This window comes from Brevibacterium sp. FAM 24630 (assembly GCF_049804075.1).
GTDB lineage: Bacteria > Actinomycetota > Actinomycetes > Actinomycetales > Brevibacteriaceae > Brevibacterium.
In genome coordinates, this window is record NZ_JBNBZD010000012.1 from 1 (window position 1) to 57671 (window position 57671).

Consider the following 57671-nt stretch of genomic DNA (forward strand, 5'->3'; position numbering starts at 1 on the left):
ACCTGAGAGGTGCCCCTTTCTTGGCCGGGAATGTTGACTTAGAACATCACCATTTTCCCAGCTCAGGAGGGGCATTTCCATTCCACGAACGGCTTGATCCGGCTACTTACATCGGTGGATCAAGGCTTAACTCCGTCCTCCCCTCTGGGGGAGTGACGCCTCTAACACGTCTGGACAACCAGTGCCGTACTAGGTCGTTCAACGATATGGACAGTCTCGCGACGGTGATCAGTGGTGCCCGCAGTGGGATGCTCTATATCGCGGCGAACCCCCGTGACCCCGCTGCTGATCTCGGGGCCGCCCAGGGCGGTGCATCTACGGTGATCGACCCGCGTCTCGTCCTCGCCGACATTGACATCGGAAAGGACGGGCAAGGCGATTTGCGTTACGCCGGGGACGAAGACGAGGCGTTCCATATCGTCGACATTGTCGCGGACACCCTCGGGACTGCCCCAGTCACAATTGTACGCACGCGTGGTGGGCTCGCTGCCTTGTATTGCATTACCGACCTGACCCGCGACCTGGCACACGCCGCCGATCGTGCGGTGGCCGCAGCGCTGGCTGACGAGGGGCTGTGCATCGACCGTGGTGTCCTAGCGAACATCGCGACGTTGACCCGCCCTGCTGGCTCCTTGCATCAAAAGGAAGGCGACGATAGGCCGATCGTCAACGAACTGCGTCGCGCAAACCCGGGCGCGCAGACCACGGCAGCGGCCCTGACTTCACGTATCGACGAGTTCATTACCCCGTCACGACCTCGCCGCTACCACGCGCACACCAGCGTCGACGATATCCCGATGGCGGATCTCCTCGACGCGCTCGGGTTCACGGAAACTTGTGGCGGTTGGACACACCCAGACGGCTCCAGTGACACGCGTGATGCGGCGATCTTCACCGGTGACGACGGGCTGGAGCGGGTCCACATCTTTTCCGGCTCCGTGGCCGGCACACTCCTCGATGACGGGCCGGGGTCATATACCGCACGATGGCTCCTGCAGTGCCTCCTAGATCTCGATACCAAATCACTCGACGCACTGAGCGAACGACTCAATGCGGAGGGCGTTGAGCCATTCCTCGACGCCCTCTACGAGAGCGCCGAAACCGCATACGCGTGGGTTGTTGCGGGGGGCTGGCCTGAGGACCTCAGCGACGACCACATCACCCATCTGGCGGCACGCTGTGTCACCGCAGCACAGGCTCGGGCTCTTACGCTCCGAACGGAGGAGCGCCCACACCCACGCGACGATTCGGATGACCCCACCCCGCTGCCGGTAATAGTAGGGTATGCCCCTACCACAACCAGCGAAGGTGGCACGGTTGTCACGTTCCCCGGAACCGTCGATGACACGTACACGGTTCCGGCACCGGTGGTCGTTGGCAGCGGCGACACGCTGACTATCGCAACATCCCTGGTTGACGCGCTCCGCCTCCAGGACGCAAGCGAAGTCGTGCTCGGCCGTTTGACGGCGCTTGTCCGACAGCCCGGCGCGGCTGGGAATCGGACTGCTGAACCCCAGCTGTCTACCCTCACCCTTGACCCGTGCGATCGGGATGTGCGACTCGCTCTGGGCCCCGAGTGGCGGCGATACGCCCCACGTGTGCGCGACACCGTGCTCGCACTGCGGGCTGCTGGTGCTAGGGCGGTCACACTCCACGACGCCCCGCGTGACCCCGAGACCCGCGTCCGTTGTGCAGACCAGATGGCGTTCTCTGTCGCAGCTGCGGAGGAAGCGATCTCCCTAGGTAGGTTCGACTCCTCGACGGACCCTGGGCTCCGCGCATTGCTCGGGCAGCGTCTCCGTGATCGCGGGCACCGCTATGCCACGGACCGCCGGATCTGGCTTCGCGACGATGGCACTCGCCTCTATCCGGTTGACGGGGCCCCCGTCGACGAAGCGATGGAGATCATCGATGACGTCTTCTCACCCGATGACCGACGGGCCCCTTCCCTCAATGCGCTGCGGTCCTCGTGGCTGCCTTCTTTGAAATCGGACCTCGACGCAGGGTCGCTTGATGAGCCGACCAGTGCCCGTCTGGCTCGCGACGAGGACCACCCGTACCAGGCATGCAGTCCCGATGGAGTCCTGGACCTCCGCACCCGTGAGACTCAGCCTCGGCCGATCGGTGCGCCGAACCTCCGGCGTCTGGGCGTACATCCTCGCGCCTTCGACCCGGGTGAGGATCTTTTGACATCGACCATTGCCGGGAGGCTCATGCTCGACATGTGTGGCGGAGCCCGCGACACGGCCAGTGTGCTCCAAGAAGCTTTGTCGCAACCTCTAGTGGGGCTGCCGAGCGAGCGGATCTATTTCATCGTCGACGCAGAGGGCAACGCAGGCAAATCGACGCTTCTGCGAGGTGTCGGCGACGTCTACGCAGATTATGGTGTCCAGCTCTCGGCGTCGGCATTCGCAGGTCAGGATGGCCGATTCGCGACGGCCAAGCTCGCGGGAGCGCGATTCGTCGGAGTCTCCGAGCTGGACGCATACACGCGGATGTCAGGGCAGGACATCAAGCGCTTGGCCACCAGAGACTCGATCGCGGCCGAGCACAAAGGCGGTAAGCATTTCGACTTCACCCCGCAGCACACCCTGATCGTAACGACCAATCACCTCCCGCAGCTGAAGAACTTCGACGATGCGACCGCTGACCGCATCGTCGTCATCGAAGTGCACCCCATCCCGGTCGAGCAACGTGACTCCCAGCTGGGAACGCGCCTGGCGCAAGACGCCGCAGGAACAGCGGCCCTGCTAGTGGCCGGAGCACAGCGCATCATCGCGCGTCTCGACCAGGGTGTCCCTGACCAAGGGATCGTGCCACTGACCGCTACGGTGGCCGCAGCGACAGCCCGCTATCGTCGGCAGGAGGACCATCTCTCTCGGTGGCTTGCCGAGCACACTACCCGCGAGGTGTCCGGCGAAGCCACGGCCGTCGCGGATGTGCGAGACGCCTTCACCGAGTATATGCGGGACGATGAGGGGCTGGAGGATTACTCAGCGCCGTCGAAGTCGCGGTTCATCCAAAACCTGGGTCGCTGCGGTATCACCGTCGGAGAGGTCAAACCGGACAACACCACATGGCGGGTCTCAAAGAGGGGTGTATACGCCAAGGGGCTCGTTCTCCAGCCTCCGGACGCGCCGCAAGACCTCCCCGGGGTGATTCCCCTCGACGACTACCGCAAGGCCCGGAGGGCCACGCCTCCTCCGATGACTGCCACAGGGGAGACCACCGAGGAGGAGTTCGATGTCTGACCCGCTCTATGCCGCGGATGCCGCGACTATCCGCGGCTGGCTCGACGACCATTCGCAGGGGTGCCTGGCGCTCGACACAGAGACCACCGGAATCGATCACCATGCCCCGGACTTCGCGGTCGGGGTGATCTGCCTGGCCCTCGCCGACGGGTCCGCCATCGTCTGGTCGGGGCGGGACCGCGATCTGACACGACAAGCCTGTCGCGTCATCGCGGACGATGGGCGGACACTTTACGCCCACAATGCCGATTTCGACTATCGCGCCATCCGAGCCAGTGCCGGAGTCCGTCTGGTCTCGATGGTGTGCACACTGACGATGGCCCGGACACTGCGCTGGGGCGTCGACCGCTGGACGGGTCTCGACGAAGGCTTCTCTCTCAAACGGCTTCGCCCGACCACCGCCGCGGCCCAGGACGCTCTTCGCGCCCATTACCGCGATTGCGCCGCCGCATGGGCACGAGCTGCTGCGTCAACGCCACGCGAGGAACGCCGCATCCTCCGCGATCGGTATCTGGGTACTGGTCGGTCCGATTGGCTACCCCGCGCCGTACAGTATCTGGCACCCGATGATGTCTTGCTACATCGTTACGTGGCCGAGGACACAATTGAGTGCGCCGCACTCGCCGAGGAGATGGAAGACCATCTCGAGGCACGCCCCGAGCTCGCCCCGGCGGTCGACTTGGACATCGACATCGATTCCGCATTTCGTGCCACCGGCTATGATGGGCTGGCAGTCGATCAGAAAGCGTTGCGTGCTGCGATCAATAACCTCGAAGCCTTCCTCGCTTCCGAGCGGCAGCATTTCGGCTTCGACCCGACCACCACGAACAAGGCCCGGCAGAAATGGGTCGAAGAGGTGATCTGCCCGCGCGGACTCGATACCACGGACAGCGGCGAACTGTCTCTGAGCCGGGCCTCTCGGAACCGTGCATACGTCGATGACGACGTGCGCGGCGAGTGGGATCGGATGTGTGCCGCTGCCGATCGTGCGAGCCAGTTGTCGAAACTGCGCGAGTTCGCGCGCACGTCGGAAACGACCGGTCGTGTCCATCCATGCTTCAGCGCGAATGCTGCGCGCACTGGGCGCATGTCCGCGAGCAAACCCGCCGTGCAGAACATCGCTCGGCCGCGGGACGGGGAAGTCGACCTCCGAGGGCTGCTACACGTCCCCAACGGGCGAACACTCGTTGCCGCCGATCTCACGCACGTCGAGCCATCGGTAATGGCTGCTCTCAGCCAGTGCCCGCGTATGGCTGAGACGTGCACGCGCGGGACAGACCCGTACGTCGAAATCGGCCGAATGGTTCTCGGCCCTGCGGCCACCGAGACGGACGCCGCGGGGCGCTTGACCGCGAAGGCCGTAAAGAGCCGTTCACGGATGAAAGTCGTGCTGCTTGCCCTTATGTACGGGATGGGGGCCGAATCCCTCGCTGCAGATCTCGGTGTATCGGCTAGCGAGGCCGCACGTGTGAAAAAGCGGGTGCTCCGCCGATTTCCACGGCTGGAGCGCTGGCTGGATCGCACCCAACGCCAGGCGACACGGATGCGCCCAGGGTACACCCCGTGGGGCCGGGAATTGCCTGCAATCGAGAACCGCAGTTACACGGCGCAGAATCACATCATCCAGGCAACGGCAGGCGACGTGTTCAAGACGATGACACGGCGCGTAGCCGCACGGCTCCGTATGGAGGCCCCGACAGCTCGCCTTTGGCTGGTCGTCCATGACGAACTCGAGATCGAGTGTGACGAGGAAGACGCCGAGCGGGTAGCAGCAGTGCTTCGTGATGAGATGCACGGCTGGCTCGATGACAGCGGACTCCACGAGGAGAGCGGCCCCGGCCGAATCGAAATCTGGGGGGACCCGGTGGTCTTGGGTCGCAAGTGGACAAAATTCTAAGGAGAGATATGACCGCCACGATTGAAATCCCATGCGTCAGCGCACTCCCGGCACCCCGGACGCAACGGCTGGTCACGGCGATGATGACCCAGTCGTTGCGTCGCCGGTGGGCTATCCAAACCGAGCAGCTGATGCTGGAGAGCCGGGAGGTGGCGGTCCTGGCGCGGCACCGGGCGCGGAGAGCCCTCGCCCGCCTCGAGCGAGCCACGGACACGCGGCCGACCCCACCGACCACCAGCGGGGCAGCAGCGGTGGTCGTCGGTCACCTCGAAGTTTTTACATGTGATGCACAAATGCCAACCGTGGGAGGAGGACCCGTGAAGCACAACGAGGCCATCTAGATCTAGGCCCAGTGCCGCAGCCGGTTCGGCTGCGCCGTCGCTCTCTGTGAGCGAGACACTGGAGGAAATAATATGGAACTGATCAAACCGCAGCTGGTCGCTGATCAGCTCGGAGTCACCACTGATCAGCTCGCGAAGCTGCGTTACGAGGGCACCGGCCCCGCGTTCGTCCGCGTGGGCCCCCGGAGCCCGCGCTATCGGCAGGAGGACATCGACGACTGGGTGGAGAGCCGCCTTGCCCGCCGTACCGATGAAATGCCGTGGGCGGCATGACGGGGTCGATCGAGCGCTATGAAACGAAATCCGGACCTCGTTACGCGGCGCGGTGGCGAGGACCGGATCGGCGGCAGAAAAAGAGGAAGGGGTTCGTGCGCAAGCGCGAGGCGCAGGCATTCCTGGCGCGCGTACAGACGGAGATGCGTGACGGCCGTTACATCGACCCACAGGCTGGTCGCGCGAGCGTTGGGGAACTCGGACCCGCGTGGCTGAAGCGTCGCCGAGCGGGCGTCAACTTCTCGACATGGCGGACCTACGAATCCGCCTGGCGGCTCCACGTCGAACCCCGGTGGGGGCGCGTCCCCGTGGGGGTGGTCCGCAAGGACGATGTCGAGGACTGGATCGCGGAGTTTGTCGAGCTTGACGCTTCCCACACCCAGATCGACCGCAATCGATCGGTGCTCAGCGGAATCCTGCGCGAAGCCGTCGCGGCCCGGAGGAACGCGGATAACCCCGCGGAGAATCTGTCGAACATGCCGCGCAAGACGAGTCGCGACATGCGGATCCTCACGGCTGCGCAGCTGCGCGCATTGGCAGACGGGGCGGGCCCCCACCGGGATCTCGTGCTCACGCTCGGTCTCACAGGCATCCGCTGGGGCGAGGCCGTGGCGCTCCAGACAGCCCACGTCGACCTGGTGCGTCGTCGCATCCGTATCGTGGAGAACGCGGTCGAGGCCGGAGGGCAGATCCTGCTCGGGCTGCCGAAATCGCACGAGCGGCGAGAAGTCAGCGCACCACTGCCACTGCTAGAGCGCTTGGCTGAGCAGCCAAGCGGGCTGCTCTTCCCCGGATCGCGCGGCGATTTCCTCCGGCGACCGAAGAACGAGCGCAGCTGGTGGGCGAAGGCGTTGCGGGCCGCCCAGCTGCCGAGCGACCTGCGGCGGCACGAGCTGCGGCACACCGCGGCGAGTCTCGCGATTCATGCGGGGGCGAACGTCAAGGTACTCCAGCGTATGCTCGGGCACGCCTCGGCGGCGATGACTCTCGATCGCTACGGGCACCTCATGGACACCGCACTCGACGAGGTCGCCGACCGAATGGCGGTGCAGATGGGGTCTGAGGCCATCTGAGGTGGCGTGAGATGTGCCCGATTTGTGCCCTCCCCAGGAGAAGCCCGCTGAGTCTGGTACTCAGCGGGCTTCTCACCAGGGGGTACATCCTAAAATCAACGGTGGGCCCCGTGGGGATCGAACCCACGACCCACGGATTAAAAGTCCGTTGCTCTACCAACTGAGCTAGAGGCCCCGTCCCAACTCGACTGATCGGCAGAGCCGGAACACGACAGTTGGAGACTCAATAATATTAGAGGTACGTGACCCCATTACTCAAACCAGAGGACGCGGTCGAACACCGCTTCCCTCATTTCTCCAGCTCGGGTCGATCCGGGCCGGTGTAGGTCTGAGGCAATGAGTCCGGAGAGGACAGATCCTCGTCCGCAGCCTCGTCGATGACCGAGCTCTCAATGGCCTTGTTCTTCTTGAGCTTCCCGAGCAGCGCGGAGACGTTCTTGAGGCTAGCGAGCAGCCTGCGGTCCTTCTTCGGGGCGACGTATTCGGGGTCGGTTTCGATGGGGAAGATCGTCGGAGCTGCACCGAAGGCTTCCTTCGACTCCGCGGCCACCTTCCGTGCCATCTGCGCATTCACGACGGCTCCGATGACGGCACCGATTCCGAACGGCAGCAGCCGGCCGACGAAGGAGCCGCCTGCGCGGGCGGCGAATTTGCGGATGAAGGTCTTCCGCAGCTTGCGCACGAGCAGGTCGACCAGCGGACCGGGCAGCTGCTTGGTCACGGTGGCGCCCCAGCTGCCGAACATGGATTCGACTCCGCCGTTCTGCTTGCTGAACCGCTGCACGAGGTTCTTCCCGTCCTTGCCCAGCATGAGGCCGAGCACGAGAGCGTTCGCCCGCTTGGCATCGGCCACGGGCAGTCCGTGGATCTCCGAGATCGCTTGGGCGAACAGCGCCGTGCCTTCGAGGAATCCGGCGGTCTCCGCACTGGCCACGCCGAGGGCGGCCGTGGTTCCCAGGCCCGGCACGGCGGCGGTCGCGCCCACCGCTGCGCCGCCCGAAGTCGTCAGAGTCAGGTAGTGCCTGCGAATGATCGCGATGAGTTCCTCGGGCGTCGCTTCCGGATGCTTCCGGCGCAGACTGCGCACATAAGCCAGGGCGACGGGCCGTTGCACGGACAGCAGACGCGACAACATCGACTGGGCGCGAGGATTGAGGGTGCCGTCCTCATTGACTGCGAGCTTCGCCGCCTTGTCGAGGCCCTTCTTCGCCACGGATGATTTTGCCACGAGAGTTCCTCCTCGTATCGGTCACTCGCGACTGCGGGTCGCAGACACGAATCACCAGCAAGTTTAATAGCCGCCACTGTGAGCTCGGGGAGCGAACCCTGACCGTCGGACAAAAGCCCGGCTGTGATCTGGGTCCTGGTCACCGCGCACGCCGGCGGACTAGACTGCCTTGACGATGACACAGCGACCCTTCCACCGCCCCGTTCCCCTCGCCGACCTCGACTCCGTCGGTGCCTCCGACGATCCTGTAGCCCGGTCCGAAACCTCGCACGCGACCGCCGCGCTGCTGCTCGGCGACGCCGACGGCAACCGCGACGAGGCAGCCACCCGACGGTTCATCGAACTCGCCGACGACATCGGTTTCGAAATCATCGCCGAGATGTGGTCGGCTGCCCCAGCCGTCTCAGCGCCCGGCGCCCTGTGGCGTCTCTACGCATTGCGCGAATGGATCACGTCTGCACCCCGCGACCTGTCCGAGATGTTCGCCGACGGACAGCGCAGAGTCACTGACGGCATCGGATACGACGAGATCCTCGCCGGCGTCGAACTGCCCGCCGGCCCTGATGAGGTGGCGCGGGCGATCGACGAGATCCTCGCCGGAGCTTTCCGCGGCGACGTCGTCATCGCCTTGCTGCGCGCCGCCGCGTTCGTCGCCATCTGTGCCGCCGGCACGGACGACAACGACGTCAGCGCTCGACTGAGCCGACTCTCCCAGGATCTCTCCGACGCGGCCGTCGCTCACCGCCGAGGCGGCCTCGACTGACCGTGTGAACACGAACCCAGCCCCGCCGAGGCTACCCAGTCCGGCCGCGCCGACGCGCCCCCGGTCCGGCCGGCGCCCGGCCCCGGCCCTGCCGATATTCCCACGTGCCCCCGAAGTCAACTGTGAGATTCTCAACGAACCAACAGCCGCCTCGGCGGTGGACTCATGCGTGTGAACGAGTATCGTAGGGGGTGGCCTTCGGGCCACCGGACGCTGGATCGCTGAAGCCCCGGGCTCCAAATTCAGCCGCTTCGAGCGGCCTTCCGCCGAGAGGCGCTCTCGGTTCAGCGTCCGGCACATATCATTGAGGCATCATGCATATTCGTCCGGCTCGTCCGGGCCCCGGGCAGGAGGAGCGCATGCGGCTCAAGCGAGTACCGCAGGACACTGTCTTCTATGAGCGGCTGTCCGCTCTCGTCTCACAGATGCGGCAATGCAACTTGGTGCTCGCCGAACTCTCCGGCATCGAAATCAGCGAACGTCGCGACGTCGCCGATCGTCTCCGCGAGATCGGGGACAGAGCCGATGAGGACATGGGCGCGATGCTGCGGGCGCTGCGCGAGAACTACATCACTCCATTCGACCGCAATGACCTCTACCTGCTCAGCCACCACATGCGCGACATCTGCCACCGTCTGCACGGGGTCGGATTCGTCCTCGCTTCGGAAGCCTTCGACCCGTTGCCGTCCGGCGTGCCCGAGACCTTGGCGGTGCTGTCGAACCAGACCGACCACACCTCGCGGATGATCACCCGCATGCCGGGCAAACTCGACCAGTGGGACTACGTCGACGCGATCAACCGGCTGACCTACCAAGTCGAGACCCTGCAGTGGCGGATGTCGGATGCGGTGCCGAACTCCAAACGCGGACTCACGTACATGGCGGCCGTGTCCCAGCTCGGGCAGGCATTCGTCCGGGCCGCTCACGGGTTCACGGAGCTCGGCAAGGTCGTCGCGGCCATCGCGATCAAGGAGTCGTAGTCCGTGGAGCTGCTTTTGGTGGCCGTCATCGTCGCCGGGGTGATCTTCGCCGGCTCGAACGGCTTCCATGACGCTGCGCTGACGATCGGCAATGCCGTCGTCGGTCGGGCCCTCAACCCGAAGTGGGCACTGGGCCTGGCCGTGGTCTTCAACTTCATCGGGGCGCTGCTCGGCGAGGGCATCGCCATCGTCGTGGCGAACCAGATCGTGCTCTTCTCCGGTTCCGCCGACCTCATTCTCACCTGTCTGCTCGTCGCGTTCGTGGCCGCGACGATCTGGAGTCTCTTCACCTACTTCCTGGCGCTGCCGGTGTCCTCGACGCACTGTCTCATCGGCGGACTGCTCGGTGCCGGAATCGTGTTCGGGTTCTCCGTCAACACCGGTGAGGCGATGGACTCCGTCGTGTGGCCGCTGCTGCTCTCACCCGTTCTCGGGTTCATCCTCGCGTGGGCGTTGACCCTCGTGCTGTCGAAGTTCCTCGCCTCCGTTCCGCCGAAACCGCTGTTTCGCGGCGCGCGCATGGTCGACTCAGTGCTCACGGCATCCCTGTCGCTCGTCCACGGAGTCCAGGATGCGCAGAAGGTCGCGGCCCTGGTCATGGTCGGCATCCTCGCGGTCGAGGCCACCCCGCACGACGGTCTGTCCATCGTCGAGATCTCTTGGCCCGTGCGTCTCCTCATTGCCGCGGCCCTGGCACTGGGCACCGGGCTGAGCGGGTGGCGGGTGGTCCAGACCCTGTCAGTGCGGATGGTCCGGCTCGACCCGCTCAAATCCGCCATCGCCGATGGTGCCGCCTCGATCCTCATGTACACCGCGGCTCTGGTCATGCGCGTGCCCGTGTCGCTGACCTTCGTCCTGGGCTCGTCGATCCTCGGCACCCAATATGCCGGACGCAAGGGCCACGCCCGAGCCCGCTACTTCCTGCCGATGTTCGGCGTGTGGCTGCTGACGATCCCGGCCGCAGCGCTGTTGGCGCTGGGCCTGGGAGGGATCGTCAAAGCGGCTGCAGGAATCTGAAGGATCAGACTCGAGGCTTGCGACCGAAGACGATCCCGGTCGTGATCATGGCCGCCGCGAGGACGAAGTGCAGCCAGTTGTCGGCGGTGTTGAGCCCGACGAAGTTGCCCATCGACTCCATCGGAATCACCATTCCGTAGATCCACAGCACCGCATAGATGATGCCGCCGATGATGAGGTAGTTCTTCGCCAGTGCACGCGAGCGGAGCCCGAGCATTCCGACGAATCCGAACAGCAGATGGACGATGTTGTGGAGCACCGTGACCTGGAAGAGACCGAGCAGCGCCGCATCCGTATGATGTCCGGCGAAGCTGATCGAACCGAGGTTCGCGGTGATGCCCGGGACGAATCCGAGGATGCCCACGAGCAGGAACACGGCGCCGAAGAGCCCCGAGACCATCTGCACCTGCGAACGCGTGCTGTGTGAGGCTGCGGGCGACTGTGATGACATCGAGATATTCATGACGATCCTTTCTCAAAGGTGACTGGTATCGATGATTCGGAGCCGATGCCGATTCGGATGGCTGCTGTGCGCAGAATCGTCGTGTCAGTCCGCCGCTGTAGTCTGGTGGCGATGGGAGCTTGGGCGGTGAAGCTGTGGCGCAGACTGCTGGTCCTTCTGATCGGCGGGGTCGTCGCCGTGCCCTATATCGCGGTGATCATCTGGGTCGTCACCGCGTGGAACGAGGCCAGCGACCGGTCCCTGGCCCTGGGCATCTTCGTCTTCGGCATCATCGTCTTCATCCTGTTGTGCATTCCCGCGTTCCTGGCAGTGATCCGCGCGCTCGAGCGGACCCTGGCCGAGCAGCTCCTCGAACTGTCCATCCCCACCCCGCCGAGGCGGCCGACCGCCTCCGACCGTGTCCGCGGTGCCCTGTTCTACTTCGGGCACGCTTTTGCCGGCGCACTGCTCCTCCTCACCGTGGTTGTTGTCATCCCCTCCGCTTCGCTGATGATCGCCGATCCGCAGCAGGCCTCGGAACTGTCGAACGGGCTCCTCGGCATTGCGGGTTCCACCGGCGGGCCAACGGGCGGAGGCGGGGATTCGTCGGCCGGCCCGTGGACCGAGCCCGCCGTCGTCCTGCCCGCCGGACTCATCCAGATCCTGGCGCCCTTGGTTCTTCTCCTCCTCGCTGCCTTCATCATCGCCGAGGGCTATTTCCTGCCGCACTATGCACAGATCCTGCTCGGCCCCTCGGCAGCTGACCGGGCTGCGCTAGCCGGGGCCGATCGCGTCCGTCGTTTCCGCCGCACCGTCCTCGCCCGTGAGGTCCACGATTCGATCGGCCACGCCCTGACCGTCATGACGATGCAGGCAGCGGTGGCCAAGCGTGCCCTGCACCACGATGAGAAACTCGCCGAGGCGGCCGTCGACGAGATCGCTCGCACCGGCCGTGACGCTGTGGCTGAGTTGGATCATGTGCTCGCGCTGCTGCGCGCGGAGGCAGATGCCGAAGGCACTGTGAGCGAGATCGAAGACTTGGTGGGCGGCGCCGGCGGCATCGCCGGCACCGACGCTGATGTCGGAGGGATCGCGGACGACGGTGACAGCGGAAGTGCGCGGCCGCCTCGGCCAACGATGCTCGACATCACCCGCTTGGCCGAAGAAGCCCGCTCCATCGGGCACCCCACCCGGCTGACCATCAGCGGGGACGCCGCCGGACTGCCCACGGCGGTGGTCCGCGAACTCCACCGGATCGTGCGTGAAGCGGTGACGAATTCGCTGCGGCATGCGACGACGCCGGGCCTCGACGTGACCATCGACTTCGGCGCGGACTGCGTGCAGGTGGTTGCGCGCAATGCCGGCGGGGCCACCGGCCCCGTGTTCGGCACGGTCAGCGAGGGCAGGTCCGATCTGAAGGGGGCGGCCGCCTCGGCGAGGGAATCACGGGGACTCGTGGGCATCGGCGAAAGAGCTGCGCTGTTCGGTGGGAACGCGGCCTGGGGAGTCGATGGCGGACAATGGGTTCTGCAGGTGAGGCTGCCGTATTCGGAGGGACAGGTGCCATGGCCATCAGAGTGATCCTCATCGACGATGAGCCGCTCGTGCGCGCGGGACTGGCCGCGATCATCGACTCCGATCCGGGGCTCGAAGTGGTCGGGGAAGGCGGCGATGGGGCGGAGGCGGTGGATCTCGTGACTCGGCTGCGTCCCGACGTCGTCGTCATGGATGTGCACATGCCCCGCCTCGACGGGTTGGAGGCCACGCGGCTGCTCGTGGACCGGCAGGAGTCGCCCCGGGTGCTCATCCTCACGACCTTCAACAGCGATGATTACGTCTTCGAGGCCTTGCGTGTGGGAGCCGACGGCTTCGTCCTCAAACGCGCTCAGCCGGACGAGCTGATCAGAGCGGTGCACACCGTGGCAGGGGGAGAGGCGCTGCTCTATCCGCAGAGGATCCGGGACATGGCGGCACGGTCGGTCCGACACGTCGACCTGGTGAGTTCGGCTCAGCTGAGCAACCGGGAACAGGAGGTTCTCACCCTGATGGCGCGGGGGATGAGCAACGCCGAGATCGCCGTTGAGATGTTCCTCGGGGCGGAGACGGTCAAGACCTACGTCAGTTCGCTGCTGTCGAAGCTCGGCGCGAGAGATCGGACGCAGGCGGTGATCCTGGCCTTCGAATCGGGGTTCATCACGCACTGAGCCCGAATCGGACTTCACCCGCTCGGGGACGGGGTTCACCCTTGTGGGGGAGACCGTGGCAGGTCTGCGGGGGCGAATGTGGAGGCATGACACAGAAACGGCTCCACCACACAGTCCATCATCCATCACAACCCGCACTCGTCGCTGTTCGGGCGGGACTTGCGGCCACCTCGGCGTGGTCGCTCTTCCTCTTCGTCATGTCGGTCCTCTGGGGACTGGGAATCGTCGGCGCACCGCTGGCCGGATCCGAAGACGGGGCGTTCACCTCGGCAATCGCCTCGCTCCCGACATCGGTCATGGCCGGCGTCGTCGGCTTCGTCGCTCTGCTGAGCTTCGTCCTCTCTGCGGTTCCGCTCACCGTGGCCCGTGTGCGGGAACGATTGAGTGAACCTTCCGCGGTCCGGGCCCTCGGGATCGTCGCACTCGCGATCACCGCAGTCATCACCGTCTTCTTCACCGATACCCTGCTGCTGGCCTACCTCGGCTATACGCTCAGCCTGCAGTTCCCGCCGATCCCGGCTCCAGTGATCTGGCAGGCGATCATGCTCATCGGTCCGGTGCTGTGGCTCGTCGTCTGGGCCGTCGCCGAACGGTCGCGTCGGGTAGGGCTGAGCAGGGACAGTGACCGGCATCCGGCAGGAGATGCCGGTTCGGTCGACGGGCCTGCGGCTGCCGTAGGAAGCGGTTCGACCGCGGTCTCGACCAGTGCGAAGGTCGCAGTTGGTGTGGCCGTCGTCGTTCCGGGTTTCTACGCACTGACTCGGATTCTCTGGGCGCTCGGAATTCCGGTCGGTCTGAGCCAAGGCCTCTTCGACGAAGGGCAGCGCGTGGGGCTCTGGCATTCGGGTCTGGCGCTCGCCCTCGCCGCGGTGGCAGGCATCCTGCTCACACTCGGGCTCGTGCAGAAGTGGGGAGAACGGCTGCCTGCGTGGCTCGGTCCTTTGGGCGGGAGGCGAGTGCCGATCACTCTTGCGACGATTCCTGCGACGGTCGTGTCGTTGGCGATCTTCACCGGCGGAGTCGGCCTGGTGCGCACAGCCTTCTCAGGCATGCCCGAAGTCTTCGCCGACAGTTGGTGGGCGACGATCGGGCCGACGCTGCTCTTCCCGGTCTGGGCCGTGGCCCTCGGCTGGGCGACCTTTGCCTATCGGGAACGCCGACTGACCGCCGAAGCTCGGAACTGACAGCCGAAGTACAGACGTGACAGCCGAACAGCGAGTGCTCACCACGGCCGATGAGGCGGACGGGAATCGTCCGCCTCATCGGCCGTCGGGCTGCGCCCAAGAGATGTCGGTTCACTTGACCCAGCCCGTCTGTCGAGGCTGCCTCGTCGGACTGCGCCCGTCTAGGTGCCGTTCAGCCGGACTGCCCGCCCGTAGGACCGGCGGTCAGTCCGGCGAATGGTCCGTATGTGACCAGCAGATTGCCTTTGCTGGTGCGCTGCACGTCTTTGAATGCCAATCGAGTTGTCGTGCCTCCCTCGAAGAGCGAGCGTCCGCTGCCGGCGACAACCGGATGGACGGCCAGCGTCAGTTCGTCGATGAGCTCGGCTTCGACGAGTTGACGGACCACTGACATCGACCCTTCGACGGCGATCTTGCCGCCGTCGGTGCCTTTGAGTTCACGGACGAAGTCGACGAGGTCTCCTTGGATGAGCGTGGAGTTCTCCCATCGGAGGTCCGCCTGCGACAGAGTCCTCGAGGCGACGTGCTTGGGCGTCGCGTTGATGAAGTCGGCGAACGGTGCGTCTTCGCCTTCGGTGTGGTTCGGCCAGTAGTTCTCCCACTCCGAATAGGTGACACGGCCGAGGATGCAGTCGTCGACTCCACCGATGGCCGTGTTCATCCACTGTCCCACCTCCTCGTCGAAGGAGTCGAACTGGAATTTGAACGGGTCCGATGCGATGCCGTCGAGCGATTGGAACAGTGCGGCGATGACAGTGCGGCTCATGATGATCTCCTCATCGAGTGTCGTGTGGGCCGAGCATGATGCATTAAATGTCAGTTCAAAAAGTAAACTGCAGTTTCAATAGTGAACTATGTTGGCTAGACTGTCAATCATGAAGTCGTATGGGCAGTTCTGCGGTTTGGCCAGGGCGGCAGAGGTTCTGGGCGAGAGGTGGTCGCTGATCATTCTGCGCGATCTTCTCGTGGGCGCGAAGCGCTTCAATGAATTGCGGCAGGGCATTCCCGGCATCCCATCGAACCTGCTGACCACACGACTGCGTGAACTCGAAGCTGCCGAGATCGTCGAGCGCAGCATTGATGGGCGCAACGTCGTCTATCGTCTCAGCGAGTACGGTTCGGACCTCGGGCCGGTGCTGATCGAACTCGGCCGCTGGGGCGCTCGACGTCTGACCGCTCCGCGCGAGGACGAAGTTCCCACCGACAGCTCGCTGGCTGCGGCTCTGCTGTCATCTCGCACCGAGGTGGCAGTGCGGCCATTCACCGTCGAAGTCACTGCGGGGCCGGCAGAGGCCCACGCGGTCGTGCATGAGTCCGGGGTCGATGTCGCCGAAGGTGCTGATCCGCACGCGCAGCTCTTCATCGGTGGGCCGGGGTTGCGGGGTGTGCTTGCCGATGGTGAAGCGGAGGCAGCCGTGGCGGCTGGAGCAGTGACAGCAGACGGCGACGCATCCCTGCTGTCCGAGTTCGCCCGTGCCTTCCGAGCACCACTCGACGAGGGCGTCAGCAGCCCACCGGCCGCAGAGTGAGCTCGTTCAAGGGATTCTCTGGTCGATCCGCGGTGTTTCAGAGCGGCTGAACGCCGTGGAACGACCAGACAATGACGTGCGTCGGCGGACCCGACCGGAAAACTCAGGTCCCCGAAGCGACCGGCACGGCTCAGATCATCCGAAGCGGCCGGAGATGTAGTTCTCGGTCTCTTCCTTGTCCGGGTTGGAGAAGATCGTCGAGGTCTCATTGAACTCGATGAGCTTGCCGGGCTTGCCGGTGCCGGCGATGTTGAAGAACGCAGTCTTGTCGGACACTCGCGCGGCCTGCTGCATGTTGTGGGTGACGATGACGACCGTGTACTTGTCCTTGAGGTCGTTGATGAGGTCCTCGATCGCCAGCGTCGAGATCGGGTCGAGGGCCGAACACGGTTCGTCCATGAGCAGAACCTCGGGCTCGACGGCGATCGCGCGAGCGATGCACAGGCGCTGCTGCTGACCGCCGGAGAGGCCGGAACCGGGCAGGTTGAGACGGTCCTTGACCTCGTTCCACAGGTTCGCGCCGCGCAGGGCACGTTCCGTGAGTTCGTCGGCCGCGGACTTCGACAGGCGCTTGTTGTTCAGCCGCACTCCCGCGAGCACGTTCTCCTTGATGCTCATCGTGGGGAAGGGGTTCGCACGCTGGAACACCATGCCGACCTCACGCCGGACGTTGACCGGATCGACGCCCGCTCCGTAGATGTCGTTGCCGTCCATGAGGACCTCACCGGAGACGCTGGCGCCGGGGATGACTTCGAGCATGCGGTTGAGGGTGCGCAGCACGGTGGACTTGCCGCATCCCGAGGGGCCGATGAAAGCGGTCACGGAGCGCGGCTTGATCTGCATCTGCACACCGTCGACGGCGCGGAAGTCTCCGTAGAAGATGTCGAGATCCCTGATGTCGATCTGCTTGGACATTGTGTTTCCTATCCGTGGATTGTGATGAGTCTAGAGAATCGTGACCGGCATGCGCCGCTGTGATGATCGCCGAGGCGGCCGCACCGTGACCAGATCACGTCGCGCGTCCGCGCCGCACATCAGCGGCCGGCCTTCGGCGCCAGCACCTTCGCGATGATGCGGGCGAGCAGGTTGAGGACCATGACGAGGAGGACGAGGACGAGGGCGGCGGCCCAGGCCCGTTCGGAGCTGGCCAGCGCGGCCGCACCGGGGGAGACGGGGCGCAGCTGCGAGTCGTAGATGAACGTCGGCAGCGTCGACATCCAGCCGGAGAAGAGGTTCCAGTTGAGGGTCTTCGCGAATCCGGCGGTGACCATGATGGGTGCGGTCTCGCCGATGACGCGGGCGATGGCGATCGTGACACCGGAGAGGATTCCCGACACCGAGGTGGGCAGGACGATCTTCATGATCGTCTTCCACTTCGGCACGCCAAGAGCGTACGAGGCTTCACGCAGGTCCATCGGCACCAGACGCAGGATCTCCTCGGTGTTGCGCACGACGATGGGGATCATGAGCACCGACAGGGCCACAGCCGCGGTGAAGCCGGTCTTCGCGATTCCCGCCGAGGCCGGCATGAGCACATTCGCGATCGTGGAGAACAGCGCGAAGGCGAAGAGACCGGCGACGATCGAGGGAATGCCGGTCATCACATCGACGAGGAAGGTGATCGCCTTGCCCAGGCGGTTCTTGTTCGAGTACTCGACGAGGTAGATGGCGGTGAGGACACCGATCGGGATCGAAATGATGCAGGCGGCGAGTGTGATGAGCACGGTGCCGACGATGGCGTGGTAGAAACCGCCGGCGAGGGTGGCTTCACCGGCGACGTACTGCTGGTCGAGCACACCCTTCATCCCGAGCATCGTGCGAGTGAGCAGGTCGCCGCTGATGGCGGCCCCGCCCTTGGATACGGTCAGCCACAGCAGCGAGATGAGGGGAACGCAGGCGAGGACGAAGGTCGAGGTGACGACGGTGGTCGCCACGCGGTCGACGGCCTTGCGGCGTCCTTCGTAGGCGGCGGAGGCCGCGAACACGGCGACCATGTTGATGAGGCCCGCGAGCACGGCGACGACGGGGATGTTGAAGCCGCCGAAGGAAATGAGGCTGATGAGGGTCGCTACGACGATCGAGGCGGCGGCGACGACCCAAGGGGTGGCGTTGGGCAGCTGCTTCGAGGTCAGCTTCTTCGGCTTTGCGATGGCGGTATCTGCGGTGGTCAACGTTCTCAGCTTCCCTTCACCGAGGTACGGGCGACGATGGCACGGGCTCCCATGTTCACCAGCAGAGTGATGACGAAGAGGACGAGGCCGACCGTGATGAGTTCGGACAGACGCAGACCCGCGGCTTCGGGGAAGTTCTGCGCGATCTCCGAGGCGATGGTCTGGTTGCCGCTGACGACGAGCGAGGCGGTGAGGACGCCGGGGGAGAGGATCATGGCCACGGCCATGGTTTCACCGAGCGCGCGTCCGAGGCCGAGCATCGTCGCCGAGACGATGCCGGACTTGCCGAACGGGAGCACGGCCATGCGGATCATCTCCCAGCGGGTGGCGCCGAGGGCCAGTGCCGCCTCTTCCTGCAGACGCGGGGTCTGGAGGAAGATCTCCCGGGTCAGCGAGGTGATGATCGGCAGAATCATGATCGAGAGCACGAGGGAGGCGGTCAGCAGCGTGCGTCCCGTCTGCGAGACGGACCCGTCCTCGGCCGGAGCGAAGATCGGGATCCACCCGAACCACTTCGACAGCCACAGGTAGAAGCCCGTGAGGTTCCCGGCCAGGGCGATGCCCCATAGGCCGTAGACGACCGAGGGGATCGCGGCGAGCAGGTCGATGACGTAGCCGAGCGTCGGGGCGAGCCTGCGCGGAGCCATATGCGTGGTGAACAGTGCGATGCCCAAGGCGAAGGGAGTCGCCACGATCAGCGCGATCGCCGCGGAGATGAGGGTGCCGATGACCAGCGGCCACACATAGGAGAGGAACCCCTTGCCGCCGGTGATCTGCGCCGGATCGCTGATCTGCGCGGCGATGGTGTCCTTCGACTGTGCGAGCAGGAACAGCGCCACCCCTGCGAGGATGAGCAGGATCAGGATGCCGGCGATGAGTGTGGCGGCGGAGAAGATGCGGTCGCCGGGTCGGACGACGGCCTTCTGCTGCCGAGGAGCAGGACTCGAGCTCTGCGGCTGCGGCCCGGCCTCGGGAGCGGAGCCCGGACCTGTGGGGCCGGACTCGGTGATCGGTGTGCTGGTCGGCACAAGTACTCCTCACGTGACTTGTGGTGGAACCCTGGTCGGTTCACAGGCGCCGAAGAGCGGCGCAGGGACTCTGCGCCGCTCCGGCTGGTTATTTCTCGAGGTCAGAGACCAAATGTCAGCTCGCGACCTTGATCGAGTCGATGACTTTCTCGATCTCCGCACGCAGGTCGTCGGAGATCGGGGCGGACCCGGCCGAATCGGCGGCCGATTTCTGTCCCTCTTCCGAGACGACGAACTTCTCCCAGGCCTTGACCATGTCCACGGTCTCCTGGTCCTCGTAGGAAGAGCAGACGAGGTGGTAGGAGACGAGGACGATCGGGTAGGCACCGGACTCGGTGGTGTCGCGGGCGAGGTCGAAGGCGAGATCGCCTTCGTCGCGTCCTTCGACCTTCTCCGAAGCGTCGACGACCTTGGTCGCGGCTTCGGGGGAGAGCTCGACGAACTCGTCGCCGACCTTGACCTTGGCGGTGTTGAGCTCACCGACGGCGGAGGCATCCGCGTAGCCGATGGCACCGTCGGTGTCCGAAACCGTCTGGATGACTCCGTCGGTGCCCTGAGCGGCCTCGCCGCCGTACTCCTTCGGGAAGTTTCCGTCGACCTCGGCGTCCCACGTCTTATCGGCGGTGGCCTTGAGGTACTCGGCGAAGTTCTCGGTGGTGCCCGAGTCGTCGGCACGGTGGACTGCGGTGATCTTGAGATCAGGCAGCTCCGCGTCCGGATTGTCGGCCTTGATGGCCTTGTCGTTCCAGTTCGTGATGTCACCCTTGAAGATCTTCGCAATCGTGTCGGGCGAGAGGTTGAGCTCATCGACGCCCTCGACGTTGAAGGTCACGGCGATCGGGGAGATGTAGACGGGGAACTCGAAGGCTCCGTCGGCGCCGCAGGCCTCCTGACCGGCCTTGACCTCGTCATCGTCGAGGTGGGCGTCGGAACCGGCGAACTGTGCGTTGCCGGCGAGGAACTGTTCACGGCCGGCACCCGAGCCGTCGGGGGAGTAGTTGACGGTCACACCGGAGTTCTGCGAGGTGAAGTCCGCTGTCCAGGCATCCATGGCTGCCTTCTGCGAGGAGGCGCCGATGCCGGTCAGGGTGCCCTGCAGGTCACTGCTGCTGCCCGAAGCCTCCTCGCCGGTGGCGGACTGGCCGCCGCATGCCGAGAGGGTGATGGCGCCGACCGCGAGGATCGCAGCGGAGGGGGCGAGATGCTTCATCTTCACGAAGATGCCTTTCATGGTTGTGGACACAGCTCGAGAGTTCTCGATTGCTCGTGTTCCACGCTAAAGATCACGCGTGAAGTGCAAGGAGTTGAAACGTGAATGGGAGGTGAATGAGGGGCGAAGGGTTGGAACCGCCTTGAGCGCTTGGTCACAGACCGCGCCGTTTTCATGAAAGGATCATTGTCGGGACCGGCATTCCCGCGCCGAGGCGGCCTGCCCGGTACTCGTGCACGCTCGCCGGGGCGGCCCGCCGTATGCGTACGCGCCCCCTGAGGTTCGTCGATCTCTTGTCCCGGTCCGGCCCCGATCCTACGGTCGAAGCCATGAAGGATGAGAACCGATATGTCCTCGGCGAGTCCGAGAGCGAACATTCACGACTGCGCGACCAGTCGGTCGTCTTCGACCCTCTGACCAAGCAGCTGCACATCGAAGCGGGAATCACTGAGGGCATGAGCGTCCTCGACATCGGCACCGGCGCCGGAGACGTCGCCGTCATCGCCGCCGATCTCGTCGGCCCGGACGGGCATGTGCTCGCCGTCGACCGCAATCCCGAGGCGCTCGAGGGTGCCCGCAGCCGGCTGGGCCATCGGCGAGAGATCGAGTTTGCCGAGGCGGATCTCTGCACCCTCGACCTCGACGAAGACTTCGACGCGATCGTCGGCCGAGCCGTGCTCATGCACCTGCGCAGCCCCGTCGAGGTGGTGGAGCGACTCGGCCGGCACCTGCGTCCTGGGGGTCTGCTGGTCATGCACGAACTCGACGTCGCACAGGTGTGGGCGAGTGCGGACACGCCGCTGCTGGAACACGTGAGAGAACTGATTCTGCAGACATTCGCATCGATAGGAATCCACAGCAGGATGGGCAGAGACCTGTTCGCGGCGTACCGTTCCGCCGGGCTGCCCGACCCGCACCTGACCTTGAGCGCACCGGTGGGCGGCGGGGCGGAGGCACCGAGCTTCGGCTGGGTGAATGCCCTGGCCGCTCTGTTGCCCTACCTCGAGCAGCAGGGGATTGTGACCGGCGATGAGCTCGGAATCGACTCGCTCACGCAGCGGCTCACCGACGAGTTGGATGCTGAAGACGCCACCCTCCTCGGGCCGCTGATGTACGGCGCCTACTGCACCGTCGGCTGAGGGCAGTCCCTTCGCCGAGAAAGTCCCTTCGCGGAGGCGGCCCTTTCGCCGAGGCGGCCCGTCCTCACAAGCGGATCGGCTCACCCTCACAGGCGAATCCGTTCATCCGCACTAGGGGCTGAGATCCCTCGATCAGCTGTCGATGGGGCGGACGCGTTCGATCGCGACGATGCGCGGCATCGCGCCGGGGCGCACATAGGCGACGAGGACCTCACCGGGCTTGAGATACGGGTCGTCCTTCGGCAGCTTCGCGACCACGCGTTTGGGGGCATGTTCGGCGTAGACGGAGAAGATCGTCGGCAGCACCGGGCGGTGCGTGCAGTAGATGACGGGTTTTCCCTTCTCCAGCAGCTTGCGGATGAACCGTGCGGTCTTCTCCGGGTTCGCCGAGGTCGCCTTCTCACTGAGCGTCGGGGCCTTCTTGATCGGCTGCCCCCTGGCCGCTGACAGCGGGGCCAGGGTCGCCATGCACCGCTTCCACGGGCTGGAGATGAGCTTCTTCGTCTTCCAGGCTCCCAGCAGACCGGTCAGGGCCATCGCCTGTCGGGTGCCGAGTTTGAGCAGCGGTCGCACATGTTCGGTCTCATACCACTTCGACCGCGGGAACGCTTTGCCATGGCGGACGAGGATGAGCGGCCAGGCGCGCAGCGCATCCGTGGAGTCGAACTTCTCCACCACGTCGAGCTGCTCCCGATCGGCATAGGACGTCAGCTTGGTCCGGGCCTTGTCGACCGGGAACCATGCGGCCCGGTCGACTTCGCGTCTGTTCATCGGAGCGAAGACGGTTTCGCCCTTGACCTCGGCCGACCAGTAGAAGACCTTCTTGAGGTTCTTTCCTCCGACCGTGTATTCGGCCGAAGGCAGCGGAACGCCGAGGTGGATGTCGAGGCCGGTCTCCTCCTTGACCTCGCGTACGGCGGTCTCCGGCAGGGTCTCGCCCGGGTCGACCTTGCCCTTGGGCCAGGACCAGTCGTTGTACTTCGGACGGTGGATGAGCACCACTTCGAGGCCGTCGGGTCCGCGTCGCCAGCAGACGGCGCCGGCGGCGAGCACATTGGCCTTGACCCGGGACGACGCCTGCGCCGAACTGACCGATGAGCGGCTCACGCCTCGTCCCCGATGCGACGCCGCTTCCGGTGTCTGCGGATGAGTTCGGTCTGGTAGTCGATGAGGGTGTTGCCGTCGACATCGTGAGTGCTGCGGGTCCACTTGCCGTCGTCGGCGAGTTCGAACGCCGAGGTGGTCGGGGCGAACGCGAGGTCGAAGAGTTCGATGACCTCGTCCCGGTGGCTGTCGTCGACGATCTGCACGAGCGTCTCGACCCTCCGGTCGAGGTTGCGATGCATCATGTCCGCCGACCCGATGTAGACGATGGGGTCACCGTTGTTGCCGAAGACGAAGGTGCGGGAGTGCTCGAGGAACCGGCCGAGCACGGAGCGGACGGTGATGTTCTCACTGAGTCCTTCGATCCCCGGTCGCAGGGCGCAGATGCCGCGGACGAAGACTTCGACGCTCACCCCGGCACGAGACGCCCGGTAGAGGGCGTCGATGATCGCTTCGTCGACGATCGAGTTGACCTTGATGCGCACCTGCCCGGTGCCGCCCGACTCGACATTGGCGATCTCGGCGTCGATGAGTTCGATGAGTCCCGTGCGCACCTGGCTGGGGGCGACGAGGAACCGTGAGTACTCGGACCGCGGCGCATAGCCGGAGAGCTGGTTGAACAGCTTCGTCAGATCATCGGCGACCGCGCGGTCCTTCGTCAGCAGTCCGAAGTCCTCATAGCCGCGGGCGGTCTTCGGGTGGTAGTTGCCGGTGCCGACATGGCAGTAGCGGGCCAGCCCCTCGGCCTCCTGCCGCACCACCAGGGACAGCTTCGCATGCGTCTTGAGCCCGACGATGCCGTAGACGACGTGGACGCCGGCGCGTTCGAGCTTGCGCGCCCACGTGATGTTGGCCTCCTCGTCGAAGCGGGCCTTGATCTCGACGACGGCGAGCACCTGGATGCCGGCCTGGGCGGCATCGACGAGGGCGTCGATGATCGGCGAATCGCCGGAGGTGCGGTAGAGCGTCTGCTTGATCGCGAGCACGTTCTTGTCCGAGGCGGCCTGCTCGAGGAAGGCCTGCACACTGGTGGAGAACGAATCGTAGGGGTGGTGCAGCAGGATGTCGTGATGGGACACCGCTTCGAACACGTCGACCTGGTCGCTGGATTCACGCAGGGACAGATCCTTGTTCATCTGCGGGACCATCTTCGGGAAATGCAGGTCATCGCGCGGCACATCGGCGATATCGGACATTCCCGACAGGTCGAGCGGCGTCGGCAGATGGTAGATCTCGGACTCGTGGATGCCCAGTTCGTCCTTGAGCATCTCGAGCACGCGGGGATGGATGTTCTCCGTGATCTCCATCCGCACGGCCGGGCCGAAGCGCCTGCGCAGCAGCTCCTTCTCCAGGGCCTTGAGCAGGTTCTCCGCATCGTCCTCTTCGACTTCGAGGTCTTCGTTGCGGGTGACGCGGAAGGTCGAATGATGGACGACCTCCATGCCTTCGAAGAGGGTGCCCAGATGTTCGGCGATGATGTCCTCGAGGGCGACGAACCGGGCCGGGACGTCGCGTCCGGCAGGGCGGTCGGTCGCCGCTGCGACGTTGAAGAACCGGGGCAGACGCGGGGGCACTTTGACGCGGGCGAAGAGTTCCTTGCCCGAGTCCGGGTAGCGCAGGAGCACGCCGAGGTTGAGCGAGAGTCCCGAGATATAGGGGAACGGGTGTGCGGGATCGACGGCGAGCGGGGTGAGGACGGGGAAGACGTGGCCGAAGAAGAACGCGTCGACGCGGGTGCGTTCGTCCGCGGTGAGGTCGTCGACCTGGACCTTCGAGATCGACTCCGCGTCGAGACGGGGGCCGATATCGTCCTTGAGCAGCGCGGCGTGCCGGCTCATCAGCTCATACGCGCGGACCCCGATGTCGTGCATGACCTGGGCGGGCATCCGTCCGGTCACACTCGGCACGGCCAGCCCGGTGTTGATGCGGCGTTTGAGACCGGCGACGCGGACCATGAAGAACTCGTCGAGATTCGTTGCGAAGATCGAGAGGAACCGGACCCGCTCGAGCAGCGGGATCTCCGGATCCGAGGCGAGGTCGAGGACTCGTTCGTTGAAGGCCAGCCAGCTGAGTTCCCGATCGAGGAAGCGGTCCGCGGGATCGGGCAGACCCAGCTCCTGGCCGGCTGCTGCGATGTCGTACAACGCTCTACTCCTTCTCGCTCGTCGTCGCTGGGCTCGTGCTCTCGGCACCGATGGGCTGAGATGCCGGTGCATAGGACACGTGCGCGACCGCGACATGGAATCCCAGCCGCTCGTACAAGCCTAGCGCCGGGGCGTTGTCGGATTCGACGTAGAGTTCGATGACCTCGGCGCCGGCTGCGACCATCCGCCGCATCCCCTCGATCGTCAGCGCCTTGCCCACACCCTTGGCGTGGATGGTCGGATCGACACCGACGACATAGACCTCGCCGAGGCGGCCCTGCCCGTCCGTGTCCGTGAGTTTGATCTGGTGGAAGCCGATGACCTCACCATCGCGGACGGCGAGCACGACGGTGTCGGGATCGAAGTCGGCCGCGGTGACGATGGCGTCGATATCGGCGCGGGTCTGTGAGCCCTGTTCGGGGTGCCAGTCGAAGGCCGCGTTGTTCACAGCCAGCCAGCCGGCTTCGTCACCGGGGGCGAAGGATCGGAGCTCGACGCCCTCGGGCGCCTGCGTGGCAGGCAGGTCGGCCAGCCTCAGCCCCGCCTCGGTGCGCATCTGATAGAGCACGCGGTCACGGCCGAGCCCATGCTTCTTCGCCAGGTGCGCCGCGGCCGGATGGTCGCCGTGGGACCAGCACCAGGATTCGGGCTCCTCGGCGAGGATCAGGGCCAGCAGCTCTGCGCCGAGGCCCTGCCCGCGGTGGTCGGGGGAGATGAGGAATTCGGCGGCGTGACGGTCGCCCTGCAGGGCGCGGATGCCGAAGCCGATGAGAGTCTGTCCATCGAAGACGCGCCACACGGACGAGGCGGTCTGCGCCGCGTGGGCGGTGTCCTCTCCGGTGGCGATGGCCATGAGCCCGCCGGAGATCTCGGGCGCTCCGTCGGCGGCGGCCACACGGTCGAGGAAGGACAGCTCCTCCTCGGTGAGGGTGTCGATCGGGGTGTTCGCGGTCGCTCCGCTGGCCTGGATTCTCATGCCTTCACGTCCTCTGGTTCGGTGACGCTGTCGGCGCTGAAACGGTAGCCGACGTTGCGCACGGTGTGGATGGCGTTCTCTAGGTCTTTGCCGAGTTTCGCACGGAGGCGGCGAACATGCACGTCAACGGTGCGGGTGCCGCCGAAGTAGTCCTCGCCCCACACGGCCAGGAGGATCTCGTCGCGGGTGAAGACGCGTTCGGGATGCATGGCGAAGAACTTCAGCAGTGCGAACTCGCGGTAGGTCAGGTCGAGGCTGCGTCCGCCGAGGTCGGCGGTGAACGCGGTCTCGTCGATGCGCAGGGTGCCGGTGACGACGACCAGCGGTTCGCCGTCGGCGTTCCACGGTTCATCGCCGTGGCGGCGCCGACCGGTGCGGTTCGTGCCGCTGCCCCCGGCGTACCCGGCCGAGCCTCGGCTGCCGGAGAGTCCTCGGTTTCCGGACAGTCTTCGGTTCTCGGCCGCGGTCGGGCCGGCCCAGCCCTGCCGGCCGGTGGGCGGGGCGGACCGCTGCGCGTCGAGGTGACGGTCACGGGCCACGCGCAGCCGCGCCTCCACCTCGGCGGGGCCGGCGGTGGTGAGGATGAGGTCGGAGACGTTCCATTTCGCCGAGGCGGTCGCCAGTCCGCCCTCTCCGAGGACGACGATGATCGGGGCGGTGACCTTCCGCGCGGTGAGCACCTCGGCGATGCGCGGGGCCAGGGACAGGTCGAGGCAGGCATCGGCGATGACGACGTCGGCGGTCAGCGATTCGCGGTGCGCGTGCGTGATCTCATCTGCGCCGCGGCGGTCGATGTGATGGCCGAGGTACTGCAGGGATTCGGGCGCGATGGGGGCCTCGAGTCTGTCCGTGGGGCAGATGTGCAGAATCCGCATGTGCTGCATCCACCTCCTCGGCGCCCGTCGTCTGTGCAGATTATAGCGAGACCGGTGCGCCGTTCCCGACGGCGGACCGGCGGGAACGGCGGGTGCTCGGCCGTGTGAGTCCGGGGTGGGACGGGGGCGGGCGAGGGTGAAAGGAATGCGCGGGACGGCGTCCGCCGAGGCTGAAGGGGACGGGCGGGACCGGAGCGAAATCGCTTGCGTGCGCTGAGATGAGGCACGATAGTGCTGTGATCAGATGGATTCGAGTAGCCGTCGCCCTGGTACTGGTGCTGGCCCTCAGCACCTCCGTGTACTGGGGCTATTCAGTGTTCCTGTTGGCGACCGGACTCATCGTCCTCGGCGTCGCCTACGGGTGGCCGCGCCTGACGGACTCCCCGCAGCCGCGGGCGACGTCGATCATGCTCGCCCTCTTCGGGATGGCGGGACTGTTCGCAGCGTGGCAGGACGAGTCGGCCCCGTATCTCGACTGGCTGCCCGTGCTCGCCGGCCTGGGACTGCTGTGGACCTTCGTGCAGAACCTCACCCGCGGCATCGGCGCCTCCTACGCGGTGGCGAATGTCTCCGCGCAGGTCTCCGGCCTCGTCATCGTCCTGTCGGCGAGCACCTGGGTCGCGGCGATCACGGTGCCCGGCGACAAGGAAGCCATCATCATCGGCCTCATCGCACTCATCACGGCGCAGTGCATGACCGCTCTGCCATGGCCGGCGATCTACACCTCGCCGCTGGCCCTGGCCATGTCGACCGCCGTGGCCGGGATCCTGTCCGTGCTCGTGTTCGATGATTCGATCACCTGGCCCACCGCTCTCATCCTCGGCATCATCATGGGTCTGCTCGTAGCCGCTGTCGACCGGATGCTCGGGCTCATCGCGTATGCGAAGTTCCAAGCGGCGAACCTCGAAGCCTCGCAGAACCTCGAGATGAAGAAGAACGTCGAGAAGGCCCGCAGCTTCGCCGTGCAGCTGGCCCTCGGTGCCGCCCCCATCGCGCTCGGCGGAGTCGTCGTCTACGCCCTCGAACGCATCGCACTCTGAGCAAATGTAGACTGGGAGCATGGAAAATCTTCTTGCCCTCGAAATCGTCTTCTCCAGCCTCGTCGGCCTCGCCGCTCTCGGTGCCCTGGGCGTCGGAGTCAAGGTCGTCACCGCGCTGTTCAAAGACAACCGCTGATCCCTCATGATCGAACTTGATGCCTCGGTCCATCCTGAGCTCGTCCCCCTGTCCTGGCTGATCGGGTCCTGGGAAGGCGTCGGTGTCGTCGGCTATGCGGACACGCCTGAGAAGCAGTTCGGCCAACGCATCGACTTCGTCGCCCATGAGGGCACTCCGTTCCTCCAGTACACCGCGCATGCATGGCTGCTCGATGAGTCCGGTGAACTCGAATCGACCCTGACCCTGGAGACCGGGATCTGGCAGCTCGTGCGTCAGCATGACGACGGTGACGTCGGACCGGGCATGATGGTGCCTACGGCCGAACAGAGCTTCACCTCTGCCGCCGCGGTCGAAACCCTGCGCACGAACGACGACGCCTTCGAGATCGAAGCCGAGATCGTCCACCCGCACGGTGTCATGGAACTCTATGCCGGCACCGTCAAGGGCCCGCGCATCGACCTGGCCACCGACGTCGTGGCCCGGACGAAGACCGCGAAGGAGTACTCCGCTTCGACGCGGATGTACGGCCTCGTCGGCGGCGAACTCATGTGGGCCTGGGACATGGCCGCCATGGGCCACGAACTCGCCTCCCATTCCTCTGCCAGATTGAAGAAGCTGTCTTAAGATGACTGATCCTGTGTCGCCGAATGCCGTTCCCTCCGATTCGCCGTCGCCGGAGAACACCGACACCCCCGCCGAGGCGGTGCGTCGGTCCTCGCTCGCCCGCGGGCTGAGCTCGACTGCAGTCCTGGGCGCGGGCGAACTGTCGCAGACACCCATCCACTACGGAGCGTCCCTGCGTGAGCAGCGGGTGCTCGAGGACAAGGACGGCCTCGTCGACCTCGCTCACCTGCGCGTGCTGCGCCTGAGCGGACCCGACCGGCTGACCTGGCTGAACTCGATCACGACGCAGAAGATCGACGCTCTGGCTCCCGGAGTGTCCACCGAAACGCTGGTCCTCGACCCCAACGGCCGCATCCAAGGGTGGCTGAAGGTCGTCGACGACGGCGAGGCACTGTGGGCGATCAGCGAACTGGCCACCGATGAGACGCTGGATTTCCTGCGCAGGATGGTCTTCATGATGCGCGTTGAGATCGACGATCTCAGCGACGACTATCAGTGCTTCGGTGCCGTGACAGCGCTTCCTGAGAAGCTGCCGGTGACCCAGCTGTGGTCCGACCCGTGGCCGCACATCGGCCCCGGCTCGGCTTCCTACGCTCAGGTCGACCTCGGCCAGTCCGTCGCCGGCACCGAACACCCGGGGCTCGAGACCCCGTTCGTCATCGGCATCGTCAAACGCTCCGAGCTGCAGGGACTGTCGGTCCGAGACTTCGACATGGCCGGGTTCGACGCCTGGGAAGCGCTGCGGATCGCCGCGTGGCGGCCGGGGAGGAACGAGGTCGACCACAAGGCGCTCGTCGGCGAACTCGACCTGCTGCGCACCGCCGTCCACCTGGCCAAGGGCTGCTACCGCGGCCAGGAGGCCGTGGCCCGTGTGCACAATCTGGGTCAGCCGCCTCGGCGATTGGCCTTCGTCCACCTCGACGGGTCCGGGCACATCGCCCCCGACCCCGGCACCGAGGCGCTCGCGGAGGTCCGTGGGTCCGAACGCGGCGTCGGCACCCTGACCTCGGTGACCGTGCATTGGGAGCTCGGACCGATCGGTCTGGCCGTGGTCAAACGCAATCTGTCACCCGAGGCGCAGCTGAGCTTCGAAATGAGTGACGGCGACCGCGTGGTCGGCGCGCAGGAGACGATCGTCGTGCCCGTGCGCGAACACGAACGGGTCCTGCCTGCGCGGAACAAGGACGTCGACGCCCGCAATCAGCACCGCTGATCGCGCCGGTTCGCGACCCTGATCGACGGGTCTGCGGGCGGCCGCGCGCGAAGCGGCATCCGTGCCGAACCGGGGCGCCGGCGGGCACGACTGCGCCTCAGCGCACCGCCGCGACATCCGTCTCAGCGGCGCAACGGATTCCGTACCGAAAACGCTCCGATCGTGATCGTTCGATGCCCTGGGCGTGACGTACTGCTCAGCCTGCGGACGGTAAGTGACAAAAACCGTTGCGAACCCCTATTGTTCCCCTTATGACAGCTTTCGAGATTGGCGGCGAAGCTCTGCCGCAGGAACGTAAAATCGTCACCGAGATTCCGGGACCGAAGTCCCGTGAACTCGAGACGCGTCGCAAGTCTGCCGTGGCGACCGGTGTCGGTTCGAGCCTGCCCGCCTATGTGGTTGCGGCCGGCGGCGGCATCCTCAAGGACGCCGACGGCAACCAGCTCATCGACCTCGGTTCGGGAATCGCGGTGACCACCGCCGGCAACGCGAACCCGCGCGTGGTCGAGAACGCGAAGGCTCAGCTCGAGGCCTTCACCCACACCTGCTTCATGGTCAATCCGTATGAGAGCTACGTCGAGGTGGCAGAAGCGCTCAATCGGCTGACCCCGGGAGACCACGAGAAGCGCACCGTGCTGCTCAACTCCGGTGCCGAAGCGGTCGAGAACGCCGTGAAGATCGCGCGTGCCCACACCGGCCGCGACGCCGTCGTCGTCTTCGACCACGCCTACCACGGCCGCACCAACCTGACCATGGCGATGACCGCGAAGGCCGCGCCCTACAAGGCCGGCTTCGGCCCCTTCGCCGGTGAGGTCTACCGTGCGCCGATGTCCTACCCGTTCCGCGACAACGATGCGGCCGGCACCAAGCTCAGCGGTGAGGATGCCGCCAAGCGCGTCATCTCGATGATCGAGAAGCAGGTCGGCTCCGAGTACGTCGCCGCGATCGTCATCGAGCCGATCCAGGGCGAGGGCGGCTTCATCGTCCCGGCCGAGGGCTTCCTGCCCACGCTCGTCGACTACGCCCGCGAGAAGGGCATCGTCTTCGTCGCCGATGAGGTGCAGGCCGGATTCGCCCGCACCGGAAAGATGTTCGCCTCCGAATGGGAGGGCATCGTCCCCGACCTCGTCGCCACCGCCAAGGGCATCGCCGGCGGCCTGCCGCTGTCGGCCGTGACCGGTCGCGCCGACATCATGGACTCGGTCGGACCGGGCCGCCTCGGCGGCACCTACGGCGGCAACCCCATCGCCTGTGCTGCCGCACTCGGCGCGATCGCCGCGTACGAGGAGGACGGACTGGCCGATCGGGCCGGACACATCGGTGAGATCATCGTCGACCGTCTCACGAAGCTGCAGTCGAAGTACCCCGAGGTCGGCGACGTCCGCGGCCGCGGCGCCATGATCGCCGCCGAGTTCGTCGAGCACGATTCGATCGAACCGAACGCGGACCTGGTCAAGAAGATCGCGGACTACTGCGCGAAGAACGGTGTCCTCGTGCTCACCACGGGAACCTTCGGCAATATCCTGCGCTTCCTGCCGCCGCTGACGATCTCGGACGAGCTGCTCCACGACGCCTTCGACGTCATCGAGGCAGCCCTCGCCGAACTCCTCCCCTAACAATTACTACCTGACGGCGGCCCAGCAACCTCGCGCGAGGTAGCTGGGCCGCCGTCAGGTGTTTTGGAGGAGGCGTTTCTGGTTCGCCGGAACTGTAGCAGAATAGAACACATGACTTCAGCGATCGACGACTCCGCCATGAGCGTGCCTGCCCGGGTCTGGCGGTTCCTCAGGGGACCGCGCTTCATCGACCTGCCGATCCGTCTGCTTGCGCTCATCATGAGCCTGACCATCCTCGTGCCCGGGGCGTTCGAAATCGTCGAACCGCGCTATGCGACGTTCCTCGTCGTGGCCTATGCGCTCATCCTCCTCGCCGCTTTCGTGCCGCTGACGACCGTCATCGCCTCCACTGGCCTCGGCATCCTCTTCTCGCCGCTCTATCCGGACCTGGAGAACATGTTCCCCGAGGCGCTGCTGCTGGCCACGGCGGTCCTCATCAGTCGTCGTCGCTGGATCGGCTTCTCCGTCGGCACAGCGGGGCTGGGCGGCTACCTCGGGCTCTCGACCTGGGTCGGATCCTACGACGCGGGCTTCGAGGGGTTCACCGACCTCGGCTACGGATGGCTGACCTACTCACTCCTCGGACTGTGCGCGAGCTTCGTCGAAGCACGGATCAGCCGTGAGATCGACCGCCGCGAGCGGGCCGCCGTCGACCATCAGCGCAGCCTCGACGCGATGCGGGCCCGGTTCACCAGCGACATGCACGACACGATCTCGCACTCCCTGACCACCGAGTCCGCGATCATCCGCACGCTCGCGAAGGAGACCGACCCGGCTCATGCCGACCGGCTCCTCGCCGAACTCGCCCTCGTCAACGCCGAAGCGACCAAACGCCTGCGCCAGCTCGTGAGGAGCCTGAGCACATGGGAGGCTGAGACCAGCTCCGCGGGCACCCGCGACGCCCGCATCCGGTTCCGCGCCGAGGCGGAGCAGCTGACGAGTGCGATCGAGGACGGCTGCGCTGCCGGATCCGTGCCGCTGAACGTGCAGCTCGCGTGGTTGCCGAGCTATTCCTCGAGCACGCTCGCCCGTCATTTCCGCGCGATCCTGCTTGAGCTCGCCACGAATGTCATCCGCTACTCCACCCCGGACACGCCCGCGAGCCTGACCGTCGAAATCCGCGGTGAGAGCGGCGACCGGGCCGAGCTCGTATGCCGCAGCACGAACGATTCGCCGACTGAGCTGACCGTGGTGCCGCGATCGCTGTCGAGCCGCGCGACCGCCGTGGGCGGAACCTGTGAAGTGGGCTCCGACGAGGCGAAGCGCACCATCGTCGAGGTGGCCCTGCCCGTCCGCTTCATGTCACCGACCGCAACGGCCGACACCGCCGACAGGGCCGACACCACCGAAAAGGCCGAGACCAGCGAAAAGGCCGAGACCAGCGAGATGATCGACGTCATCGACCCTCGATCTGACGCGACCGGTGACACCCGCTCCGACGCGACCGGTGACACCCGACTCGGCGCGACCGCCGAGACCCGATCCGCCACAACCGGCGGAACCGACCGCGAGACCGGCCGCAGGCCCGCAACGGCCACCGGTCCCACCACATCCGGCACCGTCCCCGCACGGACCGAGTCGAGGGACGACCACGACAAGGTCGACGTTTGACCCCTCCCGTCCCGCACCCGCCCACCGCTGCCGACGTCGAAGCCGCAGCCGCCCCCTCCGTCCTCGTCGTCGACGACGATTCCTGGACGACGCGCGCGATCACTGCGGCGCTGCGTGACGCTGGCGAATTCCGCGTCCTCGACCCGGTCCACACCGGTGAGGACGCCGTCGATGTCTTCGTCGCGAGTCGCCCCGATCTTGTGCTCATGGACGTCAACATGCCGCCGGGCATGACCGGGGTCGACGCGACGGCGGCGATCATCGATCACGATCCGCGGGCCCATGTGGTGCTGCTGACCACGGTGGCGCCGGGTCCGGGGATCGCCCGCGGCCTCGAGGCCGGTGCCCTGGCCGTGCTCAACAAGACCGCGGGTGAGAGCGAACTCGTCGCGGTCGTGCGTGCCGCCTCGGCGGGGGAGTCGCCCGAACTGCTCAAGGGCCTGGCCGAGGACATCGCCATCAGCGGCGATTATCTGCCCGAGGCTCCGGTATCGGCCCCGCAGCTGACGGAGCGCGAGCTGGAGCTGCTCATCCTGCTCTGCCAGGGCTTCGGGTACGACGAGATCGCCGAGGCACTGGGCCTGAGCATGCACACGATGAAAACGCACTCCCGGAACCTGCGCATCAAACTGGAGGCGAAGAACCTCGCCCAACTCGTCGTCCGGGCCCTCCAGTTCAAGTTCTATTCCCCGGAATAGACCTCCCGCGCCGAGGCGGCCGCCCCCTGTTCCGCGGCAACCGACTCGACCGCGCGGGCCCCACCGGCGGTTGACTACAGTGGGGATATGACCGACACCGCGAGCCCGCGCCTGTCCCGCCTCATCCGGGACACCGAGGGCCTCCTCCTGCCGCTCACCGAGGTGGCCGACGATGTCGTCATCACCCGGATCGAGTTCGGCTTCGACCTGCCGACGACGAATGAGTCCCGCGCCGAGGAGGCCGATCGCAGCCGCAGCACCGTGGTCTCCTACCGTGGCTCGTATCGGGCCGACCGCGCGCGGTCGGGCACCGTCGTCCTCGTCACCGAGGAGGTGCACAGTCGCGCGGGACTGGGCACGGTGTTGGCCGACTATGCGGGAGCAGCGGCACTGGTCCTTCCACCCGGATCGCACACCCACCTCGGCGAGGGTGCGCACACCGCCGACGATGCTCCAGCAAGCGGGGGCGAGGCTCCGGTGCTCCTCGAACGGTCGCCGCACGTGACCTGGTCGGAGGTGCTTGTCCACCTGCGGCAGCTCACGGAAGGTGCGACGAGCGCTCTGGCCTGGCCCGATGCCGACGATCTCAGTTCCCTGGCCGCGGTCATCGCGGATTCCACGGGGGCATCGATCACGATCGAGGACCCGGCCTCGCGTGTGCTTGCCCATGCCAACCTCGGCGATGACATCGATGAGATTCGGCGCGAGACGATTCTGTCCGGGGCCATCCCCGGCTGGCGGATCGCCGAGCTCGAGGAGTCCGGCTTCCTCGACACGGTCCGGCGATCGACCGATGTCGTCGAGCGTCCCGCCGCGGGCGCATCGCCGGCTCGGTCCGTCATCGCCCTGCGCAGCGAGGGCGAACTCATCGGCACGATCTGGGCGGCCTACCCGGCCGAGCTCGACCCGGCTCCGCTGCGGGAGGTGCTGCGCGATGCCGCTCGTGCCGCCCTGCCGGTGATGCTGCGGACGCTGCGGCGCTCACCGTTCGAGAAGCGCATCCGGCGGGAGGCGCTCGCCGCGATCCTCGCCGGGTCCGCCGAACTCGGCCCCTCGGCGACCCTGCTCGCCCTCCCGTTCGCCGGGCACTACTGTGTCCTTGCCTTCGCCGAGGTGGCCCCCGAACGAGAGCCCGTCCTGCGGTTCCATCTGCGGGCCGCTTTCGCCGATGCCGTGCTCTCGCAGGTCGAGTCGGGGACGGGGGAGCATCTTGCGGCTCTCGTGCAGATGAGCGCACCAGCGGATGCCGCGCAGATTCGGAACCGTGTGCTGTCGACGCTGCGGCGTTCGCTGCCGGGTGCTGAGGGGCTGAGCTTCGGCGTCGGTGCTCCGGTCGACCGCCTCGATCGGGTTCATCGTTCCTGGTCGGAAGCCGCATACGTCGTCGATGCCCTGAACAGCGGACAGCACGCGGCCGGCAGTGGTGCTCACGACGGTCGAGCTGACGGCGGTGGTGCTGACGACGGTCGAGCTGACGGAGGGCGAGCTGACGGCGACGCGGACAGGGGCGGTCAGGGCCCTGCGAAGGCGAGACGGGGAGAGGGAAGCGCCGAGGCGGCCCAGGCGATCATCGGAGCGACCGTTGAAGACGTTGCCGCCGAGGTCATCGGACTGCGCGTCGCCGATGCCCTGCTCGCTGCCGAGGGCGATGCTGCAGGTGCCGATGTTGGAGCCGCCGGGGCAGACGTCGGAAGCGTGGTGTGGCCGGCTCGGGCACTGGCCGCGCACGATGCGGCCCACAACGGCAGCCTGCTCGAAACTCTGCGAGTCTATTTCGCCACGGTCGGCAATTCCGCCGAGGCGTCCCGCAGGCTGCACGTGCATACGAATTCGCTGCGGCACCGGCTCGGTCGGATCGAGGAGATCACCGGCTTATCGACGGCAGAACCCGCCGAGCGGCTGTGGCTCGAACTCGCGGTGCTCGCTCACGACCGGGCCGGTGGCTGAGGCCCGGTGTCTGAAGTCGGACGGTTGTCGACCCGGCGGCCGAACGTCGCCGGCCGTCGTTCCGTCATGGTGTGAAACCTACAATCGACCTTGGTGAAGTTTGGTGCGGATTTGTCGGTTCCACGAGGTCAGCCGTCCTAAAGTGACATCAGATCACGAACAAAGGATGTCATGCCCCGCAGCCAGCAGCCCATCGCGGACAGTCGCGCACACGCGATCAGAGCGATCGCCGAGAACAGCACCCCTCCCGCCGCCTCCGGAGCCGACCACGTCGGTCTCGGAGCGGCCGGCCTCGGAACGGCCGGTCTCGGAGTCACCGGCGCGCGATCCGCTGGCACCTCCGGCCTCGGGGCCGCGGTTCGCGATGACGTTCCCGCGCTGTCGGATCAGTCGCCTGTTCTCGGACTCGTCGACCTCGACGCAGTGGACGCCGCTTTCGAACATCTGACTTCTGCTTTTGCATCCGATCGTGAGGTCCTCCACGCGGTGGCCTGCAAGGCTGCGCCGCTGCCGTCACTGCTGCGTCGCTACGCGCAGGCCGGTGCGGGCTGCGAAGTCGCAAGCCCCGGAGAGCTCGAACTCGCCCTCGCCGCCGGTTTCGCACCCGATCGGATCGTCTTCGACTCTCCGGCCAAGACCTGGATGGAGCTGCGTCGCGCGGTCGAGCTCGGGGTCTCGATCAATGTCGACAATTTCGATGAACTCGCCCGCCTCGATACCCTCCTGGGCGAACACGGCCGCGGCTCCGCCTCGGCGAGGATCGGGTTCCGCATCAATCCGCAATCGGGGACAGGCGCGATCGGTGCTCTGAGCACAGCGACCGAGACCTCGAAATTCGGCGTCGGACTCGCCGACCCGGGAATCCGTGAGGCGCTCATCGCGGCTCATCTCGGCCGTCCCTGGCTCAATCAGATCCACGTTCATTCCGGCTCTCAGGGCATCAGCCTCGACAAGGCCGCCGCCGGCATCCGCGCCGCCGTCGACCTCGCCCTGGAGATCAATGCGCGCGCCGCAACCCGCCAGATCACGCGCATCGACATCGGCGGCGGACTGTCGGTGAACTTCGACGGCGAGGGCGTCACCCCGACCTTCGCTGATTACCGCTCCGCACTCGATGAGGAAGTGCCGGAGCTGTTCGACTTCGACGTCGTCACCGAATTCGGCCGCGCGCTGCTGGCGAAATCCGGCACGATCCTCACCCGCGTCGAATACGCGAAGACCACTGGCGGGCGACACATCGCCATGACCCACGCCGGTGTCCAGGTCGCCACGCGCACCGCCTACGCCCCCGCGGACTGGCCGCTGCGGATCCTGCCGTTCACCGCCTCCGGTGAGCCCAAGATCGCCGAGACGGTCCCCACCGACGTCGCCGGCCCCGCCTGCTTCTCCGGTGACCTCCTCGCCCGTGATCGGCTGCTGCCGCGCCTCGACGTCGGCGACCTCGTGGCCGTGCCCGAGACCGGCGCCTACTACTTCTCGAACCCGTTCTCCTACAACCTGCTCCCGCGGGTGCCCGTGTACGGATATCGCGCTCAGCCTGCGGGCGGGGCGGGGGACGCCGTATCCGAGACCGACGGGACCGTTGCGGAATCCGCCGGACCCGTCCCGGAACCCGACGGTGCCGGGAGCCGCCTCGGTGAGGGCGCGCTCCAGTTCTTCCTCATCCGGCAGGGCCAGACGATCGACGACGTCCTAGCCGAGGCGGGCGAGGCGGAGCTGCGGAATCTGGGTCGGCAGGTCGAAGGGAGCGGCGTCTAACGATTCAGCAAACATTCAGGTCAAGTGGCCAAAAGCTCCCTGCATCCGCATAATCTCTAGGGAGTTCACTGAGTATCCAGCAGAGCAGCTGGTGACGACGACGTACCAGGAAGGACGACATGACATTCCGACGCGCGACCATCGCGGCCATCGCCGCCTTGGCTCTCAGCCTGACAGCCTGCGGATCCGGAGGCAGCGGGGGCGGGGGCGAAACCACGGACGACCTCACCCTCGGCACCGGCGGCACTTCGGGCACTTACTATCCGCTCGGCGGTGAACTCGCCTCGATCTTCGAGGACGACGTCGACGGGGTCACCGTCAACTACGTCGAATCAGGAGCATCGGCCGAGAACCTCGGAAAGATCTACCAGGGCGAATGGCAGATGGGCTTCACCCAGAGCGATACTGCGAACGATGCGGTCAACGGTGAGCTCGAGGACCTGGACGGCACGAAGCTCGACAACATCGGCTGGCTGGCCTCCCTCTACCCGGAGGCCGCGCATATCATCGTCCGCGATGATTCGAACATCAAGTCCGTCGATGACCTCAAGGGCAAGAAGATCGCCGTCGGCGACGCCGGATCGGGCACGCGGGCGATCTCCGATGCGATCCTCGAAGCCGCGGACATCGGCGAGTCCGACTACACCCCCGAGGTCACGGACTTCGGGGCATCGACCGATATGCTCGGCGACAAGCAGATCGACGCGACGATCTTCGTCGTGGGCACGCCGGTCGCCGGTCTGACCCAGCTGGCCGCCTCGACCGACGTCAGGCTGCTCGAGCTCGATGATGACGTCGTCTCGGCGATCGAGGAGTCGACGGGCGCGGAGTCCTATGACATCCCTGCCGAGGCCTACGACTTCCTCGACGAGGACGTGCCGACGGTCTCCGTGTTCGCCGCTCTGGTGGCGTCGACCGAACAAGTCAGCGAAGACACGGCCTACGGGCTGACCAAGGCTGTGTTCGAGAACGCCGACGGCATCACCCTCGACGTCGGCAAGCTCATCGAGAAGGACACCGCGATGCAGGGAATCGGAGACGTCCCACTGCATCCCGGAGCCAAGAAGTATTTCGAGGAAGAGGGCGTCGACCTGCCGTGAGTGACGAGACGACAGCACCCCGGCCGGGGGACTCCTCGGCCGGGACGGCTGCCGCGCCGACGGTGGCGGCCGATCAGGCGAGAGAGAAGGCCCTGCGCGACGTCGACTCCTCGAGTCGGTTCCGAACGGACCTCGGCTGGTGGGCGTGGGTGATCGGCGGTGTCTCCGTCGTCTTCACCCTCTACCACCTCTACGCCGCACTCGAACGGCCGTTCAACACGTGGATGCATTCGTCACTCCACCTGGCCGGGGCGACCGCGCTGATCTTCTTCCTCTACCCGGCCGGCAGGAGGCTCCTCGACGCTCCCGCCACCGGCAACCGCGTCGCTGACTTCCTCATCGGCCGCGGCAGCCGTGTCCCCTGGTACGACGTGCTGCTCGGCCTCGCCGGGCTGTTCTGCAATCTCTACGTCTTCTTCGACTACTCGCGTCTGGTGAGCAACTCCGTCCAGATCCTCGGCTATTCGACTCTCGACTTCGTCGTGGCGATCCTCGGCGTGCTGCTCATCCTCGAAGCCACCCGTCGCTGCGTCGGTCTGCCCATCGTCGTCATCGCCGGGGTTGCGCTGCTCTACGGGCTCTTCGGCAACCACAGCCCCGTCTTCAGGCACTCCGGGCTGAGCGTCGAGGACCTCGCGACGAACATGTTCCTGTCCAACGGCTCCGGCATCTTCGGCACTCCGGTGCAGGTCTCGGCCAACTTCATCTTCCTCTTCCTGTTCTTCGCCGTGATGCTCGTGCACACGAACATCGGTCAGTTCTTCAACGACCTCGCCTTCCGGCTCACCGGACGCTACACCGGAGGACCGGCGAAGGCGGCCGTCGTCGCCTCCGGGCTCCAGGGGATGGTCTCCGGATCCTCGGTGGCCAATACCGTCGCCTCGGGATCGTTCACCATCCCGCTGATGAAGAAGGCCGGGTTCAAGCCCCACTTCGCCGCCGCCACCGAAGCCACGGCGTCGACCGGCGGTCAGATCATGCCGCCGATCATGGGCGCTGCCGCGTTCATCATGGCCCAGAATGTGCCCGACCTCGAATACAACGGCCTCATCGTCATCGCCATCATCCCGGCACTGCTCTACTTCCTCGGTGCGTTCCTGTCCATCCACTTCGAAGCGAAGATGAGCGGCATCCTCGGGATGGCGAAATCCGCCCTGCCGGACGGTCGCGAACTGCTCAAGCGGCTCGACCTGCTGCTGCCGCTGGTGGTCATCGTGCTCACGCTGCTCTCGGGCATGTCTCCGATCCGCGCGGCGCTGTTCGGCATCGGCACAGCCTTCCTCCTCAGCTTCCTGCGAAAGATGACCCGTCTCAGCCCCAGGGCGCTCGTCAACGTCCTCATCGCGGGAGCGCGCACGGCGCTGCCGGTCATCGCCGCCTGTGCCACGGCCGGCATCGTCGCCGGCACGGTGACCGTGACCGGCCTCGGCGGTCAGCTGGGCAAGGGCCTGGTCAACCTGGCCGGCGGCAACTTCTTCATCGTGCTGTTCATGGTCATGATCGCCTGCCTGGTCCTCGGCATGGGGCTTCCGACAACCGCGAACTACGTGGTCACGGCCACGGTCGCCGCGCCGATCCTGTACAACAACTTCGATGTGCCGCTGATCGCCGCGCACATGTTCGTCTTCTTCTTCGGCATCCTCGCCGACATCACCCCGCCCGTCTGCCTCGCTGCCTATGCGGGTGCCGGGATCGCGGCCGCGAACCCGATGAAGGCAGGAATGACTGCAGTGCGCATCGCGATCGCCGGATTCCTCATCCCCTACGTCTTCATCCTCCAGCCGGCGCTGCTGCTGCAGGGAACCTGGCAGGACATGGTCACGGCCCTCGTGACGCTGTGCCTGGGGATGGTCGGCGTGGCCGCGGGAATGGCCGGCTACTTCTTCGGCGTCACCAACGTGGTGGAGAGAGTGCTGCTGGTCGCCGGCGGGATCGCGCTGGTCTACCCGGCCCTGTGGATCTCGCTCATCGGCCTGGCGGTGCTCGTCGGCATCGCGATCGTGCAGAGGCTGCGCAAGGCCGAGACCTCCGAACAGATCGCCCACCGCAGCGTCGACCGATCGACGCAGAGGGCCTGAGAAGCGGAGAGGGCGGTCGCTCCACGACCGCTGTGGTGTTTGCACAGTCGCTGACAAGCATCTTTGTGTGGTGTTGCGCCGAAAACACGTCACTTCGAACGTAGAGTGATAAGGAACACACTCACCCTGAGTCCGACGAACGACCCATTCGTCCCGGTCGGGGAGTGACAAATGAATCACCGCACGAGCAGAAGGACAATGATGTTCACTCACCACACGTCGCGCAGACACGGCACACTGCGCAAAGGCTGGCAACGATGCCTGGCCGGCGCCGCAGCACTGGCACTTGCCGGGTCGTTGGCCACCGCGCCGGCCCAGGCCGCCACCTCCGAGGCTCCGGCCGACGACAACGTCCTGCGGATCGCCACCGACGGCTTCGTCGATTCGTTCAATCCCTTCACCTCCTTCTATCTGGTCCCGACCAACACGTTCCGGTACATGTACGAGAACCTTGTGGCCAACGACGCGAAGGACGGCTCCGTCACAGAAGGACTGGCCACCGAGTGGACCACGGACTCCGATGGCAAGGTCTGGACGTACACGATGCGACCGGACATGAAGTGGTCCGATGATGAACCGCTGACTTCGAAGGACGTCGCCTGGACCTACAACCAGATGATGGAGAAGGACGAGATGGCGGTGGCCAACGGCAGCCTCGTCGAAAACTTCGAGAAGGTCGAAGCCCCCGACGACTCCACCCTCGTCATCACCCTGAAGAAGCCGCAGGCGAACAACCCCGGCCAGGAGATCCCCGTCGTCCCCGAACACGTGTGGTCGAAGATCGACAAACCCGGCGACTTCAAGAACGACGAGCAGTCGGTCGGTTCGGGACCGTTCCAGCTCGAGTCCTATGAAGCGAACAAGTCGATCACGCTCAAGGCCAACCCGAACTTCTGGCGCGGCAAGCCGAAGCTCGACGAGATTCAGTATCGCTACTACACGAATTCCGACGCCCAGGTGCAGGCGATTCGCTCCGGCGAGGTCGACTTCATCACCGGGCTCAGCCCCGATCAGTTCACTGCCCTCGAGGGGGCGAAGAACGTCGAACTCAACGACGGCCACGGCCGCCGTTTCAACGGCATCTCCATCAACCCGGGAGTCGCCGACGCCAAGGGCAAGGAATTCGGCACCGGCAACGAGGCACTCAAGGACAAGAAGGTCCGTCAGGCCATCCGGGCCGGTATCGACACCGAGACCCTGCGCAAACAGGTCATGCAGGACTACGCGCAGCCGGCCACGAGCTTCATCCCCGCCGTCTACCCGACGTGGGCACTCAAGCCCGACAACAAGGTCATCAGCGGCTTCGATGTGAGCAAGGCGAAGAAGCTGCTCGATGACGCCGGGTGGAAGGAAGGTTCGGACGGCATCCGCGAAAAGGACGGAAAGAAGCTCAAGCTGCGCTTCCTCACCGACGCCGACAACCCGATCGAAGAGAACACAGCGAAGTTCATCAAGCCGTGGATGAAGGACATCGGCATCGATCTCGACAACGAATCCACCGATGTCGACACCGTGTCCGAACGCACCACCAAGGGCGATTACGACATGTACTTCTCCGGTTGGTCGATCAACCCCGATCCCGACTACCAGCTGAGCATCAACACCTGCGGTCAGCGCCCCGACGCCGACGGCAACGGCGGCACCACCCAGGACGGTTGGTGCAACAAGGAATTCGACAAGCTGTATCAGGCTCAGCACGTCGAACTCGACAAGGCCAAGCGGGCTGAGCTCGTCCAGAAGGCCCTGGCCATCCACTACGAGGAAGCCCCCTCGGTGACGCTGTGGTACCCGAACCAGCTCGAAGCCTCCCGCTCGGACCGGTTCGACAACTTCACGAAGCAGCCCACGGACGGCGGTGCCATCGCCAACCAGGTCGGCTACTGGGGCTACGCCTCGGTCGAACCGGTCAGTGAAGAAGACGCTGCAGGCGGCGGTGGGCTCGGGGCCGGCGGTTGGATCGGCATCGCGGCAGCCGTGATCGTCGTCCTCGGTGGAGGCGGCTGGCTGCTCAGCCGTCGCAAGAAGTCCGACGACCGCGAATAGTCCTCTCCGCCGAGATCCGGGTGCCGCATGCGATGCGGCACCCGGAGCCTCGGACGGCACGGCAGACCCGACCGACAGACCAGCCTGAACGGGGCCGGACGCGGCCCCCACGATCTGGAGCACCACAGTGAGCACACCCACCGACGACGATCCCCAGCCCGGGGAATCCCGACCTGGGGGCCCCGCGGCCCCGGACGCATCTCCGGAGAACTCGACGGCCGCCTCGGCGCCGGGATCCGTCGGCACCGCCGACATGGACGAACCACCTGCGGGCGGATCATTCGCCCGTTACCTGCTGGGCAAGATCGGCGGGGCCGCGACATCGATGGTGCTCGTCATCCTCCTCGGCTTCTTCGCCTTCCGCATGCTGCCCGGCGACCCGGTGCTCAAGATCGCCAAGGAACGGCCGATGAGTCCGGCGCAGATCGCCGAACTGCGCAGCCAATACGGTCTCGACAAACCCGTCATCGTCCAGTTCTGGGACTATCTCGTCGGCATCGTCACCGGTGACCTCGGCGAGTCCTACGTCTACCGCAAATCCGTGTCCTCGCTCATCGGCGACTACCTCGGACCGACGCTGCTGCTGACCGCCACCGCAGCGGTCATCGCGATCGCTCTGGGCCTGTGGCTCGGACAGCTCTCGGCCTGGCGGCGCAATTCGCTCTTCGACAAACTCGCCTCCTCGACCTCGCTGGTGTTCTGGTCGGTGCCGACGTTCTGGCTCGGCCTCATCCTGCTCATGATCTTCGGAGGCACCCTGCAGTGGCTGCCCACCGGCGGCATGATCACCCCCGGCCTCGACCCGTGGTCGCCCGCCGGCATCATCGACGTCATCAAACACCTCATCCTGCCCGTCATCTCGCTGGTCGCGGTCGTCTACGCGCAGTTCCTCATGGTCATGCGCGCGTCCCTCCTCGAGGAGATGAACGAGGACTACCTCACCACCGCTCGAGCCAAGGGCCTGAACGAGGACGAAGTCCGCCGCAGACATGCCGTGCCCAACGCGCTGCTGCCGACCGTCACCGTCGTCTTCCTCCACATCGGCGGACTCATCGCCGGCGCCGTCACCGTCGAAGCGGTGTTCTCCTGGCCGGGTCTCGGAAAACTCACCTTCGAAGCGATCCGCGGCCCCGACCTGCCGCTTCTGCAGGGCACATTCGTCGTGTTCTCGGCGATCATCATCCTGATGAACCTCGCCGCCGACATCGTCTACCGATTCCTCGATCCCCGCGTCAGGAGGGCCTGATGAGCGCGAACACCCCCGCCGAGGCGGCCCCCGACCCCTCATCGAACGAACCGAATCCGCGTGGATCGGAAACACGGGGATCAACGCCCGCCATCGACGGGGCCAAACTCATCCGCGAACGTCGGCTCAACAATGCGAAGAAGAACTGGGCGCTGTTCCGCGCGGACGTGCCCGCGCTCATCGGCGCGGTCGTCCTCCTGTTCTTCATCGTCATCGCGGTCGCCGCCCCGATCATCGCTCCCGAATCGATGCTCGACGTCACGAAGCAGCTCGATGCCCCTCGCTACGCCCCACCGAGCCTCGACCACCCCTTGGGCACCGATGGTCTGGGCCGAGAGCTGTGGGTGCGCATCCTCTGGGGTGCCCGCGTATCCATCCTCGTCGGTGTCGCGGCGACCGTCATGTCGATGGTCATCGGCACCATCATGGGCCTGGCCGCAGGCCACTTCACCGGACTGTTCGGCGGCGTCATCATGCGCATCGTCGACTTCTTCATCGTCCTTCCGTCCCTGCTGCTGGCGATCGTGCTCTCCTCCGTCCTCGAACGCGGAGTCCTCACCATCGTCATCGCCATCGGACTGACCTCCTGGGCCTCGACCGCACGGATCGTGCGCTCGCAGACCCTGAGCGTAGAATCTCGGCTCTACATCGAACGGGCGCGCATCCTCGGTGCCGGTCATCGGCATATTCTGTTCCGGCACCTGCTGCCGGCAGTGATGCCGCTCGTGCTCGCGAACACGACGCTGACCGTCGGCGGTGCGATCATCGCCGAATCGACGCTGTCGTTCCTCGGCCTCGGCGATACGAGCAAGGAATCATGGGGAACGATTCTGAAGAACTCGATGGATGTCTCGGCCGCGACCTCCGGATACTGGTGGTACGTGCTCACCCCGGGTGTGGCGATCCTCCTCGTCGTGCTTGCGTTCACGATGGTCGGGCGCGCGTTCGAAGCCATCATCAACCCGGCCCTGAGGAGTCGCTGATGACCGATCTCAGCTTCGAGAACGTCTCGATCACCTACCGCTCCTCCACCGACCGCGGCGATGTCATCGCCGTCAGCGACGTCAGCCTCGACCTGCCGGCAGGGGCCACGCTGGGCATCGCCGGCGAATCCGGTTCCGGGAAGTCGACGCTGATCATGTCGGCCCTGCGCCTGCTGCCGAAGTCGGCTCGGCTGGATGGGCGGGTCCTCCTCGGCGGGAAGGACATCAAGGAGCTGAGCTTCGGCGAGATCCGCGCGGTCCGCTGGGCGCAGGCCTCGATCGTTTTCCAAGGTGCCCTGCATTCGCTCAACCCGGTCCGTGAGGTGGGCAAGCAGATCATCGAAGCCCTCGAACACCATGCGAAGGGCACGTGGACGACTCCGGAGAAGCGCCGGGAGCGGATGTTCGGACTCCTCGATGAGGTCGACCTCGAGAGAGCGAAGGCCAGCGCCTACCCGCACGAACTCTCCGGCGGGCAGAAGCAGCGGATCATGATCGCCATGGCGCTCGCGTGCGAACCGGACATCATCATCGCCGACGAACCGACCACTGCCCTCGACGTCATCGTGCAGAAACAGATCCTGTCCGGACTGGCCGACCTCGTGGCCGACCGAGGCATATCGCTGCTGATGATCAGCCACGACCTCGCCGTGCTTTCGGCCGTCTGCGCGAATCTCGCGATCATGCGCCATGGTGAGCTCGTCGAATACGGGCCCAGCGACGAGGTGTGCCTGCAGCCGCAAGTGGAATACACGAAGCAGCTGGCCGGTGCGTTCCCGCAGATCGGGGACCCCGAATCACGGTTGCATCCGCGCACTCTCAAACCCGCCGAGGTGCACCGGGCCGAACCGTTCGCCATGAGCGAGGAGGTGGTGCTCGAGGCGAAGAACCTCAGCGTCTCCTTCGATACCCGCAGAGGACGGGAACGCGCCGTGCGTGGGGTCGACCTCAAGCTGCGCAGGGCCGAGATCCTCGCCGTCGTCGGCCAGTCGGGTTCGGGGAAGACGACCTTGGCACGGTCGCTGCTCGGACTGCAGGAGGTGGAGCCGGGCTCGCAGCTGGCCTTCGCCGGCTCGCCCCTGCCACGGAAGGCGAAGGCGCTGCGAACGTTCCGGAGGAAGGTGCAGATGATCCTTCAAGATCCTTCGGGGTCGCTCAACCCCAAGCGCAGCGTCTACGAGGCCGTGGTCGAAGGACTGCGGGTGCAGGGGATCAGGGACCGTCAGTACGAGAGGGTCATCGGGGCACTCGAAGCCGCCGAGCTCACTCCCGCCGCGGACTACCTCGAATCGATTCCGCAGGAGCTCTCCGGAGGGCAGCGGCAGCGTGTCGTCATCGCCGGCGCCTTGGCTCTGGAACCGCAGCTGCTCATCGCCGATGAGCCGGTGGCGTCGCTGGACGCCTCGGTGCGCGGAGAGATCCTGTCGCTGTTCCTCGCTTTGAAGAAGAACCTCGGGATGAGTGCCCTCATCATCACCCACGACCTCGGGCTGGCCTGGAACATCGCGGACACCGTGGCCGTGATGAAGAAAGGTGAGATTGTGGAATACGGTGAAGTCGACACGGTGCTGTCGAATCCACAGCACGAATACACGCAGGAACTGCTGGCCGCGGTTCCGCGACTGGGAAGTCAGAGTCTGGTGAGGAATGAGTAGAACGGAAATCTCGAGCTCGTATCTTGAGTCGGCGCCGCTGCAGGCCGGGGACACCGTCCGCCTGATCGCGCCCTCGGGCCCGACCGATGAGGAGTCGCTGCTTCGCGCGATCGCGCAGCTCGAATCCTGGGGTCTGCGCGTCGTGCCTGGTGAGAACATCCGTGCCCGTCACCCGCGGGTGACCTATCTGGCCGGCACCGATCGGCAGCGGCGCGACGACCTCGTCGACGCCTGGTGCGATCCGGGCACCGATGCCGTCATCGCACTGCGCGGCGGCTTCGGGGCGATGCGGCTGCTCGACGGCATCGACTTCGACCTCATGCGCAGGCACATGCGGCGGCGTGACGGTCGGCCCAAGCTGCTCACCGGGTCCTCGGACATCACCGCGCTGCACCAGGCGTGGGAGCATCACCTGGGGGTGGCGACGCTGTTCTGCCCGATGGTCGGCAACGATCCGTTCAAGAATTCGGCCGTCGTGCCCGACGAGGTGGCCTCCTGGCTGTTCGACCATTGGGGCGGCCGCGAACTCGGCTTCCCCGCGGAGGACGCAGACACGGAGAATAGGTCACCATCGGACATTTCTGGCGCCGAAAAGTCTCCGAAAGTGACCAATTTTCTGCCGGACACTGTCGCGGGGGATGCGAATCGTCCTCTCAGCCGGGCGCAGACTCTGGTTCCCGGGCGAGCGCGGGGCCGCCTCGGCGGGGGAAATCTCAGTCTCATCGCCGCAGGCATGGGCAGTCCCGAGCTCGCCGATGTCCGCGACCGTCGGCAGAAGTACGGCCCGAGCGTCCTCATGCTCGAAGATGTCGACGAGGAACTGTACCGGCTCGACAACCTGCTGGTGCAGCTGGTCCGCGGCGGATGGTTCGCCTCGGCCGATGCCGTGGTGCTCGGGTCGTGGGAGGACTGCGCGAAGGTGCACGAGGTCGAGGCGCTGGTCATCGACTACCTCGGCGATGCGGGCATTCCGATCGTGTCCGAGCTCGGTTTCGGGCACGACCCGGATGCGCCCAGCGTCCCGCTCGGTGTCGACGTCACCCTCGACGCTCCGGCCGGTGAGGTGCCGCGGCTGTGGGTGGACCGAGCGGACGGGCATGATGCGGCAGCGAACACAACAGCGGAAGGAGCGGCTCAACGATGAGCGAACTGAAATTCGATGGACTGCCCGGAGTGCGCTTCAGTGCTCTGGCCTTCGACGTCGACAGCGGGGAACGGGTGTTCGCTCACAGAGAGAACGACGAACTCGACACCGCCAGCATGGGCAAGGTCTTCCTGCTCCACACGGCACTGCAGATGTCTAAGGACGGCACGCTTGACCTGGAGGAACGCCTGCACCGCAGGCCGTCGGAACGAGTCGACGAATCCGGGATCTGGTACCTCATGGAGCAGGACGACCTGAGCATCTTCGACGTCGCTCTGCTCATCGGCGCGTTCAGCGACAACTTCGCCACGAACGTGCTCATCCGCCGGGTCGGTTTGGCCAATGTCGCGGAGCAGGTGGACAAGCTCGGGTACCGGAATTCGGGTCTGCACGACTTCCTGCGCTGGCCGCGACCTGCCAAGGCCCCGCGGACCCTGTCGACGGGCACGGCCGCGGAGATCAGTGACTTCATGGCCAGGCATGCCAAGGACGAGTTCTGGGACGAATCGACGAACGAGGTCTTCCGCCGCTGGTTGGGGGCCGGTGCGGACACCTCGATGGTCGCCTCGGCGTTCGACCTCGACCCGCTTGCGCACTACAACTACCAGCGCGACGTGTGGGTGTGGAACAAGACAGGCACGAACGGGACGATCAGGGCCGATGCCGGGATCGTCATGACGCGCACCCGCCGTGTCGCCTATGCGGTGTTCGCGAACTGGGAGCCGGGCACCGACCGCGTCGTCGACGTCATGCCGATCATGCGCGAAGCCGGCGACGCCATCCACCGGTTCCTATGACCGTGACTGCCGTCGATGCGACCTCGCCTTGCAACGCACGACCTTCGTCGTCAGCCGCACGACCCTCGACTGCGTCTGGTCGAAGTTCGACTCCCTCTGAACCACCCCCGGCGCGGAGAACCGTGGGGTAGTCTGGTGGGCGATGTCCGAAACGATCTACCTCACTGGCGAAGCGAAGGCTCCGTCGAACAACCCGATCACCAGCCAGTTCGGTCTGTTCTACGTGGCTTTCGAGATCGATCCGGGCACCCACCGCATCCTCGATGTGGACTGCACGGCGACGTTGGCTCTGACTCGAAACTTCATTCGGAGCCTGTTCGTCGATGCCGACATCACGGACCCCGGTCGACTGATAGAGCGCATCCAGCGCCGCTACCACGGCTCCTCGCAGAAGGCCCTGATCACAGCAGTGAACAACGCCGTGAAGAAGTACCGCGAGGTTGCCGCTCAGTAGCGCGTCCGACCACCGCGATTGCCCGGTCCCTCACCGGACCGGATCCGATCGACAACTGCACATTGCTTCATCCCCGGTGCCGCCGACGGTGTCGCTGTCGGGGTGGACGAATTCAATGAGGAAGTGTCGTTTGTGATCACGGACGGTTATCTATTCATCAGCCTGCTTCTGGCGATCTCCGCAGCGCTCGTCGTTGCGGACCGGAGCGGGCGTTTCAGACTCTTCAAGTATGTGCCCGGCTTCGTCATCCTCTATATCGTGGCCGCGCTGCTCAACACCATCGGCGTCTTCGACCACAACGGCGGGGATATCGACGACGTCGGCGATACTCTGCGCACGGCGCTGCTGCCCGCGATGATCCTGCTCATGCTGTTCAAATGCGATATTCGGCAGATCATCAAGCTCGGTCCGAAGCTGCTGCTGACCTTCGCCGTGACCGCGGCGAGCATCATCGCCGGGTTCATCATCAGCTATCTGATCCTGCACTCCAGTCTCGACCCCGAAGCGTGGAAGGCCCTCGGCGCACTCAACGCCTCGTGGACGGGCGGTTCGGCGAACATGGTTGCGGTGCAGGAGGTCCTCCATGCTCCCGAGGATGTGTTCGGTTACGTCCTCATCGTCGACACGGTGCTCTACTCGTTCTGGCTGCTGCTCATCTTCTCCTCCGTCACGGTCTCCGACGCGTTCAACCGGTGGACGGAGGCCGATATGTCGAAGCTCGATTTCACCGACAGGGTCGACGCGGAGGAGGAGAAGCCGATGACTCTGTCGTCGATGTTCGGGCTCATCGGATTTGCGCTCCTGGCCTCGGCACTGGCGATCCGCCTCGGCGAACTGCTTCCAGAGGTCGGTGTGGTCATCAACGCCACTGCGTGGACGATCCTCATCGTCAGCGTCCTCGGCCTCGTCATCGGATCGACTCGGTTCGGCAAGACCTCCGGGTCCAATGAGCTGGCGACGATCCTGCTCTACCTCATCATCGGCATCATCGCCTCCGGCTCGGACTTCACGTCTCTGGCGGAAGCACCGCTGTACCTGGTGGCCGGAATCATCGTCCTGGTCGTCCACATCGCCATCATGCTCGTCTACGCGAAACTCACTCGCACCGAACTCTTCAGCATCGCCGTGGCCAGCACCGCGAACATCGGCGGCATCGCCTCGGCGCCGGTCGTCGCGGGTGCCTTCAACCGGCAGCTCGTCCCGGTCGGTGTGCTGTTCGCGCTGATGGGCACGTTCCTCGGCACGTTCCTGGGTCTGTGGTCGGCACAGCTGCTCTCTGGACTCGGATAATGGCTTCGACGCAGACCTGCACTCAAGCTCCGCACCTCACTCACGCCTCATCGGAAGGATCAGCATCGTGACCGTAACAGATTCCACCAACGCCGCCGCCGGCAGTTCCGCAGGCGCCTCGAGCAGCGCAGTCATCGACGTCTTCGACGGGCACAACGACCTCGCGTGGTTTCTGCGCGAGGAACGCGACTACAGCGTGGACGGACTCAACGATCCGTCAGTCTCGCCCTTCACGACGATGGACCAGCTGCGTGCCGGCGGCGTCGCTGCGCAGTACTGGTCCGTCTACGTCCATTCCTCGATCACCGGCGCGGACGCGGTCAAGGCCACGTGGGAGCAGATCGACGCCGTCCAGCGCGTGGTCAGCGCCTACCCCGAACGTCTCGCCTTCGCCCGCACCGCCGCCGACGTGCGTGCCGCGCGCGCCGCTGGGAAGGTCGCCTCACTCATGGGCGTCGAAGGCGGGCAGCAGATCGACGAGTCGCTGGCAGTGCTGCGCTCCTACGCCCGTGCCGGGGCCCGATACATGACGCTGACATGGTCGACCACGCATTCGTGGGCCGACTCGGCGACCGATGAACCGCAGCACGGGGGCCTGAGCGGCTTCGGCCGTGAGGTCGTGGCGGAGATGAACCGGATCGGCATGATCCTCGACCTTTCCCATGTCGCGCCGAGCGTCATGCACCAGTCGCTCGACCAGTCGACCCTGCCGGTGCTCTTCACTCACTCCTGCGCGTTCGGGCTCAACCCGCATCCGCGTAACATCCCCGACGACGTCCTCGACCGTGTGCCCGGCAGCGGGGGAGTGGCGATGATGACGTTCGTGCCCTCCTTTGTCTCGAACGAACGTCGCGAATGGGTCGAGGCCGGGGAGAACGGCACCGCCCCCGAGGTGGGAGTGGCCGAGGTCGCCGACCACTGCGATTACGTCCGCGAGAGGATCGGCATCGATCACATCGGCCTCGGCGGCGATATCTGCGGAGTCGACGAACTGCCCACCGGACTCGGCGACGCAGGCCAGTACCCGAACCTGTTCGCCGAACTCACCTCCCGCGGGTGGTCGCAGACCGACCTGCGCAAGCTCGGCTTCGACAATGCGATGCGCGTCCTAGACGCGCACGAGGACGCGTACACGGCCTTCCTCGGCTCCGCGGACGAGGCACCGTCGGCGAGGAACGGAACGGCCGCCTCGGCGAAGGAAGGCGGAGGCGTCGCCGACACCGCCTCTTCCGCGAAGTACGGTCCGGCCGCCTCGGCGGGGGTCGAATCATGACTCGGCTGCTCATCATCGTCAATGACGTCGATTCCCAACCTGGGCTGCTGACACAATGGATGATCAGCGAAAACGTCGAATTCGATCTGCGCATCGGCGGGGTCTCGCCCCTGCCGCGGCCGGCCGACCTCGATGCCTACGACGGGCTCATCATGCTCGGCGGCGGGTACATGCCCGATGAGACGGACCGCGCGCCCTGGCTGACCGATGAGGCCGAGCTCGTCCGGCATGCACTGGACACGGATCTGCCGCAGCTGGGGATCTGCCTCGGCGGGCAGCTCATCGCCCACGTCATCGGCGCCGATGTGCGCGCCCGGACAGGAGCCCCGGAAAAGGGCTATACACGCATCAACACCACCACCGAGGCGGCCGCCGACCCTGTGTTCTCGGAGATCCGGGAGCAGACGTCGTTCGTCGAAAGCCATGTCGATCGGATCGTGGCGCTGCCGCAGGAGGCGACGCTTCTGGCCTCGAGCGCGGCGTGTGAGTTCCAGGCCTTCCGGTTCGGTCGGGCGTGGGGGACGCAGTTCCATCCGGAGTCGACTCGGGCGAATATCGAACGCTGGGATGCGCAGAAGCTGGCAGATCTGGGCTTCGACAAGGACACACTGCTCAATGAGGCGCGGGAGCTGGGGCCGGAGAGCGAACGCGATGCCAAGGCTCTGTTTTCGGCATTTCTCACTGTGGTCCGTGATTAGGCATACTAGGCGAGGTCCTGGCCAGAGTCAGGGCAGCCAGATCTGCGGCACAGTGGCCGCAGCGGACACGGAGGAATCGTGAGCGATAAAGAACCCACGACCACAATCGACCCCGGTGACGGCCCCCAACCCGAGACTCTCAAACGGGTCATGGGGCCGAAGTTGCTGCTTCTGTTCATCGTCGGTGACATCCTCGGAACCGGTGTCTATGCGCTGACCGGCAAGGTAGCCGGGCAGGTCGGCGGTGCCGGTTGGGCGCCGGTGATCCTCGCCTTCCTCATCGCGCTGATCACCGCGTTCTCCTATATGGAGCTCGTGACGAAGTATCCGCATGCCGCGGGTGCCGCGCTGTACACGCACAAGGCGTTCGGGATCCATTTCGTGACGTTCCTCGTCGCCTTCGCCGTGCTCAGCTCCGGAATCACTTCAGCGTCGACGGCGTCGAATGTCTTCGCCGCGAACCTCGTGGCCGGTTTCGGCTGGGACATCTCGGGCACAGGGGTGATGTGGATTGCCTTGGCCTTCCTCACCCTCATCGCACTGATCAACCTCCGCGGTGTCGGCGAGAGCGTGTGGTTCAACGTGTTCCTCACCCTCGTCGAGCTCTCCGGTCTGCTGCTGGTCATCGTCGTCGGATTCTTCGCTCTCGGTTCGGGGCATGCGGACTTCTCCCGCGTGATGATCTTCGAGACCGCCGGCGACAAGAGCGTCTTCCTTGCAGTGACCGGCGCCACGGCGCTCGCCTTCTTCTCCATGGTCGGCTTCGAGGACTCGGTGAACATGGTCGAGGAGACGAAGGACCCGCGGGTGTTCCCGAAGATCATGCTCTCGGGTCTGACGATCACCGGCATCATCTACGTGCTGGTCTCCATCGTCACCGTCGCGGCCGTGCCGATCGGTGTGCTCACCGAGAGCGAGACTCCGCTGCTCGAAGTCGTCCGCGAAGGCGCCCCGGGGCTGCCGATCGACACGATCTTCCCGTTCATGACGATGTTCGCCGTAGCGAACTCGGCGCTGATCAATATGCTCATGGCCAGCCGTCTGCTCTACGGAATGGCGAAGCAGAATGTGCTGCCGCCCGTATTCGCGAAGGTCATGGCCGGCCGTCGCTCGCCGTGGGTGTCGATCATCTTCACGACGCTCATCGCCTATGCGCTCATCTTCGCGGTCAGCACGATCCTTCCCGAGTCCGTCACCGCGTCGTTGGGCGGTACCACCTCGCTGCTGCTGTTGGCGGTGTTCGCGGTCGTCAACGTCGCCGTGCTCGTCCTGCGCCGGAATCCGGTCGATCACGACCACTTCACAGCGCCGACGATCCTGCCGTGGATCGGCATCATCACCTGCGCGTTCCTCGTCGGTCCGTGGGCCCGCCTCGACGACCTCATCCAATATCAGATCGCCGTGGCGCTCGTCGGCATCGGCGTCGTTCTGTGGGTCGTGACCTGGTTGTGGAACCGTTCGACGACGGGCACGAGCACCCGGTTCCGCAATCCCGAAGAATTGACGTGAACCCACGTCCTCGCCGAGGCGGTCCACCGTCCCGCATCGCCGAGGCGGCTCACCGTCCCGCATCGTCGTGGCGGCTCACCGTCCCGCATCGTCGAGACGGTCAACTGTCCCGCATCGTCGTGATCACGAGGTCGGGTGGGGCCATGACCTCGGCGGTCGGGAGCGGTGATCGTGCCCTCGACGGTCGCCGTGATCATCGAAGAGCGGGCGCGGTTGCGGACTGTGTCATGGTGACTCGATATCCTGGGATGGTGGGTTACCGACCTGCACGCTCGGATCTGTTCAGCTCAACCCAACGAAGGTGAAAAATGACTGTTCTCGTCGGCTACGTCAACAATCCCGCCGGGCATGCCGCCCTCGACGCCGGCATCGCACAGGCGAAGAAGGACGGCAAGGAGCTGGTCGTCGTCAATGCGTCGCGGTCGGTGCAGCACAATGATTCCTACCGCCTCGGCGATGGTGAGCTCGCTTCGGTCAAGGACTACCTGAGCAAGTCGGGCGTGGAATTTCGGGTGCTGACCCTCGGCAGCGAATACGATCCGGCCGAGCAGATCCTCGACACCGCCACCGAGGTGGCCGCCGAGCTGATCGTGCTCGGAACCAGGAAGCGGACCCCGGTCGGGAAGTTCCTCCTCGGATCGACGATTCAGAAGGTCATCCTCGACGCTGCGGTGCCCGTGCTCTGTGTGAAAGCTGCACACTGAGGTCATAGGCAGGGGGCGTTGGGCTCCTGCGACCGATGTGTCGGCCGTGCGGGTGCTCGCGTGCGCCCGAGCGCGGCCCGTACGGCGCGAATGTCTGCTCGTTGCATGCGGCTCCGGCTTCCGCCGTGCACGTTTCCGCGCGTATTTGCATGCGGCTCCGGTTTTCGCCGCGCACGTTTCCGCGCGTATTTGCACGCGGCTCCGGCTTTCGCCGCGCACGTCTCCGCGCGTCGTTGCTGTTTCCGCCGGGCCGATGGGTCAGTCGAGCGATTCCATGATGAGGTCGGCGTTGACCTGAGCGCCGGTGAGCACGCCGCTGGCGGCACTGGCGACGACCATCGCCGAAATGTCTGCGCCGTTGCCCACAGCCCACACGCCCGGAACATCGGTTTGGCCTCCCATCTGCGTGGGAATGAAGCTGCCCATTCCGCTGGGATGTTCGACGACCTCGCCGCCGAGCTGGGTGAACAGTTCGGCATTCGCCCGCGCATATGCGCCGACGGTGAGCGCGTCGAAGACGACTTCGTTCGCCGCGTCTGTCGCACCGGCCGCGGCGACGTCTGCTGTTCCCGCCGCATCGACGGTGCCGGTGGTGGCCGCATCGGCGGTGCTGATGATGTCTGCGGTGTCAGCGTAGTCTGCGGTGTCGGGTCCGGCGAAGGCATCTGCCGGCTCCAGCGAAACGACGGATTCGGCACCGGCACGGGCCACCTCGGTGACGGTTGCGTCGACGTACTCGATCCCGAGCGATTCGAGCATCGCTGTCTGCTGCGCATCGGGTGCGGGCGCATCGTGGCGGATGAAGGTCACGCGGTTGCTGAGCTGGGAGAACAGCATCGCCTGATGGTAGGACATGGCGGTCGATCCGATGACGCCGATGCGCTGCCCGCGCACCTCGTAGCCATGGCAGTAGGGGCAGTGGAGGACTGTTTCGCCCCAGCCCTCTGCGAGGCCCGGGACGTCCGGCAGTTCATCGCTCGACCCGGTCGCGATGATGACGCGGCGGGCCGAGATCTGTGCCCCCGCCGAGGTGGTCAGTTCGAAGCGATGGCCCGGGGCCGCCTCGTTGAGACGATCGGCTTCTCCGGTCGCGGTGTCGGTCGGTTCGAGCCTGCGAACGTCGGCAGCGGTCGCGTCGATGAAGGTGACCCCGTATTCCTCCGCTTCGGCGCGGCCCTTTGCGATGAGATCGCGCGGGTTGATGCCCTCATTCCCGAGGACATTGTGAGCATGAGCGCTCGACTCGTTGCGGAGCTGACCTGCGTCGATGACGACGACGGAGCGCAGAGATCGGGCCAACGCGATCGATGCGGCGAGCCCACCTGCGCCTCCGCCGATGACGGCGATGTCGAAGGACTGTGCTGCAGATGCGGACTGAGCGCTCGGGGAGGATGCGGCGGGGGAGTTCGGGACGGGCATGGCGGGGGATGCTGGGTCGGACATGGCGGCGGAAGTTGGGTCGGACATGGCGGGGGAAGTTGGGTCGGACGGGCGGGAATTCTCGGGTGAGGTCGGTGCAGACATGATGCTCCTGAACGGTGGTGGGTGGTCGAAACGCCGAGGCGGTTCGGCCGAGGTTTGATGCCAACTTGAGTGTGGTCCTTTTGTTCTCCGGTGCGCAAGACAATTTGCAGAAACAGCAAACTCTGCGATGCATGTGACCGTGAGCCAACGGGAAGATCGCGCGGCTCGCACCGGGAAGCGACTGGTGGAATCTCCTGCGGCGGGGCCGCGGCTGGATGGGTACGGGGCGGTTGCTGTGGTTGGCGAGATGCGGAGCGGCTGCTGTGGCTGGATGGCTACGAAGCGGTTGCTGTGCTTGGCGGCTGGGGTTCTCATGTCAGGAGCGACCCGTAGGCTGAAGCCACTCGCTCGACGGTTGACCATGGCAATGGGCGGTCATAAGCAGCAACGGGCGACGGGGAGCAGCGTTTGGGGTGAAATGACAGCAACATCCACGAATCTCAGGTCTCACGACTGCTTCGCACAAGAACATCGCTGACGCGTTTGAAATCGGACATACTCGAACATCAAGAAAATAATCTCAAATAAATCGTACGTAACTATGGACTCCGTTCGATTTCGGGATTAGAATATAAGTAGCCGAAGACATCAACGATGATGAACGGATACAGAGAACATGGCTCTCATCCCCGACCGTAGGCACGAAAATCAGAGCGACGATGCAGCTCAACCAGCTGCCTCTGACGCGCACAATTCCGATTCCCCAGCACCCACACCCCCTGGAGAGAAGAGCACCTCCGGCCAGACCTATCGGGAGCTTCTTGAGCAGGCCGGTCTCGACCTGACCGGACACCCGCTTGCCGACCGCTTCGATGCCATCGCCGAAGAGCCGGATGAGTCCGATCCCGACGACGCAGCCTCGGCCTCGAGCCAGTCGACGCTGCAGGGAAGCGACTTCCGCGAAGGAGAAGGTCTGTGGACACGCAGGCGCAGCCGACCCCAGACCGAAGCGGAGGTCAAAGCGTGCATCGAGGAGATCGAAGCGCGCCAGGCTGCGTGGATGAAGAAGAAACGCGAAGAAGGGGAGACCCCAGAGCAGCGTGCAGCGCGAGAAGAGCGCGAGGCGCGTGAGGAGCTCGAAGCGGAGCGGCTTCGGGAGGAACTCGAGCGCGAAAGCGCGGAATTGGACGCTCGTTTCGCGCGGTTCGACGAACAGAAGCTGCGAGAACAGGAAGCCGATCTCGCGGCGGAAGCGGAGCGCGCCGAGCGACACAGGGCCGTGGCAGAAAGCCTGGCGGTGGAGAACGCAGCGGTTGAGGCCACGGGAGCCGAGAACACAGGGACCGTGAACTCCGGCGGGGCAGCGCACCCGCACCCTCTGCTCGACGACTATCGCTGGTCGGACCTCAAACACATTGCTCCTGAAGTCACCGACAGCGCCGAAATGCTGCAGAGCCTGCTGGGCGAACTCCATGATTTCACCCGTCCCATGGGTCCTGACGACGCCGTGATCATGCTCGACGGTCTTGAGACGCTCAATCGCCTGACCGAATCGCTGTCGGTCGTCACACTGTCGATATTCGAGCGGGTCGGGACTCCCCGCGACTACGGAGCCAAGTCGACACGGGCGCTGGTCCAGCACCGCCTGAACGTGTCCTCCCAGGAGGCCTACCGCCGCACCCAGCTTGCCGAACACCTCGGTAAGCGCACTGCCATGAGCGGAGAATCGATCGAGCCTGAGTTCCCGACGCTATCGGCGGCTCTGCGCGATGGCATCCT

General features: G+C 65.6%; 47 protein-coding genes and 1 tRNA gene (1 of these 48 running past the window's edge). 35 read left to right on the forward strand and 13 right to left on the reverse strand.

What is annotated here, in order from left to right; all coding sequences use genetic code 11:
• Window positions 1–206 precede the first annotated feature (206 nt).
• From ACPUD7_RS10470 to ACPUD7_RS10485, 4 genes are all read left to right on the forward strand, one after another.
• Window positions 207–3251, forward strand: a complete 3045-nt coding sequence (locus tag ACPUD7_RS10470; RefSeq protein WP_425119854.1) for a DNA primase family protein — start codon at window positions 207–209, stop codon at window positions 3249–3251.
• Window positions 3244–5148 (forward strand): DNA polymerase, encoded by a 1905-nt coding sequence (locus ACPUD7_RS10475; protein ID WP_425119855.1) that lies wholly within the window; start codon window positions 3244–3246, stop codon window positions 5146–5148. Before ACPUD7_RS10470 ends, ACPUD7_RS10475 begins: the two co-directional genes overlap by 8 nt.
• 413 nt (window positions 5149–5561) lie before the next feature.
• Window positions 5562–5762 (forward strand): helix-turn-helix transcriptional regulator, encoded by a 201-nt coding sequence (locus ACPUD7_RS10480; protein ID WP_425119856.1) that lies wholly within the window; start codon window positions 5562–5564, stop codon window positions 5760–5762.
• A 95-nt stretch (window positions 5763–5857) separates the two neighbouring features.
• Window positions 5858–6835 carry a tyrosine-type recombinase/integrase gene (locus ACPUD7_RS10485; RefSeq protein ID WP_425119857.1) on the forward strand — a complete coding sequence of 326 codons (978 nt, stop codon included), beginning with the start codon at window positions 5858–5860 and terminating at the stop codon, window positions 6833–6835.
• Between the two features lie 102 nt (window positions 6836–6937).
• Here ACPUD7_RS10485 and ACPUD7_RS10490 read toward each other — a convergent pair.
• Both ACPUD7_RS10490 and ACPUD7_RS10495 read right to left on the reverse strand, forming a co-directional pair.
• Window positions 6938–7010 (reverse strand) — tRNA-Lys (locus ACPUD7_RS10490).
• A 114-nt stretch (window positions 7011–7124) separates the two neighbouring features.
• Window positions 7125–8063 carry a hypothetical protein gene (locus tag ACPUD7_RS10495; RefSeq protein WP_135540010.1) on the reverse strand — a complete coding sequence of 313 codons (939 nt, stop codon included), beginning with the start codon at window positions 8061–8063 and terminating at the stop codon, window positions 7125–7127.
• A 175-nt stretch (window positions 8064–8238) separates the two neighbouring features.
• On the opposite strand from ACPUD7_RS10495, the gene ACPUD7_RS10500 reads away from it, so the two are divergent.
• From ACPUD7_RS10500 to ACPUD7_RS10510, 3 genes are all read left to right on the forward strand, one after another.
• The gene (locus tag ACPUD7_RS10500; RefSeq protein ID WP_135540012.1) at window positions 8239–8826 is read left to right on the forward strand and encodes a hypothetical protein; all 588 of its coding nucleotides are present in this window, start codon (window positions 8239–8241) and stop codon (window positions 8824–8826) included.
• A 314-nt stretch (window positions 8827–9140) separates the two neighbouring features.
• Window positions 9141–9806: a DUF47 domain-containing protein gene (locus ACPUD7_RS10505; RefSeq protein WP_425119858.1), complete on the forward strand. Its 666-nt coding sequence runs from the start codon at window positions 9141–9143 to the stop codon at window positions 9804–9806.
• A 3-nt stretch (window positions 9807–9809) separates the two neighbouring features.
• Window positions 9810–10823: an inorganic phosphate transporter gene (locus tag ACPUD7_RS10510; RefSeq protein ID WP_135540016.1), complete on the forward strand. Its 1014-nt coding sequence runs from the start codon at window positions 9810–9812 to the stop codon at window positions 10821–10823.
• 4 nt (window positions 10824–10827) lie between these two features.
• Here the strand turns inward: ACPUD7_RS10510 and ACPUD7_RS10515 are convergent, their stop codons facing one another.
• The gene (locus ACPUD7_RS10515; protein ID WP_425119859.1) at window positions 10828–11286 is read right to left on the reverse strand and encodes a DUF4383 domain-containing protein; all 459 of its coding nucleotides are present in this window, start codon (window positions 11284–11286) and stop codon (window positions 10828–10830) included.
• Between the two features lie 111 nt (window positions 11287–11397).
• On the opposite strand from ACPUD7_RS10515, the gene ACPUD7_RS10520 reads away from it, so the two are divergent.
• The 3 genes from ACPUD7_RS10520 (at window position 11398) to ACPUD7_RS10530 (ending at window position 14653) form a co-directional block, all read left to right on the forward strand.
• Window positions 11398–12846 (forward strand): sensor histidine kinase, encoded by a 1449-nt coding sequence (locus ACPUD7_RS10520; protein WP_425119860.1) that lies wholly within the window; start codon window positions 11398–11400, stop codon window positions 12844–12846.
• Entirely contained in the window at window positions 12831–13469 is a 639-nt protein-coding gene (locus ACPUD7_RS10525; RefSeq protein ID WP_425119861.1) for a response regulator, read from the forward strand. The genes ACPUD7_RS10520 and ACPUD7_RS10525 overlap by 16 nt, the downstream gene beginning before the upstream one ends.
• A gap of 86 nt (window positions 13470–13555) precedes the next feature.
• Window positions 13556–14653, forward strand: a complete 1098-nt coding sequence (locus tag ACPUD7_RS10530; protein WP_425119862.1) for a hypothetical protein — start codon at window positions 13556–13558, stop codon at window positions 14651–14653.
• Window positions 14654–14825: 172 nt separating this feature from the next.
• Here the strand turns inward: ACPUD7_RS10530 and ACPUD7_RS10535 are convergent, their stop codons facing one another.
• Window positions 14826–15419: a dihydrofolate reductase family protein gene (locus tag ACPUD7_RS10535; RefSeq protein ID WP_135540022.1), complete on the reverse strand. Its 594-nt coding sequence runs from the start codon at window positions 15417–15419 to the stop codon at window positions 14826–14828.
• Between the two features lie 109 nt (window positions 15420–15528).
• Here ACPUD7_RS10535 and ACPUD7_RS10540 point away from each other — a divergent pair, with 109 nt between their 5' ends.
• Window positions 15529–16182, forward strand: coding sequence for a winged helix-turn-helix transcriptional regulator (locus ACPUD7_RS10540; RefSeq protein ID WP_425119863.1), 654 nt, complete (start codon window positions 15529–15531; stop codon window positions 16180–16182).
• 135 nt (window positions 16183–16317) lie between these two features.
• Here the strand turns inward: ACPUD7_RS10540 and pstB are convergent, their stop codons facing one another.
• From pstB to pstS, 4 genes are all read right to left on the reverse strand, one after another.
• The gene (gene pstB, locus ACPUD7_RS10545) at window positions 16318–17097 is read right to left on the reverse strand and encodes a phosphate ABC transporter ATP-binding protein PstB (protein ID WP_425119864.1); all 780 of its coding nucleotides are present in this window, start codon (window positions 17095–17097) and stop codon (window positions 16318–16320) included.
• A 119-nt stretch (window positions 17098–17216) separates the two neighbouring features.
• A complete protein-coding gene (pstA, locus tag ACPUD7_RS10550; RefSeq protein WP_135540028.1) occupies window positions 17217–18353 on the reverse strand; it encodes a phosphate ABC transporter permease PstA in 1137 nt (378 codons plus the stop codon).
• Between the two features lie 5 nt (window positions 18354–18358).
• Window positions 18359–19249, reverse strand: coding sequence for a phosphate ABC transporter permease subunit PstC (gene pstC, locus ACPUD7_RS10555; RefSeq protein ID WP_240689831.1), 891 nt, complete (start codon window positions 19247–19249; stop codon window positions 18359–18361).
• A gap of 247 nt (window positions 19250–19496) precedes the next feature.
• The gene (gene pstS / locus ACPUD7_RS10560; protein WP_425119923.1) at window positions 19497–20597 is read right to left on the reverse strand and encodes a phosphate ABC transporter substrate-binding protein PstS; all 1101 of its coding nucleotides are present in this window, start codon (window positions 20595–20597) and stop codon (window positions 19497–19499) included.
• A gap of 323 nt (window positions 20598–20920) precedes the next feature.
• Between pstS and ACPUD7_RS10565 the strand changes: the two genes are divergently transcribed.
• Window positions 20921–21730, forward strand: a complete 810-nt coding sequence (locus ACPUD7_RS10565; protein ID WP_425119865.1) for a class I SAM-dependent methyltransferase — start codon at window positions 20921–20923, stop codon at window positions 21728–21730.
• A 132-nt stretch (window positions 21731–21862) separates the two neighbouring features.
• On the opposite strand, the gene ACPUD7_RS10570 is transcribed toward ACPUD7_RS10565, so the two are convergent.
• From ACPUD7_RS10570 to ACPUD7_RS10585, 4 genes are read right to left on the reverse strand one after another with little or no spacing between them, the layout of a single operon-like run.
• Window positions 21863–22837 carry an NUDIX hydrolase gene (locus ACPUD7_RS10570; protein WP_425119866.1) on the reverse strand — a complete coding sequence of 325 codons (975 nt, stop codon included), beginning with the start codon at window positions 22835–22837 and terminating at the stop codon, window positions 21863–21865.
• Entirely contained in the window at window positions 22834–24978 is a 2145-nt protein-coding gene (locus ACPUD7_RS10575) for an RNA degradosome polyphosphate kinase (RefSeq protein WP_425119867.1), read from the reverse strand. Before ACPUD7_RS10575 ends, ACPUD7_RS10570 begins: the two co-directional genes overlap by 4 nt.
• Before the next feature lie 4 nt (window positions 24979–24982).
• Window positions 24983–25954, reverse strand: coding sequence for a mycothiol synthase (gene mshD / locus ACPUD7_RS10580; protein WP_425119868.1), 972 nt, complete (start codon window positions 25952–25954; stop codon window positions 24983–24985).
• Window positions 25951–26829, reverse strand: a complete 879-nt coding sequence (locus tag ACPUD7_RS10585; RefSeq protein WP_425119869.1) for a winged helix-turn-helix domain-containing protein — start codon at window positions 26827–26829, stop codon at window positions 25951–25953. The genes mshD and ACPUD7_RS10585 overlap by 4 nt, the downstream gene beginning before the upstream one ends.
• Before the next feature lie 236 nt (window positions 26830–27065).
• Here ACPUD7_RS10585 and ACPUD7_RS10590 point away from each other — a divergent pair, with 236 nt between their 5' ends.
• The 22 genes from ACPUD7_RS10590 (at window position 27066) to ACPUD7_RS10695 (ending at window position 54428) form a co-directional block, all read left to right on the forward strand.
• Window positions 27066–27869 carry an ammonia permease gene (locus ACPUD7_RS10590; protein ID WP_240689817.1) on the forward strand — a complete coding sequence of 268 codons (804 nt, stop codon included), beginning with the start codon at window positions 27066–27068 and terminating at the stop codon, window positions 27867–27869.
• A gap of 142 nt (window positions 27870–28011) precedes the next feature.
• Entirely contained in the window at window positions 28012–28611 is a 600-nt protein-coding gene (locus tag ACPUD7_RS10595) for an FABP family protein (RefSeq protein WP_135540041.1), read from the forward strand.
• Between the two features lies 1 nt (window position 28612).
• Complete coding sequence (locus tag ACPUD7_RS10600; RefSeq protein ID WP_425119870.1) at window positions 28613–29824, forward strand: YgfZ/GcvT domain-containing protein; 1212 nt, start codon at window positions 28613–28615, stop codon at window positions 29822–29824.
• A 251-nt stretch (window positions 29825–30075) separates the two neighbouring features.
• Window positions 30076–31440 (forward strand): 4-aminobutyrate--2-oxoglutarate transaminase, encoded by a 1365-nt coding sequence (gene gabT / locus ACPUD7_RS10605; protein ID WP_135540044.1) that lies wholly within the window; start codon window positions 30076–30078, stop codon window positions 31438–31440.
• Between the two features lie 111 nt (window positions 31441–31551).
• The gene (locus ACPUD7_RS10610; protein ID WP_135540046.1) at window positions 31552–33051 is read left to right on the forward strand and encodes a histidine kinase; all 1500 of its coding nucleotides are present in this window, start codon (window positions 31552–31554) and stop codon (window positions 33049–33051) included.
• Entirely contained in the window at window positions 33048–33749 is a 702-nt protein-coding gene (locus ACPUD7_RS10615) for a response regulator transcription factor (RefSeq protein WP_135540048.1), read from the forward strand. Before ACPUD7_RS10610 ends, ACPUD7_RS10615 begins: the two co-directional genes overlap by 4 nt.
• Before the next feature lie 87 nt (window positions 33750–33836).
• Window positions 33837–35696 (forward strand): PucR family transcriptional regulator, encoded by a 1860-nt coding sequence (locus ACPUD7_RS10620; protein WP_135540050.1) that lies wholly within the window; start codon window positions 33837–33839, stop codon window positions 35694–35696.
• A 171-nt stretch (window positions 35697–35867) separates the two neighbouring features.
• The gene (locus tag ACPUD7_RS10625) at window positions 35868–37454 is read left to right on the forward strand and encodes a diaminopimelate decarboxylase (RefSeq protein WP_425119871.1); all 1587 of its coding nucleotides are present in this window, start codon (window positions 35868–35870) and stop codon (window positions 37452–37454) included.
• A gap of 119 nt (window positions 37455–37573) precedes the next feature.
• Window positions 37574–38554: a TAXI family TRAP transporter solute-binding subunit gene (locus ACPUD7_RS10630; protein WP_425119872.1), complete on the forward strand. Its 981-nt coding sequence runs from the start codon at window positions 37574–37576 to the stop codon at window positions 38552–38554.
• The gene (locus ACPUD7_RS10635; protein WP_425119873.1) at window positions 38551–40632 is read left to right on the forward strand and encodes a TRAP transporter permease; all 2082 of its coding nucleotides are present in this window, start codon (window positions 38551–38553) and stop codon (window positions 40630–40632) included. Before ACPUD7_RS10630 ends, ACPUD7_RS10635 begins: the two co-directional genes overlap by 4 nt.
• Window positions 40633–40833: 201 nt before the next feature.
• Complete coding sequence (locus ACPUD7_RS10640) at window positions 40834–42675, forward strand: ABC transporter substrate-binding protein (RefSeq protein ID WP_425119874.1); 1842 nt, start codon at window positions 40834–40836, stop codon at window positions 42673–42675.
• 127 nt (window positions 42676–42802) lie between these two features.
• On the forward strand, window positions 42803–43921 hold the full coding sequence (locus ACPUD7_RS10645; RefSeq protein ID WP_425119875.1) for an ABC transporter permease: 1119 nt from the start codon (window positions 42803–42805) through the stop codon (window positions 43919–43921).
• On the forward strand, window positions 43921–44904 hold the full coding sequence (locus ACPUD7_RS10650) for an ABC transporter permease (RefSeq protein ID WP_425119876.1): 984 nt from the start codon (window positions 43921–43923) through the stop codon (window positions 44902–44904). Before ACPUD7_RS10645 ends, ACPUD7_RS10650 begins: the two co-directional genes overlap by 1 nt.
• Complete coding sequence (locus ACPUD7_RS10655; RefSeq protein WP_135540060.1) at window positions 44904–46559, forward strand: ATP-binding cassette domain-containing protein; 1656 nt, start codon at window positions 44904–44906, stop codon at window positions 46557–46559. Before ACPUD7_RS10650 ends, ACPUD7_RS10655 begins: the two co-directional genes overlap by 1 nt.
• Window positions 46552–47703: a S66 peptidase family protein gene (locus tag ACPUD7_RS10660; RefSeq protein WP_135540062.1), complete on the forward strand. Its 1152-nt coding sequence runs from the start codon at window positions 46552–46554 to the stop codon at window positions 47701–47703. The genes ACPUD7_RS10655 and ACPUD7_RS10660 overlap by 8 nt, the downstream gene beginning before the upstream one ends.
• Window positions 47700–48500, forward strand: coding sequence for a serine hydrolase (locus ACPUD7_RS10665; RefSeq protein ID WP_135540064.1), 801 nt, complete (start codon window positions 47700–47702; stop codon window positions 48498–48500). Before ACPUD7_RS10660 ends, ACPUD7_RS10665 begins: the two co-directional genes overlap by 4 nt.
• A gap of 142 nt (window positions 48501–48642) precedes the next feature.
• Window positions 48643–48954, forward strand: a complete 312-nt coding sequence (locus ACPUD7_RS10670) for a DUF3870 domain-containing protein (protein ID WP_135540066.1) — start codon at window positions 48643–48645, stop codon at window positions 48952–48954.
• A 132-nt stretch (window positions 48955–49086) separates the two neighbouring features.
• Entirely contained in the window at window positions 49087–50244 is a 1158-nt protein-coding gene (locus tag ACPUD7_RS10675; RefSeq protein ID WP_135540102.1) for a DUF819 domain-containing protein, read from the forward strand.
• Window positions 50245–50311: 67 nt separating this feature from the next.
• Complete coding sequence (locus ACPUD7_RS10680) at window positions 50312–51517, forward strand: dipeptidase (protein WP_425119877.1); 1206 nt, start codon at window positions 50312–50314, stop codon at window positions 51515–51517.
• Window positions 51514–52215 carry a type 1 glutamine amidotransferase gene (locus ACPUD7_RS10685; protein ID WP_425119878.1) on the forward strand — a complete coding sequence of 234 codons (702 nt, stop codon included), beginning with the start codon at window positions 51514–51516 and terminating at the stop codon, window positions 52213–52215. The genes ACPUD7_RS10680 and ACPUD7_RS10685 overlap by 4 nt, the downstream gene beginning before the upstream one ends.
• A gap of 78 nt (window positions 52216–52293) precedes the next feature.
• The gene (locus ACPUD7_RS10690) at window positions 52294–53724 is read left to right on the forward strand and encodes an APC family permease (RefSeq protein ID WP_240689821.1); all 1431 of its coding nucleotides are present in this window, start codon (window positions 52294–52296) and stop codon (window positions 53722–53724) included.
• A 308-nt stretch (window positions 53725–54032) separates the two neighbouring features.
• On the forward strand, window positions 54033–54428 hold the full coding sequence (locus ACPUD7_RS10695) for a universal stress protein (RefSeq protein ID WP_135540072.1): 396 nt from the start codon (window positions 54033–54035) through the stop codon (window positions 54426–54428).
• Between the two features lie 258 nt (window positions 54429–54686).
• Here the strand turns inward: ACPUD7_RS10695 and ACPUD7_RS10700 are convergent, their stop codons facing one another.
• Window positions 54687–55847, reverse strand: coding sequence for an NAD(P)/FAD-dependent oxidoreductase (locus tag ACPUD7_RS10700; protein ID WP_425119879.1), 1161 nt, complete (start codon window positions 55845–55847; stop codon window positions 54687–54689).
• Between the two features lie 721 nt (window positions 55848–56568).
• On the opposite strand from ACPUD7_RS10700, the gene ACPUD7_RS10705 reads away from it, so the two are divergent.
• Window positions 56569–57671, forward strand: the beginning of a protein-coding gene (locus ACPUD7_RS10705; RefSeq protein ID WP_425119880.1) for a DUF222 domain-containing protein. It continues 1243 nt past the right edge of the window; only the first 1103 of its 2346 coding nucleotides appear in the window; its start codon is at window positions 56569–56571; its stop codon lies beyond the right edge, outside the window.

Bases quoted from the DNA above. Each gene is read 5' to 3' on its own strand.
- ACPUD7_RS10470 (WP_425119854.1), top strand. From the start codon at position 207: ATGGACAGTCTCGCGACGGTGATCAGTGGTGCCCGCAGTGGGATGCTC.
- ACPUD7_RS10475 (WP_425119855.1), top strand. From the start codon at position 3,244: ATGTCTGACCCGCTCTATGCCGCGGATGCCGCGACTATCCGCGGCTGG.
- ACPUD7_RS10480 (WP_425119856.1), top strand. From the start codon at position 5,562: ATGGAACTGATCAAACCGCAGCTGGTCGCTGATCAGCTCGGAGTCACC.
- ACPUD7_RS10500 (WP_135540012.1), top strand. From the start codon at position 8,239: ATGACACAGCGACCCTTCCACCGCCCCGTTCCCCTCGCCGACCTCGAC.
- ACPUD7_RS10505 (WP_425119858.1), top strand. From the start codon at position 9,141: ATGCATATTCGTCCGGCTCGTCCGGGCCCCGGGCAGGAGGAGCGCATG.
- ACPUD7_RS10515 (WP_425119859.1), bottom strand. From the start codon at position 11,286: ATGAATATCTCGATGTCATCACAGTCGCCCGCAGCCTCACACAGCACG.
- ACPUD7_RS10520 (WP_425119860.1), top strand. From the start codon at position 11,398: ATGGGAGCTTGGGCGGTGAAGCTGTGGCGCAGACTGCTGGTCCTTCTG.
- ACPUD7_RS10525 (WP_425119861.1), top strand. From the start codon at position 12,831: ATGGCCATCAGAGTGATCCTCATCGACGATGAGCCGCTCGTGCGCGCG.
- ACPUD7_RS10530 (WP_425119862.1), top strand. From the start codon at position 13,556: ATGACACAGAAACGGCTCCACCACACAGTCCATCATCCATCACAACCC.
- ACPUD7_RS10535 (WP_135540022.1), bottom strand. From the start codon at position 15,419: ATGAGCCGCACTGTCATCGCCGCACTGTTCCAATCGCTCGACGGCATC.
- ACPUD7_RS10540 (WP_425119863.1), top strand. From the start codon at position 15,529: ATGAAGTCGTATGGGCAGTTCTGCGGTTTGGCCAGGGCGGCAGAGGTT.
- pstB (WP_425119864.1), bottom strand. From the start codon at position 17,097: ATGTCCAAGCAGATCGACATCAGGGATCTCGACATCTTCTACGGAGAC.
- ACPUD7_RS10565 (WP_425119865.1), top strand. From the start codon at position 20,921: ATGAAGGATGAGAACCGATATGTCCTCGGCGAGTCCGAGAGCGAACAT.
- mshD (WP_425119868.1), bottom strand. From the start codon at position 25,954: ATGAGAATCCAGGCCAGCGGAGCGACCGCGAACACCCCGATCGACACC.
- ACPUD7_RS10585 (WP_425119869.1), bottom strand. From the start codon at position 26,829: ATGCGGATTCTGCACATCTGCCCCACGGACAGACTCGAGGCCCCCATC.
- ACPUD7_RS10595 (WP_135540041.1), top strand. From the start codon at position 28,012: ATGATCGAACTTGATGCCTCGGTCCATCCTGAGCTCGTCCCCCTGTCC.
- ACPUD7_RS10600 (WP_425119870.1), top strand. From the start codon at position 28,613: ATGACTGATCCTGTGTCGCCGAATGCCGTTCCCTCCGATTCGCCGTCG.
- gabT (WP_135540044.1), top strand. From the start codon at position 30,076: ATGACAGCTTTCGAGATTGGCGGCGAAGCTCTGCCGCAGGAACGTAAA.
- ACPUD7_RS10610 (WP_135540046.1), top strand. From the start codon at position 31,552: ATGACTTCAGCGATCGACGACTCCGCCATGAGCGTGCCTGCCCGGGTC.
- ACPUD7_RS10620 (WP_135540050.1), top strand. From the start codon at position 33,837: ATGACCGACACCGCGAGCCCGCGCCTGTCCCGCCTCATCCGGGACACC.
- ACPUD7_RS10625 (WP_425119871.1), top strand. From the start codon at position 35,868: ATGCCCCGCAGCCAGCAGCCCATCGCGGACAGTCGCGCACACGCGATC.
- ACPUD7_RS10630 (WP_425119872.1), top strand. From the start codon at position 37,574: ATGACATTCCGACGCGCGACCATCGCGGCCATCGCCGCCTTGGCTCTC.
- ACPUD7_RS10640 (WP_425119874.1), top strand. From the start codon at position 40,834: ATGTTCACTCACCACACGTCGCGCAGACACGGCACACTGCGCAAAGGC.
- ACPUD7_RS10650 (WP_425119876.1), top strand. From the start codon at position 43,921: ATGAGCGCGAACACCCCCGCCGAGGCGGCCCCCGACCCCTCATCGAAC.
- ACPUD7_RS10655 (WP_135540060.1), top strand. From the start codon at position 44,904: ATGACCGATCTCAGCTTCGAGAACGTCTCGATCACCTACCGCTCCTCC.
- ACPUD7_RS10660 (WP_135540062.1), top strand. From the start codon at position 46,552: ATGAGTAGAACGGAAATCTCGAGCTCGTATCTTGAGTCGGCGCCGCTG.
- ACPUD7_RS10665 (WP_135540064.1), top strand. From the start codon at position 47,700: ATGAGCGAACTGAAATTCGATGGACTGCCCGGAGTGCGCTTCAGTGCT.
- ACPUD7_RS10670 (WP_135540066.1), top strand. From the start codon at position 48,643: ATGTCCGAAACGATCTACCTCACTGGCGAAGCGAAGGCTCCGTCGAAC.
- ACPUD7_RS10685 (WP_425119878.1), top strand. From the start codon at position 51,514: ATGACTCGGCTGCTCATCATCGTCAATGACGTCGATTCCCAACCTGGG.
- ACPUD7_RS10695 (WP_135540072.1), top strand. From the start codon at position 54,033: ATGACTGTTCTCGTCGGCTACGTCAACAATCCCGCCGGGCATGCCGCC.
- ACPUD7_RS10700 (WP_425119879.1), bottom strand. From the start codon at position 55,847: ATGCCCGTCCCGAACTCCCCCGCCGCATCCTCCCCGAGCGCTCAGTCC.